Source organism: Neobacillus drentensis NBRC 102427 (assembly GCF_001591445.1).
GTDB lineage: Bacteria > Bacillota > Bacilli > Bacillales > Cytobacillaceae > Neobacillus > Neobacillus drentensis.
The window spans coordinates 1-57,671 of sequence record NZ_BCUX01000008.1; the positions used below are offsets into that span (position 1 = coordinate 1).

Here is a 57,671-nt window from a genome sequence, read left to right on the forward strand (position 1 = left end):
AAAGAAAAATCCCCCATTTTTGAATTTTTCGAATCAATAGGCGGAATCTCTCCGGCTATTTAAGCTTTTTTTAATACAAATCACTAATTAAGCGGAATTTTTCCGCCTATTTATCAGCTCCGGTGCTTAACCTGACCCCCCAACCGATAAGTGCAGACCAGATCCCTTTGTCCTTTTTAGACCACTGCTCTTCTATTTTCTTACTCTTGGTGTAAATGGTTTCATCCAGAGTAAAATAAAAAAAATCATGCAGATGTACCCAAACAATGGATATAAATAAGATAGAAGCGTACCGTAATTCACTAGACTAATCAGATAAGAAACGGCAAAAATCAGGGTCACCGATAGCATTGTCGGTATGGACAAATATTGCTTTAACTGACGGTCCAGCCCAAAGACATTTCCAATCACAGAGGTGAAAATCTCTCCATATATTACGAGAACAAAGATCCAATAAAGAAAAGGTGCTAAATTTTTCATGACAATCGCCATCGGAATATTATATAGTTCTAAATTTGGGAGCATGATTAACGTAAAATGACCGGCAATTAATATTACAGTTAAAGCCGCCCCTCCAAGAAACCCTCCCCATTTAATCGTCCAATCATCCTTAACCTCTGTTGCGATCGGTACTAAAACAGCTTGGGCCAGGCCCAGATTCAATGCCACATAGGAAAATGGGGCAACGACACTTTTCCAGCCATCATCGGCAGGTGGAATAAATAATACTTGATTTAGGAAGTTAGGCATTTGTACAGAAAAGAACATTAAGATTATGCTAAAAGTAATCATTAACGGAACAACAAACGTATTAACAGCAAATAGACCTTTTGTACCTACAAGCATGACTAAATAGGATAAAAAAATAGTCAGGAAAACACCGACTGCTTTTGGCAGATTTAACTGTTCCTCAAAAACTGCCCCCGCTCCTGAAAGCATCACTGCACTGACACCCAAAAGCATAAAAATCATAAAGACATTAATGACACGACTTGGCCACTTACCGAATAAGTACTCATTAAACTCTTGATAAGATTTTGCCTCTATAAATGCAGCCATTCTCATTAATTTTGAGCCCAATGCAATAAAGAGATAACCGCTCATTAATATACTAATTAAACCAAAGAAACCAAACCGCGAAAAAAATTCAACGATTTCTTTTCCCGTGGCGAATCCGGCGCCTACTACTGTTCCTACATAGACCGCCGCAATCTGAAATGCTTGAGTCCAATCCCTCTTCACGCTTATCTCCTCCTTATCATCACTATATGATGTTATGGACAAACAAAGACGAGCTTTTTTCCTTAAATAGAAAGCATTACCATAAACAAACCACTTGAAAGTCAAAAAAGGTCAGAGTATACTAGCGTCATAAGGTCAAATATAGTCAAAGTCAAACTTAATTATTACTTTTTAAGGGGGTTATTCTCTTATGCTTTGTCAACAATGTAATGAAAACCATGCAAACATCCAATTTACCATGATTATTAACGGACAGCGTAAGGAAATCAAGTTCTGTCATGAATGCTTTACTAAAGAAAAGCAAGCTCTAGGTGCAGGCTTGGGTCCAAATATGAATTCCTTTCCAAGCCTTCCATTAGAAAACCTATTTATGAATAACCAATATATTGATAATGATTTTAGCAGTCAGCCTGCACAACAAACTCATAGAAAAACCGAAAAAGGCGGCTTTATTGACCAATTCGGTCGAAATTTAACTCAATTGGCGAAGGCTGGGTTGATCGATCCTGTCATTGGCCGCGATGGAGAAGTTAAACGTGTCATTGAAATATTAAACCGACGAAATAAGAATAATCCCGTGTTAATTGGTGAACCAGGGGTCGGGAAGACGGCCATTGCTGAAGGACTGGCACAAAAAATTGCTGAAGGGGAGGTTCCAGGTAAACTACGGGGTAAAGAAGTCTATTTGCTAGACGTCGCTTCTCTTGTGGCCAACACAGGGATCCGCGGCCAATTCGAAGAAAGAATGAAGCAAGTCATTTCCGAATTGCAGAAGCGAAAAAATATTATCCTTTTTATTGATGAAATTCACTTGCTTGTAGGTGCCGGCTCTGCTGAAGGATCTATGGATGCAGGAAACATCTTAAAACCTGCCCTAGCCCGAGGAGAACTACAGTTGGTTGGTGCAACTACATTAAAAGAATATCGCCAAATTGAAAAAGATTCTGCACTAGAACGGCGCTTCCAACCCGTCCTTGTATTGGAACCTACTACTGAAGCTGCGATTGATATCTTAAAAGGGATACAAAAAAAGTACGAAGATTACCATGAAGTCGTCTATTCCGATGAAGCAATCATTGCTTGTGTTCAATTATCTCAGCGTTATATTCAAGACCGCTTTTTACCTGATAAAGCAATCGACTTATTAGATGAAGCAGGTTCGAAATTAAACCTGATCTCGGATTATAGGAGCAATGAACAGATTGAAGTACGCCTGAAAGAAATTGCTGCGGAGAAGGAAGAAGCCCTTAAAAATGAACAGTATGAAAAGGCAGCATCCCTTCGCGATGAAGAAATAAACCTTGAGAAGTCTTTAAATTTAATTTCAGGAACCGAAAGACCCATTGTCGATGTAGCACTTATCCAAGAAATCATCGAACAAAAAACAGGGATTCCCGTTGGAAAACTGCAACAAGATGAACAGCAAAAAATGCAGACATTAGAAGAGGATCTTAGCCAAAAGGTCATCGGCCAGAAAAAGGCTGTAAAAAAGATAGCAAAAGCGATTAGACGCAGTCGTGCCGGCCTAAAATCAAAACACCGGCCAATCGGTACCTTCCTATTTGTCGGACCAACCGGCGTTGGGAAAACAGAGTTAACTAAAACACTTGCTGAAGAATTATTTGGTTCTAAGGATTCGATGATCCGCCTTGATATGAGTGAGTATATGGAAAAGCATAGTGTTTCCAAATTAATTGGCTCGCCTCCCGGCTACGTTGGGCATGAAGAAGCTGGCCAGTTGACCGAAAAAGTGCGGAGAAATCCATACAGTATCATTTTATTAGATGAAATCGAAAAGGCACATCCAGATGTACAGCATCTGTTCCTACAAATTCTTGAAGACGGCCGCCTCACAGACAGCCAAGGCAGGATTGTCAGCTTTAAGGACACCGTTATCATCATGACATCCAATGCGGGTGTAGGTCACAAAACAGCACATGTCGGCTTTGGTACCAATAATGCCCTCGAAGAGGCTAGTATCCTTGATTCTCTCGGCAGCTTCTTTAAGCCGGAATTCTTGAATCGATTCGATAATATTATTGAATTTAATTCTCTCGGCAAAGAACATATTCTCTCTATTGTTGACCTTATGATTAACGAGTTACAAGAGTCATTAACTGAGCAAAATATTGAATTAACGGTTAGCAATGAGGCCAAAGAAAAACTTGCAGAGCTTGGATACCATCCTGCATTCGGTGCACGGCCACTACGCCGTGTCATCCAAGAACAACTTGAAGATCAGATTGCTGATATTATTTTAGAAGAGCCTGCTGTGAAAAATCTAAACGTCGTAGTTGAAGACAATCAACTAACAGTTATCTCGAATCCAATAACTGTTAATTAACTTAAAAGCGAAGCCACATGGCTTCGCTTTTTTTAATTTTATAGATTTTTATCATCGACTGAGTTTAACCAACCATCAATAACACCCACAACTGACTCTACACACCCCACATCAAAAGGGGAGATTAAATTGGCTTCCTCAACAAGCTTTGTGAATGACATGCTGCCACCCAGCTTACAAAGCTTCACATAATCTTCCCAAGCTTCTTCTTGATTCTCTCTTGAGCGCTTCCAGAATTGGAAAGCACAAATTTGGGCCAGCGTATAATCAATATAGTAAAATGGTGAATTATAGATATGACCTTGGCGCTGCCAGAAGCCGCCATTCTCTAAATATTCATTACCATCGTAATCTTTATGCGGCAAATATTTTTTCTCAATCTCACGCCATTGAAGCTTTCTCTCTTTCGGGGTAGCTTCCGGATTTTCATAGACCCAATGCTGGAATTCATCAACTGAAACCCCATAGGGCAAAAATAATAACGCATCACTCAAATGAGAGAACTTATATTTATCAGTGTCTTCCTTAAAGAACAGGTCCATCCATGGCCAAGTAAAAAACTCCATACTCATCGAATGTATTTCACATGCTTCATAAGTGGGCCACGCATATTCAGGAATCTCAAAATGACGGCTTGAATACACTTGGAAGGCATGACCTGCCTCATGTGTAAGGACATCAATATCTCCGGATGTTCCGTTGAAATTAGAAAAAATGAAAGGAGCTTTGTAATTCTCTATAAAAGTACAGTAGCCTCCACCAGCCTTCCCCTTCTTGGCAACAAGATCCATCAAATGATTTTCTTGCATATATCGAAAAAATGCCCCAGTTTCTTCTGAAAGATCTTCATACATTTTTTGTCCATTTTCAATAATCCATTCCGGATTACCCTTTGGTGTGGCATTTCCTGTTTGGAAATTAAAGCTTTCGTCATAATACTTTAATTTATCCAATCCGATTCTTTCTTGTTGACGACCTTTTAATTTTGTTGCGAGCGGAACAATAAATTCCTTCACCTGATTTCGGAAATTAGCGACCATTTCTGCATTATAATCTGTTCTCATCATCCGGTAATAACCAAGTTCAACAAAGTTTTTAAACCCAAGTGATTTGGCAATTTCTGTCCTTACTTTCACCAAGTCATCATAAATCCGATCAAACTCTGCTTCATGTTCAACCATAAAACCAAATTTCGCTTCATTGGCCCGCTTTCTTATTTCTCTGTCAGTCGATTGGGCGAATGGTTCTAACTGTGCTAATGTTCTCTCTTCACCTTCAAATTCTATCTTCGCTGAAGCCATTAACTTGGTATATTCCGTTGATAGACGATTTTCCTTTTGAAGTAAGGGCACAATTTCAGGTTTAAAGGTTTTAAGTTGTCCTTCAGCAAGGGCAAAGAGCTGCTTTCCCCATTTTTCTTCTAATTCGGGTCTGAACTTTGAATTTACTAGGACTTGATAGTACTTTGTCACTAACCCTTCCACTTCAGGCTGGATTTCATCGATAAAATCTTGTTCATCTTTATAAAAATCATCATTCGTGTCAATAGAATGACGAATATACACAAGATTGAACATCGTACCTAAGTCATTTCTTAGCTTATTAATCTCATTCATTACGTTGCTTTGCTCTTCTACTGAATTAGCAGTTTTTAGGCTTTCAAGTGAAAAATAAAATTTTTCTGTTACTTCTTCTAGATTTGGTCGTATGTATGTATAGTTCTCAAATCCCATTGAGACGTCCCCCTTTTTAATTTTTCTAATTTTCCAATCTATTCTATTATATACTATCCCCTAACATACCTACCTAACAATAAAAAAAATACGACCTAATGGCCGTATTAGAACTTACCTGCAGGCAAACCTAATTTTTTCAACAAGTCTATTGCTTCCAGTTTTTCAGTTTCAGTCAGTGTTGACATGAGTTTATCAATTTGCTCGGCATGTTCAGGAAAAATATTCTGAATAAACTTTTTCCCGTCCTCCGTTATTTGTGCAAACGTAACCCTGCGGTCTTTCGGACAAGCTATCCTTTTTAACATCCCTTTTTGTTCAAGCTTGTCAACCACGTAAGTTATACTGCCACTTGCAAGTAAAATTTTCCCGCCAATTTGCTGCATTGGCTGATCACCTTTATGATAGAGGAGCTCCAGAACTGCAAATTCAGTTGGATTTAAACCACTTGACTGGATTACTTTATTTACATGTTCGTTAATTGCTTTATACGCTCTTGAAAGGACAATAAAAAGCTTTAATGAATTAGCAGTTGAATTATTTTCCATAAAAAACTCATCCTTTTAGGTTTAATTAATATTATTTACTAAGATTGCTATAATAAAAAAATATCTTGATTTCAAGATTATTATAAAAAATAATTGATGATTTGTCAAATCCACCTGAAAAATCATCAATATTTCATAAACATAGGAATCAAAGCATACTAGAAATTTTCAGAAAATAAATAATAAATCTTTCTTATTTTTATCGTTCGGTAGTAAGATATGGATAGAAAATAATTTAGTCATACGAAAAAGAAGGGATAATTATGAGTTCACAAGCTGTTTTACCTGCTAAAGCACCAAAAACTTCTGAAGCAACCATGTTTAAAATTCTTTTTATTATCGGATTGTGCCATTTATTGAATGATGCAATTCAAGCTGTAGTTCCAGCTATGTTCCCTATTTTAGAATCTTCAATGGGCTTAAGTTTCACACAACTTGGAATTATTGCTTTCTCATTAAATATGGTCTCATCAGTCATGCAGCCCGTAGTCGGCTATATAACTGATAAAAAACCAATGCCCTATGCCCTGCCGATAGGACTGACCTTCACGTTAATCGGTATTCTTGGATTAGGGTTTGCCTCAAGCTATGGCTTAATTGTCTTATCAGTCCTTTTCATCGGTCTTGGTTCAGCAATATTTCATCCTGAAGGTTCGCGGGTTGCCTATATGGCTGCAGGCAACCGGAGGGGACTTGCACAGTCGATCTATCAAGTAGGTGGTAACACCGGTCAAGCATTGGCTCCAGTGATTACCGCCTTAATATTGGTTCCATTGGGGCAGATTGGTGCATCCTGGTTCACCATTGTTGCAGCACTGGCAGTCATTTTACTTATTTATATTGCAAATTGGTATAATCATAGGTTGATAGCTTCTCCAAAAACACCCAAGAAAAAGAGTGTCAGCTTAGCTACTAAAGTACCGATATCTAAAGAAGTAAAAAATACCTTGGGGTTAATATTATTATTAATTTTTGCAAGGACATGGTATTCATCTGGGATTACCAATTTTTATACCTTTTATGCGATAAAGGAATATGCCCTTACGATTAAGCAGTCACAATTATTCCTGTTCGCTTTTTTAGTTTCCGGGGCTGTCGGTACATTTTTTGGAGGTCCACTTTCAGATCGCTTTGGAAAGAAAACAATCATTTCCTTTTCGATGTTAGCAACCATTCCATTCTCAATTTTTATTCCACATGTGCCACCAACGCTGGCGTTTATTTTCCTTATCTTGGCTGGGTTTATTTTAATGACTAGTTTTTCTGTAACGGTAGTATATGCACAAGAATTAGTCCCAGGGAAGATTGGAACGATGTCTGGTTTAACTGTAGGATTAGCGTTTGGAATGGGGGCCATTGGTTCTGTAGGACTTGGATATATTGCAGACTGGATTGGATTACCTTCGATGATTAGATGGCTTGGAGTTCTTCCTTTGTTAGGTCTAATCGCATTTCTTCTTCCAACAGACCAAAAGGTCAGAGAGTGGAATCAACAATCAAAATAAAGGATGGGCACGATGCCCATCCTTTATTTTGATTGTATTTTTTGATATAACTCCTCTTTTTCCTCATCTGTAAGCATTCTTTCTGCCATTGGGAACAAGACGTTTTCCTCTTTAGAAAAATGCTCAGTTAAGATAAAGTAAGCATTTTGAATGAGTTCTGCCGTTTTTTTCTTTTCTTCTGTGGACGCAAGACCACCCTCTGCCTTGGCAAGAAATGCTCCAATATTGGCTTTTGCCTGATCATGTTCATATTCCATAACAGCGATAGGCCCGGAAGTAGTCCCGATATATACACCCATCATTGGAAAAAGAACGCCTTCTTCTCTTTCAGAATGTGGATCTAAGGCAGCCTTAAATTCTTTTACTTTTATTATTAATGCATCAAGGTTTGTTTCTACATCTATTTCTTGATCAATTTTTTGTGTTATGTCATACAATCCCTCTAATTGTTCTAATAACGGAGGATGTTCACTTTTTAATTGCTTAAGTCCCTTACTTAATTCAGCTTGGGGCATACCACCAAGAGAACTCATACAGCCACTCATCAACAATCACCTCAATCTCATTCTATTGCTTCAAGTATAAAATCACCCATTAGTTAATGTAGTGACTTAGGTCACAATTATTTAAAATTATTAAACAGATGAAGAATTTTTGTCAGTTTCATGAAAACGCTATAATTATTTTTAAAATTTTAACATTTATCACACAAAAAAAGTTTAAATGTTTCATATAATAGAGATAGAACATATTAGGGAGGGAAAAAATATGAAAACCCCAAATTATCACGACTTTTATCAAAAGGCATTAATACCGATTGGTGTAAATGACCTTGTTTCCTTACAGGAATCCGAAGCATTCTACCCAAATTCTCCTTCGACACATTGGCTTATTGCCGTAGAAGGGGTTCAACTCCCACAGCAAAAAATATATTATCATTGGAAAGTAAGTATCTATGCTGCTGATTCTGAAGGAGATTTCAATTGGAAAAAACCATATTATTGTTCACCAAAAATGGAGTTAATCGATCAGGCAAACTCATTTGCAGCTTTACTAGTTAACGCCAGTAAAAACGATAATCTAGCTTCTGTTGCCCTAATAGAGAAAATAAGCTAACCCCTTAAAAATACACCTTCTGCTTCACCTTCTTTTTACCCTCACTTGTGAAATAACCTACATATAGTATTAATTAAGAAAACTACATAAATTAAAGGAGCTGTTTGCACAAATCGCAAACAGCTCCTTTTCTTCTAGATAAGTATAAGTTTTGAACTTAGATAACTGTCTAGCTACAGCGCCTAGGGGCTCGGGGTCATAAGCCAATCCGTCCTGAAGGTTAAAAAACAGCCTTCACGCCGGCTCGACTTATGCCTGTCGCCCCTGAGCAAGGCGCCTTCGCTTTTCTTATGCTAAACGGAAAACAATTCCGTGTCCGCCTTTTGGATATTCCCATTTAATATTCTGGTATGGGCAGCCAATCCGGCAGCTTCCGCATTCATGGCAGCCTTCGTAGCCTACCTGCATCCGAGTTCCTTCCCACTTATAAACCTCTGCAGGGCAAAATACTGTACAAATTTTATCGGGACATTTTGTCATGCAAACATCATGATCCAGTACGGTCAAATGAGATTTTGTATCACACTTAAAACGAAGAAGATACTGTTTTTCCTCGATATTTTTCGTTGACATTATTTCACCGCCTTCCAAGCTCGATAGATATCTTGCAGCACTCGAATGGTTCCTCGTTCAGAAGTCACACTTTTCATGATTTGTTTTTGTTTTTCACGTTTTGGTGTTCCATCAACAGTAAAGAATTTGCTCATCGCTTTATTCATCATTGGAACATATTCATTAAAGTATTGTGGATATTTCTCAAACGTGTGGGCAGCATCTTTATATTTCTCTAGATCCTTCATTATGAAACTACTATTAAGCGCTTCACGGTAGCTATTTAAGCTTGATTCACTAAAGTCCCCACTTTTATGCGCCTTGACTACAGCTTCAGCAGCCATCTTACCAGACGACATCGCCATGTTCGAACCTTCACGATGGATGGCATTAACTAGCTGGGCAGCATCACCGACGACAATCACTCCATTGCCAGCTACTTTAGGTACTGAACGGTAGCCGCCTTCAGGAATAAGATGGGCAAGATACTCCGCAGATTCCCCACCAGCTAGCATTGGCTTGACCATTGGGTGAGTTTTCAAGTAGTCTAACAGCTCATATGGCTTTATTTTTGCTTTGATCATACTTGATAGCGTTGTACCAACTCCGATATTCAAGCTTTCTTTATTCGTGTAAACAAAAGCAGTTCCAAGATTACCTTTTGTAGAATCACCAAAGATTTCAATTGTACAACCCTGGTTATCTTCCAAATTAAAACGGTCATTTATTTTTTCTTTTGGCAAATTAATAACTTCCATTACTGTCAAGGCTACTTCATCTGGCCGAAATTCTTTATGGAAGCCTAACTGCTTAGAAAGGAGTGAATTAACACCGTCAGCAAGTACCACAACATCAGCATATACCTCTCCATTTGGACGGTCAGTACGTATCCCGACAACCTTGCCATTTTCAACGATACATTCCGTTACTACCGTTTCATTGATAAGAAGTGCCCCAGCTTCAACTGCTTTTTTAGCAAACCATTGGTCAAACTGAGCCCGAAGGACTGTAAAGTTATTATATGGTTCCATTCCCCATTCAAGACCTTTATATCCGAATTGAACGACAGATTCTTTATCCATCATCCAAAAACGCTGTTCAATGACAGGTCTTTCAAGTGGAGCTTCCTTCCAAAACTCAGGAACTAATTCTTCCATTTGCTTGCGGTACAATACCCCGCCCATTACGTTTTTCGCTCCCGGGTATTCTCCTCGTTCAATTAGCAAGACGTTTAGTCCATTTTTTGCACAAGTAAGAGCACATGCGCTTCCGGCTGGACCTGCCCCCACAACAATCACATCAAATTTTTCAGACATAACTTATTTCACCGCCTTTTTCTGTTCTAAGCTGCTTAAATTGTTCGATTAATTTTGGTAAGATTTCCATTGCATCTCCAACAATTCCATAAGTAGCAACATCAAAAATTGGTGCATTTGGATCTTTATTAATTGCAATAATAAAATCCGAATTTTTCATGCCGACAACGTGTTGAATAGCTCCAGATAGGGCAACTGCAAAGTAAATTTTGGGTGTAACTGTTTCACCTGTTTGACCAATTTGAAGATGGTGTGGCAGCCAGCCTGCTTCAACCACGTCACGCGTACCACCCACCGTTGCTCCGATGGTTTCCGCAAATTCATAAAGAAGCTGGAAGTTTTGCAAATCCCCCATCCCTTTTCCTCCACATACGATTACATGTGCATCGGCCAAATTAGCCTTTTTTGTTACATCATTCACAATTTGGAGCACTTTTGTGCGCATATCTTCTTCTTGCAGTGATATATTCTCTTCGATGATCTTACCTTTTCTTCCAGACACAGGTTCTAATGCCTTCATAACCTTTGGCCTAACGGTAGCCATTTGCGGTCGATGTTTTTTACAAAGGATTGTCGCCATAATATTTCCGCCAAAAGCTGGTCTGCTTGCTTCTAGTAATCTGTTATCAATATCCACATCAAGCATTGTAGTATCTGCAGTTAGACCTGTATTTAAATCCGTTGCTACGGCGCTGGCTAAATCTTTACCGTTTGGTGTTGCACCGTAAAGGATAATCTCAGGTTTATATTTTTCAGCGAGCAACATTACGCCCCTCATATAGGATTCAGTCCGGTAATGTTTTAATACAGGATGGTCGACCATATATACGACATCTGCACCATAAGAAATAATTTTGTTAGCTAATGGTTTGATTTCATTTCCTAGTAAAAAGCCAGCTAAAGGAACTTGTAATTTATCCGCTAACTTCCTTCCAGCACCAAGTAACTCTAGAGAAACGCCTTCGATTTTACCATCGTTTTGTTCGATGAATACCCAGACTCCCCGATAATCGTCTAGATTCATGTAAATTCCCCCCCATGACAAAAGATTAATCCTTATTATTTAGCTGACTGAATTGTTAAAAGGTCCTTCTTCTCCATCAGCAGCTCCATCAACTGCTTAACCTGCTCATCAGTTGTACCATCTAGTCTTTTTCCACCTTCTGGACGTGGTGGTGTAAACATCTTTCCAACAATTGTTGGTGAACCTTTTAGTCCCATTTGTGACCGATCCACATTTTCAAAGTCACTTACTGCCCAAATAATGGGTTCGTAACGTGCCGCCTTAATCATGTTTGGCATTGGCGAATAATCGATATCATTAATTTCTTTTTCAACTGTTAATAAGCAAGGAAGATTGGATTGAATCAATTCATATCCATTGGTTAATTTCCGCTTAATTAGAACCGTATTTTCTTTCTGATTGACTTCAGACACTTCAATTACATTTGTTATTGGCGGGATATCCATTCTTCTTGCAATACCTGGTCCAACTTGTCCAGTATCACCATCGATCGCGTGCTTCCCGCAAATAATCATGTCTACTGGGTGCTCATTATTAATTTTTTCTAATGCTTTTGAAAGAGCATAACTAGTTGCCAGTGTATCTGCACCTGCAAAGGCACGGTCAGAAATTAAATATCCTCTATCGGCACCTATTTCTACACTCTTCCTAATAATTTCAGTCGCTTGCGGTGGTCCCATTGATAGGACAGAAATGGTTCCCCCTGTTATTTCCCTGATTTTTACGGCCTCCTGAACGGCATGAGCATCGTAAGGGTTCAAGATGGCTGGTGCACTGCGACGGTCGAGTGTGTTTGTTTTTGGATTAATTTTAATAATTTTTGTATCGGGTACTTGTTTGACACATACGACAATATGCATGTAGGACTTTCCCTCCTCCATATGATCTAAGATTATTGAAAGCGTTTGCTTCCTTATGGTTTAAAAATGCTTTTATTTACGATATATGAATCGCAACACAAGCATAGTACCAAACAATGATAGTTTTCTTTTTTTTCTTTCTCGAATTAACCTAAAACTATTGTTTATTAAACAATCCTTACACATCATCTTGTGCAGTAGCTAAGAAGTAGTTTTTAAAAAGTTGAAGTTATTACAGATTGTGGTAAGATATGTAGTTAATCGTGATGTAAATTAAAAAAGGATTACTAATATAACTATAAGAAATATTTAGATATTAACAATGATAAAAATCACAGCTAATGTCTAACTTTGTAGATATTTGACTCGCTTTAATTGGATAAGAAAGGAGATGTGTAATGACTGGAGTTTTTTGGGGCAGTGTACTTTCGGCGCTATCAACAGGGGCTGGGCACTAATTATTAACAATCCATTACACATCGATGGAAGGATGTTTTATTAGCTTTTAGTGCAGGAATTAGGGAATTCAATTTGATGAGAACGCGTTATTAATTATTTCTGCAATTACCCTTCACAACATTCCTGAGGGGCTGTCAGTTGGCGTAAGCTACGCATCTGAACAAGGGGATACCGGAAACTAATCGCCTTAGCGATAGGCTTTCAAAATGCGCTGGAAGGCCTTCTTGTCGCATTATTTTTAATCAATCAGCGAATTAGTAAACTGAAGGCCTTCATTATTTCAACTTTAACTGGAACCATTGAAATCATTACTTCCTTATTATGGTATTTTTTAACCACATATGTTCAGAGGCTTGTCCCTTATGGTCTATCTTTTGCGGCTGGTGCCATGTTATTTATTATTTATAAAGAATTAATTCCTGAAAGCTACGGAGATGGGAATGAGCGGGTATCCACCTATGCATTTATCTTGGGGATGCTTGTCATGGTGTACATAATAGATATTTTTTCATAACAAGGTACTTTCAAATTATTAGACTAAAATCTTAGGCCAAATCATGATCATTTGTTTAAAGGCAAATTTAATTTCTTCATTTGGCCTGGAGATATGCTCCATTACTTTTTGATACTTATTTATTAATTCATCCAGCTCCTGGCTGTACTGTATCGTCATCTCATTGGTAAATCCCTGTGTATTGGCACTATTTATCATTAATTCTCTTTTAAGCTTTATTTCCTCAATCATTTCCATTTGGGTAATACTATACTCGCACACAATTATCCTCCTACCTATTACTCTATTACTATAAACTATAAAAAATTAGACTACTTGATGAATTATGACAAGAATTTATATAAAAGTAAATACAATCGCAAAAGTAGACAAAACAATCTATTTCTTTCGTTTTTCGACAAAATCCTTAAACTTTTTCGTAGTAATCCGACAAAAAATGAAGACTTGTCAAAATAAATTCCGAAATTCCAAAACGAGGTGAAGAACTATGAAATTAAAAATTTCATGTATACAATTGGATATTGCTTTTGGTAACCCGCAAAAAAACTACCAAACTGTCGAAAGACTTTTTGATAAAACTTCCACTGAAAAACCCGATATTATTGTACTGCCTGAACTTTGGACGACAGGATATGACTTGACACGCCTTAATGAAATTGCGGACCTTAAAGCAGCACAAACGATAGAATTCTTGCAAAATGCAGCCCAAAAATATCAGGTACATTTAATTGGCGGCTCTGTTGCCAATCGTGTGGATAAAGGCGTAAAGAATACACTCCTCATCATCAATAAAGATGGCCGGCTTGTCCACCAGTACAGTAAACTACATCTATTTAAACTCATGGATGAGCATGTTTATTTAGAAGCCGGGTCCGAAAAGGGGCTTTTTCAGCTTGATAATTATCAGTTTGCTGGGGCAATCTGTTATGATATCCGCTTTCCAGAGTGGATCCGAGCTCATACTTCTGAAGGTGCAGAAGCTCTATTTGTTGTGGCGGAATGGCCAGCGCAGCGCCTGTCGCATTGGAGGGCACTATTGATTGCCAGAGCAATCGAGAATCAATGTTATGTTATCGGCTGTAATCGTTCCGGACAGGACCCTAATAACCAATTTGCCGGGCACTCCTTGATAATTGATCCGTGGGGTGAGGTTATAGCAGAAGCGGGCGAAAGTGAAGAAATCTTATCAGCTGAGATTGAGATGGACTTAGTCAAAGAAGTCCGGAAACAAATTCCTATCTTCGCAGATAGAAAACCTGAATTCTATAAATAATTAAACTTTCAACAATAATATTTTAGAAAAGCAATCCAAAACGGATTGCTTTTTCTAGTCTATTTTTGCCCACATTTCTTCTGGATTTAGTTCATAAATTCCATTTTCACGGAACATGTAGTGATTAATGATGAACTCTCTGCGAATCGTTGCATAATCTTCATGGAATTGTTTAATATACTCGTTTAGGTATTTTTCTTCATATTTTTCACCAATTTTTAACCCTTGGACTATGTGTTCAAACACGATTAATTTCTTCTTCCTTTGAGCAGGAATATTTTTTAGTTTCCCATTCTTCGTAAAAAAGTTCTCGATAATTTTTTGTCTCTCGATACTTTCTTCGACCATATCATCCAGTTCCTCTCCCCTTTTTTCTAACAGCTCTGTAAACACCTTAGCCTGCTGGTTTATCAACGATTCATTTAAGTAAAAGTAAATCGTATTCTTCACTCTTCTGTCATATACGACATGGATATCACGTAACTTCTTTAAATGATGAGTAATGGTCGGAGCGGATAAGCCAAGTTTTCCTGCTATCGCCTGCCCATGTAGAGGCCCTTTCGCTAATATTGCTACGATTCTAATCCGTGTCGGGTCACCCATTGTTTTATAAAACGCAACAATCCGATCTAGCTGAATCAAAGTTCTATCTCCTTTTCATCAGATTTTATATTCATCTAATTAGATATATATCAAATCTAATAAACCCTGTCAATATAAAACAAAAACACTTCCGATATGGAAGTGTTTTTGTTTTATTATAACATTGGATTTTCATTTTTCGCTTTGAGACGGCCCCATCTTTTCTCAACTTCTGCTTCGAATTCTTCTAACATTGGTTTGTTTTCTTCTTTTAGAAGGTGTTTTGTTTTACCCATATATTTTAACCATTCAGAAAGTGGAATACGTTTATTCTTTTCTTCAGGATTGTAAGTAATTGTTGTCACACCTTGTTCCACTTCATAAAGTGGGAAGAAGCAAGAATTTACTGCAGCTTCAATAATGGTGGCACCGAAACGGTCATCAGATTTCCAGTTAAGTGGGCATGTGATGAGAAGTTTCCCATAAACTGTTCCGACATTTTGGGCATACCATTGTGCTTTTGCGCCTTTTTTAACTAAGTCCTGCGGGAATGCTTCCGAACCGGTAAACACATAAGGAATATTCGTTGCTGCCATAATTTGGGCTGTATCCTTATGATGGAAAGCCTTTCCGCGCTGAGTCTTACCTACACCTGAAGTGCTAGTCATGTGACCCAGAGGTGTGGAATAAGACATTTGTGAACCAGTATTCATGTAGCCTTCATTATCATATTCAAGCATAATCAGTTTATGTCCACGAAGAGCAGTACCAATCGCTGAACCCATTCCGATGTCCATACCGCCATCTCCAGTAATCATAACAAAGGTAGCGTCATCTGAAACCTCAATTTCACCGCGGCGTTTTAATTCCATGAATGCTTCAACTGTACCTGAAAGCGTTGCGGCACCGTTTTGGAACAAATTGTGCATCATCGTTTGCTTATGTGATGTGCTTGGATAAGATGTTGTTGTGACATAAGCACAGCCTGTTTGGAATAGAGTAACAATGTCTCCCTCAATCCCTTTAAAGAATAACTCAAGACCAGCAAAAATTCCGCATCCCGGGCAAGCCCCGTGACCTGATGCAATTCGTTTAGGTTTACTAGTTAAGGCACGAAGCGGTGGGATTTTCACCTTTAATTTATTGGTTTCTTCATCCATTTTCACATCAATTAGACCTGTTTTATATACATCCCCATGCTGTGGTAAAATAACCGGCTTAAGGATTTTTTCAGGATTACCAGGAACATGACCATAGTAATCAAATGGCTTTTCTGCATAGCCTTTTTCCATTGTATCAATTGCCATATCAAAGAAAGCCTGGGCATCACTTGCATAGAAGTCTTTGCCGCCAAGACCGAATACACGACTTAGGACAATTGTTTGGTTGTCTTTGTCATCTTGAAGTGCGGATTTCACTTCATGTGTTAGGTTAGGGCCATTTGCTCCATAAGAATCTGCACGTTCCCCAACTAATAATGATTTTACATTTTTAAGGGCTTCGCGAATTTCTTTTGCTGGGAATGGACGGATAATATTTGGACTGATAACGCCCGCCTTAATTCCTTTTGCACGAAGTTGATCTACTACATCTTTGGCTGATTCAGCAGCAGAGTTTAATAGGAAAAGGGCTACTTCTGCATCTTCCATTTTATATAAATCTAGAACAGGATATTCTCTTCCAGAAAGCTTAGCATATTCCGCTGCTACCTCTTTAAAGACCTCACCAGCATTATACATTGCTTCTGATTGTTGGTAGTGATTGTTAAGGAAATCATCCCCACTCATATGTGCACCAATCGTGACTGGTTTTCTTAAATCCCTAACGAAGTTGTAATCTGTAGGACATTCACCAACAAATTGCTGGACAACACTGCGGTCCTTAAAGAATTCCACTCTGCGTTTTTGGTGGGATGTAAAGAAACCATCATAAGCAACAATAACTGGTAAGCGCACTTTTGAGTGTTCAGCAATTTTAAGTGCCATGATATTCAAATCATAAACAGCTTGTGGTGTTTTCGCTGTCAATATTACCCAGCCAGTATTTAATGCATAATAGAGGTCAGAATGATCTCCACGAATATCAAGTGGACCACTGACAGCACGAGTAACGAGATTCATAACCATTGGGAAACGAGTTCCAGATTGTACAGGCATTTGTTCAAGCATATATAAGAATCCATTTGCACTCGTTGCATTGATTACCCGTGCACCTGTTGCTGCAGCACCGTAACAAATACCTGCTGAACCGTGCTCGCCATCGGCAGGAATCAACTTAATATCATGCTCCCCGCGGGTTTTCATTTGATCTAAAAATTGTGCAACCTCAGTGGACGGTGTTATTGGGAAGTACCCCATAATATGATAATTGATTTGCGCGGCAGCCATAGCAGCCATTTCATTTCCTGATTCAAATGTAGAAACTTGTTCTGCAACACTTTTTGTTGTTAATTTATCTTCTAAAGTAGCCATTATTGGATTCCTCCTGCAATATAAGGAAAGTTATGCTTTACGCGTTTATCATCTGCATATCCGAGCAGTTCACGAAGATCATTAAGTGCGTCGGTTGGGCATGCTTCTACGCATTTTAGGCAGCCTTTACAGTATTGATAATCAATACCTTGAAGGAACATTTGTTTTCTGCCACGCTTATCTTCTCCTTCTTTCCAAACGAAGCAAAAGTCAGGACAAACATTGTCACAAGCTGCACAATGAATACATTTGTCTTGTTGGAACTCAGGAAGGAATCCTTGGCGTGAACCACTTAAATCTTTTAAAATGCTATTTGCTTGAGAAACCATGACTCCACCGATTTCTTGCGTCATGTAGCCAAGCTGTGGTTGTGGGCGTGTGAAGGCTTTCCCTTCCGCCCCTGCTGTCACTTCATATGTTTTAAATTGAACCTCATTATACCCGCGGTCAAAAGTACGGATATTCGGTTCAACAAGGTGTGGGTATTTTTTTGTAAATGTTTTCCGAATCACATCTCTCATTGATTCAGGGTCTAAAAAGTCACATAAACGATATAATGCACCAAGCATTGCCGTATTTACTTTGGTTTTTTCCTCTACGGCAATTGATAAGGCATCAACAATCGCAAGTGTTCCGTATTCTAATTGTAAATCTGTTTTAACTTCATCAAAATCCCTAGCTGTATTTACCAAAACGATACTATCAGCATTTAAGCCGCTGACAACATCAACAGTTCTATATAATGCTTCATGAAAAACACCAACAATATGTGGTTGTTCAATTGGACTATGATCTCTAATTTCTACATCTGGTTCACAAAAGCGGATGAAGCTCTTTACTGGAGACCCCTTTTTTTCAGACCCATAAGATGAAAAGTTAGAGCCTTTCAAACCAAGACTAAAAACTCCAGCCTCTGCTAACATTTTTCCAGCTAGGTTAGCTCCTAGCCCCCCAATTGATTCAAGACGGATTTCAAAAAATCCTAGTTCATTTTTTTTCGGTAAAATAGACATAATGTCCCTCCCTAAATTCGTTCAATAAAATACCACGAAATAGACATAAAAACTTAGCTTCTTCACAACAACTATTGTAAGACAGCTATTTTTATTTCGCTGTGATAAATGTTAAACATCATGATATTTATTTTGATACACAAAAATAGATTTTCGAATAATTGTTGCCATATATGATTTTAAAGGGCTTTCATAATTATATAACAGGGTAATCTATGTTGTATAACAGACAAAAATAGCCTGCATCCAATTTAGGATACAGACCATTTTATATTATTTATAAATCGTTAATAACAATATACGACGCTTTAACTGGTCCATGGACTCCAACGACTAGATTCAATTCTATATCCGCAGAGTTACTTGGTCCGGTAATAAAGTTGATGCACGAAGCAACATGACCCGTCTTCTTGTGAATCTCCCGCATCTTTTGAGCCGCTTGGGTGATTCGTGGGACTAATGTGCTCTTTGGTATAAGGGCAATATAGGTCGCAGGTAAAAAGCTGACCGTTCTCCCTTTATTCTCATCGCTATACAAAACAACTGTTCCCGATTCAGCAAGTGTCACTTCACTTATTGTAATCCCTATATTCGCCTTCTCCGCTTTTGCGATATTCTCTTTCCCTTTCAGGTGATCCCATTCGTAAACCTCGATCTTCTGAGCAAGCCATTCCTTATTTAAGAGTGGGTCTAATCCCCACTGCGAAAAGCGCTCATCCTTCCAGGTTACAATTGGACCTCCACCATAGCCTGAAACCACTTTGTTAAGAGTAGTTGCTAAGTCTTTTTTGTCAGTTACGTAGATATTTGTATGGATCTTCTTACATTGCTCCATTAATACCTCTAGTAATTCGTCCTGAGTAGCATCTTTGAGCACCTCATATTGGGGCTGGAATTTCCAGGTCGGCCTCTCCACCGAAGAGGAAATTCTCGGGCGTTCCAGACGACTGGCAATTTGATTTAAAAATTTATCTCGATTTTGAATCATCCCTGCCATGATTATTTGCCTCCTTTTTCACGGTTTTTAAACCAATCTCTGAAACGTTCCTTATTTGGTGCCGGAAAATCACGAATATCTGTCCATGCTTTTAACGGACCTGGTCCTTTGGTGATCTTCTCTCCAACAGTAAATGGATTCATTGCAGCAGGTGCCATTTTAGACCCAAGCTTATACATAAGTGGTGATGCTGCCCCTAAACCAAATGCTTTCATTAATAATTTTTCGGATATTGGTGCTTTCCCCTCTTTTTCAACTATGACTTCACGGTGTTTATGAAGAAGGTTATGTAACGGTATTTTTACCGGACATACTTCTGTACAAGCACCACAAAGAGTTGATGCGTAAGGCAGTTCTTTAAATTCATCATATCCCCCTAATAATGGAGACAGGACTGCACCAATTGGACCTGAATAGATAGAGCCGTATGAATGTCCGCCGACATGACGATAAACTGGGCATACATTTATACATGCTGCACAACGAATACATTGAAGGACCGACTGGAACTCGCCGCCAAGAATTTTGGATCTACCATTATCAACAATGACAAGGTGGAATTCCTCTGGACCATCAACATCCAGTGCCTCTTTTGGCCCTGTTAACACTGTAATATAACTAGTTAGTTTCTGCCCGACCGCACTTCTAGTTAATAAACTAACTAGGACCTCCATCTCTTCAAAGGTAGGGACAAGTCTTTCCATCCCCATAACAGTAATTTGTGTTTTAGGTAATGCAGTCACTAGGTCAGCATTTCCTTCGTTTGTCACTAAACTGAAAGATCCGGTCTCTGCGACGGCAAAGTTACAGCCTGTTATCCCGATATCCGCTGATAGGTATTCCTTTCGCAGCATTTGACGAGCATGCCAGGCCAATTCTTCAGGTTTTGATGTTTTTGTATAACCTAGCTTCTCTGTAAATACCTCACGAATTTGCTCCTTATTTTTATGTAAAGCTGGTACAACAATATGAGAAGGCGGATCGTTATCATCAATTTGTAGAATGTATTCGCCTAAATCGGTCTCAATTACCTCACAGCCTTCTTGCTCCAACATTGCATTTAAGCTGATTTCTTCGGTTACCATCGATTTTGATTTAACAATTTTCTTTGCTTCCTTCTTTTTTACAACCCCACGAATATACTCATTCGCCTCTTCCTTGGTCTGAGCAAAAAATACATTTCCGCCGCGTTTGGCAACATTCTCACTTAATTGCTCCAAGTAATAATCCAAGTTTTCTAGTACATGCTGACGGATTTCTTCCCCATGCGAACGCCATTCTTCCCAATTGCCTAATTCCTCAGTTGCAACTCGTCTTTTTACGCCCATACCGTCCTGTGCTCCTGCAACGGCGCCACGCATGAAGTCATCATGAATCCCCTTATCAACACGTTCTTTAAATTGATCCGTGCTAATCTTCATTGACATACAATCATTCCCCCACTCCCTGAATTTACTAAACTAGAAAAATAATCATCGGCTATTTAGTACTTCAGCAATATGCATCACTTTGATTGGCTTTCCTACTCGATCAATCCGTCCGCCGATATTCATTAAGCATGCCACATCAGCACCAATAAGGTACTCTGCGCCTGTTTCTTCTACATGGCGAACTTTTTCATCGACCATTTGCTCAGAAATTTGAGCCATTTTTACAGCAAAGGTCCCCCCAAATCCACAGCATTGTTCCTTCCCGGGTAATTCTGTGAATTTAAGACCCTTTACATTGCTCAAGAGAATCATCGGAGCTTTTTTAACACCTAATAACCTCGTCATATGACAAGAAGTATGGTAGGTTACACTACCTTCAAAACGGGCACCAACATCCTCAATTTTCAAAACATCAACAATAAATTGGGTTAGTTCAAAGGATTTTTCTGCCAACCTTTTTGCCTTAGGTTCCCAAACAGGGTCACCCTTAAATATGTGTTGGTATTCGTGAAACATCGTTATACAAGAGCCTGATGGCGAGACTATGTACTCCGCATCTATAAATGTATTAATCATACGTTTCATCGCTTCTTTTGTTTCTTTTACATAACCACTATTGTATGATGGCTGACCACAACACACTTGGGATTCAGGAAAATCTATTTCACATCCAAGTCTTTCAAGCAATTCAACCGTTGCTTTTCCTACATTACTTTGAAACATATCTACAATACAGGTTGCAAAAAGTGTTACCTTCATGTCTGTTTTCCTCTCCTAAATATCAAATTTCCATAAATCATACAGTAAGCAGGTCATCTGATGACTTAGTGAAAAAAGAAAAAATTTTTATATCATTCATACTACTATAAAATTAGTTCCAATTGAAAGGGTTTGCACAAAAAATATTTAGAAAAAAAAACATGCGTTCCAAAATAATTGGCCCGGCATGCTTTTTTTAGGAATATATGGATCATTTCGGAAAATCTGCAGATTGAAAATACTTTTCTAGAATTGTCTCAACATTTTCCAAATGAACAAGCATATATTTACTCGCTTTTTCATTATCTTGCTCCTTAATTGCTTCATAAATATCTTTATGTTCTTCATAAAGTTGTTCAACCGTTGTTTGTTTAGAAAAGAGCCAAACCCGTCTTGTTTCTTTCATCGTTTCTCCCATTAACCCGGAAACTTGATTCATCAGGCTAAGCAAAAGAGGGTTTTGAGCTGCATCCGCAAGAGCAAAATGAAATTGTAAATCTGCCTTTTCACCTAAGGTCTCATCCCCATTGGCATTTTTCATCTCATCTAGAGCCTTCTCCATCATGGTAAGATTCTGACTTGTTCTTTTTCTAGCTGCCGCTGCAGCAGTACCAACTTCAATAATCTTACGAACCTCTAAAAGTTGTGCGATGTCTTCTTTATTCATTAAAATAGCTGTTGAAAGTGGGAAGATAGTTCGATTTGTTTCAAATTCGTTTACATATGTACCTTCCCCTTGCTTCATTTCAACAAGACCCATCGCTCTTAATGATGTTAATGCTTCGCGAATAGCTGATCTCCCCACTTGGAAGTTTTCCGCCAACTGTTGGACAGAATCAAGTTTCTCACCCGGTTTAACTTGGCCGGATCGAATCATTTCATATATAGCCTCTGCTACTTCTTCATATATTTTTTTTGGTTTAATTTTTTTATATTTCACCCAACCAGCCCCTTACAAGCATTTCGTCTTTCACACACCCTTTATTATACCGTTTTTTCAAAAATCTGTATCTACCATCCCACATCATCCCAAAAAAACAATTTTTACACTATCTTAATATAAAAAATACTATAAATATAAATTTTCAAAAAAAAGATTGTGTTTTTCCCAAATTGTCCCTTATAATTCATTTTAGCACACGATACATCTAATCATCAGATGACCTTGTCACCATTTGTAAGCGGTTGCTCGATTAAAGGAGGGTAGATAGTATTTACTTGGGGGAAAAACAAAAAAAAAAGCTAATTCGGGGGGATTAAGCTATTATGACATTTACTCAAAATTTTACCGCAGTGGGAGATAATCTCGCACTTTCAGCAGTTGTTGCACTAATTCCAATTATTTACTTTTTTTGGGCTTTAGCAGTCAAACGAATGAAGGGCTATCTAGCCGGAATATCTACACTCGCAATAGCCTTAGTAATTGCAATTTTTGCCTATAAAATGCCAGCAGGGATGGCATTTATGTCCGCATCCCAAGGAGCAGTATATGGTATTCTACCAATCGGCTGGATTATTATAACTTCAGTATTTTTATACAAACTTACAGTAAAAACGGGACAATTTGATATTATTCGAACTTCTGTTGTATCCATTACTGAGGACCGCCGTTTACAAGCTCTTTTGGTTGCCTTTTCTTTCGGAGCGTTCCTTGAAGGTGCTGCCGGATTCGGTGCACCAGTAGCAATATCTGCCGCTCTATTAGTAGGTTTAGGTTTCAATCCTTTATACGCTGCCGGGCTTTGCCTTATTGCAAATACTGCACCTGTAGCATTCGGAGCTATTGGAGCACCGATCATTGCCATGGAAGGTCCAACTGGAATTGCAGCTACTGAAATCTCCAAGATGGTAGGCCGTCAATTGCCGTTTCTATCTGTCTTTATCCCGTTCTATTTAGTATTTATTATGGCAGGCTGGAAGAAAACGAAAGAAGTATTGCCCGCCATTTTTGTTTCGGGAATTGCATTTGCTGTTACACAATTCTTTACGTCTAACTTTATGGGACCAGAGCTTCCCGATATCTTATCAGCGTTAGTTTCATTATTCGCACTTGCAATCTTCTTAAAATTCTGGAAGCCAAAAACGATTTTCCGTTTCGCTTCTGAACAAGAGCTTGCTGCAACCTCAACCGCAAAAACTATAAAAACCCAAGATGTTAAACATTCAGGAGGGCAAATTTTCAAAGCTTGGTCCCCTTTCCTATTGTTGACAGGAATCATTACTTTATGGGGTATGCCTACTATTAAACTAGCTTTAACTGGTCATTATGAAGGAGCAAATGCAATCTTAAAAGCTCTTAATATCATCGGACATTCACTAACGTTTATTCCAAATGTCCCACTAATAAATAATAAAATTATCAACACGGCCGGTGCTGCTCTTCCTGCTATTTATAAACTTGAGTTTCTTGGAGCAGCAGGGACTGCAATCTTAATCGCAGCTATCATAACAAAATTCATCGTCGGAATTTCTTGGAAAGATTGGGCAATTACGTTTGGAGAGACACTTAACGAGTTAAAATTTCCAGTTATAACAATTGCTTCTGTTGTTGGTTTTGCTTATGTCACGAATTCCTCTGGTATGAGTACTACTCTTGGAATGACACTTGCAAAAACAGGTTCAACGTTATTTCCGTTTTTCTCACCTTTTCTTGGCTGGCTTGGGGTGTTTATTACTGGTTCTGATACATCTGCAAACTTATTATTCGGTAACCTGCAAAAAATTACAGCAACTTCTGTTGGCATGGATCCAGTGCTTGCCCTTGCAGCTAACTCTTCAGGTGGGGTAACTGGAAAAATGATTTCACCGCAATCTATAGCTGTCGCTTGTGCTGCGGTAGGGTTAGCAGGAAAAGAATCCGATTTATTCCGCTTCACGATTAAACATAGCTTTTTCTTAGTTATTATTGTGGGGATTCTTACCTTCCTACAAAACGGTGTATTGTCTTGGATGATACCTTAATAAAAATATAAAACGAAGGCACATGCTCAAACAGGGCATGTGCCTTTTGTTATGGTTAGTCTTCTAGTCTTTTGTCAAAAATAAGCTATAATAGATAAGGTTCTCATATAAACGAAGGAGTTTTTTTATGAATGTTATTTGTTCCACTTTGAATGCTAAGTTTATTCATACAAACCTAGCGATTCGATATTTAAAGGCTTATGCAGCACCTGAATTTAACATACTAATTAAAGAATATACGATAAAGGATCCCGTCTTAAATATCGTAACAGATCTATATCAATTGAATCCAGAAGTCATTGGATTTAGCTGTTATATCTGGAATATCGAAGAAACCATTAAAGTGGTTAATTTGTTAAAAAAAGTGGATCCATCACTTATTATTGTTCTTGGCGGTCCTGAAGTTACGTATGATACGCGTGAATGGATGGAAAAAATTCCCGAAGTTGACTTTATTGTTATCGGTGAAGGAGAACAAACCTTTAAACAACTTCTAGTTGAAATTGAAAGAAATCATAATTATAACAAGGTACCTGGCATTGCCTTCCGTGATAATGAACAGATAATTATCACTCTCCAAATGAATAAACTGGATCTTAAGGATATACCGTCCCCTTATCGCTTCCCTGAAGATATCGTTCATTTAGGCAAAAGAGTCACCTATATTGAAACTAGTCGAGGTTGTCCATTTAGCTGCCAATTTTGTTTGTCATCGATTGAAGTAGGTGTCCGTTATTTTGATCGTGAAAAAATTAAAGATGATATACGTTATTTAATGGCTCATGGTGCAAAGACGATCAAATTTGTGGACCGAACCTTTAATATTAGCAGGAGCTATGCAATGGAAATGTTCCGTTTCTTGATTGATGAACATCTGCCCGGCACCGTCTTTCAGTTTGAAATTACTGCAGATATTATGCGCCCTGAAGTAATTGAATTTCTAAATCAAGAAGCCCCTAAAGGACTATTCAGATTTGAGATCGGTGTCCAATCAACGAATGACTTTACAAATGAACTTGTGATGCGCAAACAAAATTATTCAAAACTTTCTAGAACTGTTTTAATGGTGAAGGAAGGTAAAAAAATCGATCAGCATCTAGATTTAATTGCTGGTTTACCAGAAGAAGATTATGATTCTTTCCGAAAAACGTTTAATGATGTTTTTGAACTGCGACCTGAAGAACTGCAGTTAGGATTTTTAAAAATGCTCCGGGGAACGGGAGTCCGCCTTCGTGCTGCTGAACACAAATATGTTTATATGGATCATTCTCCCTATGAAATCTTAAGTAATAACGTTCTCTCATTTGATGATATTGTTCGTATCAAGCAGGTGGAAGACGTATTAGAAAAGTACTGGAATGACCATCGCATGGATGCAACTGTTGAATTCTTAATATCCAATGCTTTTCCATCTCCTTTTGATTTTTTCCAACAGTTTGGTTCCCACTGGGAAAAGCAAGGCTGGTCCAGAATTGGTCATCAACTGGAGGATTTATTCCGCAGACTGTATACCTTTTTGGAACACAAGGGCGTTAACGACCTCGATGTCATTGTTGGCCTAATGAAATATGATTATCTCAAGAACCATAAATATAAACCGAGAAAACCTTGGTGGGAAGCTAGTTTTGATAAGGAAAAGCGAACACAAATTTACAAACAAATTTCCGAACACCCATCTATTTTAGGACAATCGTTTGTTGACCTTGGCCTAGAAGAAAAGGAGTTATATAAACATACCATGCTTGAGGAAATTTCCTTTGATTTATCACTGTATCAAGCAACAGGACAGATAAATAAACACCCTTCATGTTTATTAACCTATTTTGACCCTATGAAGGGGAGAACACTTATATTTTCATTTCTTGAGAACTAACAAAGCCGGCATAGCCGGCTTATTTCTTTTTATTGTTTTTCTTCTCTTTCTGTGACACCTGTAGAATATCATACAATTTTGTGCCGTTAACATCGCCAAATTCAATGCTGAATTCTTCAGTAGGAATACGTGGTGGGGTTTTACGGCGGCTTTTCATCAGCTTCTTCCCTTTTTCCCTAATTTAGAATTTCGGTTCTGAAACCTTATTGCATTATTATTATCTGTGAATTCCGCTGAAAATTCACTCTCCTGAACATTTTTATGGGGTGTTTTTGTATATTTTTCTACTGCATCAAACTCCGCTTTACGCTTAGCCATTGAAAATCCTCCCTTAAAAATTTATCTTACTACCATAGTTTTAAACAAATAAAGAGGAATCATTCCTTTCCTTATTTTTCATTAATAAAATTGCATGACTCGAGGAAAATAAGAAAAAACAGGAGTGATGTGAAATGAAAAAATCGAAAAATACTCAGTCGACAGATCAGGTAAGCATGAATGAAACGATGCCACATCAAATAAATTCGCCCAGCTTTGAAGGGACTGGAATTAAGATGGAGCCTCCTTTTGAGAATAAACATGGTGTTATTATTGGCGATAGTATTTATTCCTCTCCTAATTCCCCATTAGAAACCTGGACAAAGGATACGGACCCTTCAATCATGGCTGGCGATGAATGGGTTCACCCTACAAATGATATCGGTTGGAACACATCCGAAAATCGTGAGTTATTAGAAAAGAAAAAGAAACCGCAGGCCTACCCTTTTATGCATCCTACAAAAGATGTTAGTAAAGGTAGCGATTGATGCATATTAAAATTTTGTACACACTCTGGGGTATCTACTCCGGAGTTTTTTAATACCCTCTATACAAACATTGATATAATAAAGATGAGGATTTTTAGGAGGTGCAAACGTTGTTATTACCTGAGTTAGCAGAAAAAATCGTTAAAGAAGTAAGAAAGTTAATCGGAGAAGATATTATTGTTGTTAACATTGACGGGTATATCATTGCAAGTACAGACATCGAAAGAGTCGGAACCTTTCATGAAGGGGCATTGGTCGCCGCTAAAAAAAAGCGAAAGCTAACTATTACTGATGAAGATCAATTAAAATTAATGGGTGTGAAAGCAGGAATTAATTTACCAATCTTCTTTCAACATGATGTTATTGGAGTTATTGGAATCACCGGTGAACCAAATAAAGTCACTCCATTTGGAGAAGTAATCCGAAAAATGACCGAACTCCTTATTAGTGAAAATTATTATGCCGAGCAGTTTGATTGGCACACCCGAGCGGTAGAATCCTTCGTCATGGATTGGGTTCAAGCGAAAGAGTGGACCGACTCTTTTTTAAGTAATGCTAAGCTTTTATCTATAAATATTGAAGTCAAGAGGGTTGTGGTCATTATTGAATTTTTAGAATTAACCTCCCCTCTCTCTAGAGATAGTTGGTCATCCATCTTTAATCGGTTTCAGCAGAATACAAAAGAAGTGGTTGCAAGATCTGGCAATGAGAGGATCGTTTTACTGATAAATTGCTCAAATGGTCGAAGCCGAGCTAGTATTGAAAAGCGGCTAAAGCAATTTTTTCAGTTCTTAACAACAAACTTTGGGATACAAGCGGCTGCTGGAGTTGGGCAAGCATCCGAATCAATAGAAATCAGCAATTCTTATCGACAAGCAGAAAGATCATTGAAAATTGCCAAGTTAAATAACACGATTACCTTTGATGAAGATTTGACCCTTGAAATGATTTCTGAAGACATCAACCCCAAAACCAAAGCTGATTTTGTAATGAGAACAATTGGGCCCCTTCTGAAGGAAAAAGAACTCCTGGAAACTTTAAAGGAATTATTCAAGCAAAACCATTCATTAAAAAATACGTCTAATCAATTACATATACATATTAATACCCTTCATTACCGTTTAAAAAAAGTTGAAGAATTAACACATTTAAAATCAAATAATATCCATGATTTAGTGATCCTCTACCTAGGAATCCTCTTTTTGGATGAACAAACAAAAATTAGAAATAATAAGTGATTTTATTTAGATGTTTATCCATAGCAGGCAGATGCCTGTTTTTTTATACTTTAATTAAGTAAAAAATTTAAAAACAGAGCTAACAAACCTGTAAGCGTATTCAATGAATGGGGGAAACAGAATGCTTTCCAAAGTTGTGAAGGAAAAATTAGTAGCTATTGTTTCGAAGGAAAATTTTGATGATGCCAAAACTGAAAGACTGGTTTATTCCTATGATTCAACACCAAACTTGCAGTCCATGCCCGATGCAGTTGTCAGTCCAAGAAATACAAAGGAAGTCTCTGAAATTGTTAAGGTATGTAATCAATATAAAGTGCCAATTGTTCCCCGAGGTTCGGGAACCAATCTGTGTGGAGGAACGTGCCCGACTGAAGGTGGAGTTGTCATTCTTTTCAAATATATGAACAAAATCCTTGATCTTGATGAAGAAAATTTAACCATTACTGTCCAGCCAGGGGTCATTTTAGTTGATGTGGCGAATGCCGCCTCAGCTAAAGGGCTTTTCTATCCACCAGATCCAGGTTCAATGAAAATTGCCACAATTGGTGGAACTATTAATGAAAACGCTGGCGGATTGCGTGGACTTAAATATGGTGTTACACGTGATTATGTCATCGGTCTTGAGGTCGTCATGCCAAATGGTGATATCATCAAAACAGGAGGGAAACTGGCAAAAGATGTGGCTGGTTATGACCTCACACGTCTAATGGTTGGCTCAGAAGGGACACTTGGTATTATCACTGAAGCTATCTTAAAGCTGATTCCTATGCCAGAAACAAAAAAGACGATGCTTGCCTTATATCAGGACCTGGAAGCTGCGGCCAAAACCGTTTCCAAGATTATTGCTAATAAAATTATTCCTATCACCCTCGAGTTTCTTGACCAGCCTACGATTATGGTAGTTGAAGACTATTCAAAAATCGGCCTGCCTACAGACGCAAAGGCTGTACTATTAATTGAACAAGATGGCTCACCTGAGGTAGTCAACCGTGATATAGAAAAAATTATCGAGGTATGTAGGCAAGAAGGTGCGGTCTCCGTCCAAGTTGCCTCTACTGAGGAAGAGGCACTTGCCTTAGCGGCAGCAAGACGGACCGCTCTTTCAGCTCTGGCACGACTTAAGCCAACCACTGTACTTGAAGATGCTACTGTCCCGAGATCTGAACTAGCGAAAATGGTAAGAGCCATCAATGAAATAGCTGAAAAATACAAGTTGCAAATCTGTACCTTTGGCCATGCTGGTGACGGAAATCTCCATCCAACCTGCCCAACTGATTCAAGAAATCATGAGGAAATGGAACGTGTGGAGATGGCATTTGCTGAAATCTTTGAAAAAGCAGTCGAGTTAGGTGGAACTATTACTGGTGAGCACGGTGTCGGCGTAATGAAAGCTCCCTACCTAGAATTAAAGCTTGGCAAAGAAGGCATTGCTGTTATGAAGGCAATTAAACAGGCATTGGATCCAAATAATATTATGAACCCTGGAAAAGTTTTTGCAAAAGAAGACAGGAAGCGCGTGGTAATAACTAACCAAGGTTCAGCATTTAGAGATGATGACAAAAATCGCGTGGTGGTTACACAATGACAACTGTGAAAGAAAAGGAAATGATCCAGGAACAGTTTAAAGTACGAATGAATGAAGATGAGCTACTAAATTGCATGCGTTGTGGATTTTGTTTACCTGCGTGCCCAACCTATATTGAATCAGGCTATAAAGAATCTCACTCACCTCGAGGAAGAATCGCCTTAATGAAAGCAGTTGTTGATGGACTAATTGAACCGGATGAAGATTTTGAGCGTTCGCTTAACTTATGCCTAGGCTGCGTGGCATGTGAAACAGTTTGCCCATCTGGAGTAAAGTATGGCCATATGCTTGAAGAAGCACGGGATATTGTCAGTCAAAATAAGAAGTACTCATTGCCAACTAGTATTGTGCGAAAAACTGTATTTGAAGGATTGTTTCCACATCCAAATCGAATGAAAAATGTTACAGGGTTAATTGGATTTTACCAACGGTCAGGTTTACAATCTATTGCACGAAAAATTGGATTTTTAGGTATTTTGCCTGAGCATTTAGCATTAATGGAAAAAGTCCTACCAGAAGTAGCAACAGTGAAAGAAATGAAAAATAGGCCAGTACATGTAGAGCCCATTGGAAAACAAACACATCGTGTTGCTTTTTTTAGTGGCTGTTTGATGGATTCAATGTTTATGAAAACAAATGATGCTACCATTAAATTACTTCAATTGGCTGGTTGTGAAATTGTCATTCCAGAGGACCAAACATGCTGTGGTGCCCTGCATGGTCATTATGGTGAAAAAGGTGGTTCTAAGGATCTGGCAAAGAGAAACATCAAAGCCTTTGAAGACTTAAATGTGGATTTTATTATTACAAATGCAGGCGGATGTGGCGCCTTTTTACTTGGTTATGATCACATGCTAAAGAATGATCCTATATGGAGTGAACGAGCCAAGAAATTTACAGAAAAAATCCAAGATGTCTCAGAAATATTAGTTTCTGTTAATTTCCATAAGAGGGTAAGGCTCGAGCTTTCTTCACAGATCATTACTTATCAGGATTCATGCCACTTACGTAATGTTATGAAAACAGCTTCTGCCCCAAGACTGTTGCTCCAGTCTATTAAGGGAGCAGAGTATGTGGAAATGAAAGATGCCGACCGCTGTTGTGGTTCTGCAGGGATATATAATATTATCGAGTCAGAAATGTCGATGAAAATGCTTGATTACAAAATGGAGCAAGCAAAAGACACACAAGCAGCAACTATTGTCACAGCTAACCCAGGCTGCTTATTGCAAATGAAGGTTGGGATAGAAAAAGAAGGACTCTCAAATAAAATGAGAGGCATTCACATCGTTGACCTGTTATTAGAAGCAGTTAAACAATAATAAAAGAGGAGCCGAAGGGCTCTCAGATTGTCGAGAAAGGATATTTTTCTCGGCAATTTTTTATTTTGTCTGTCTCTGAAATGGTCTGTTGATTTCCGCTCCGGGCACTCGCTTTCCGCGGGGAGGTCCGGGAGCCTCCTCGGCGCTTTGGCGCCTGCGGGGTCTCCCGTGACCTCTCTATCCCGCAGGAGTCGAGTGCCCTCCGCTCCAATCAACAGGGAGATAAAACAACCTAAAGTATTGCTACATACTTTTCCTAGATTTGTTATGTGTGCTGCAATCTTTTATATTTTTGAAGGTCGTAGAATACCCCCTTCTTTTATCGACAAGCCAGTGAATTTTTAACTGAAAAAGGCTTTATAAATCCTTCTTATTGACCTCTCCAGTGATTTTTTAACGGAAAATGGTTTTAAAACACCTTTGCCTCGACTCGACTCTTTTGCTTTACTTCATCGCTTATTCTTAATTTTTTTTAATGAGTTGAGGGTCCCTTAAATGAATATTACACTCTGTTGATTGGCGCGGAAGGCACGAAGACTCCTGCGGGAGTACGGGGCTAGGGAGACCCCGCAGAAGCGAAGCGCCGAGGAGGCTCCCCGCCACGCCCGCGGAAAGCGAAGTGCCTGGAGCGCCAATCAACAGACATATCAAAAAACCAACATAATTATATTATAGTTTTTACGACAGTCTGAAAGCCAAATGGCTCTTTTTTATTATTCTATAAAAATTTATATCCAATACCGAAAAACATTACCACTTATAAATTACAAAAATAAATTCATAATACTTATACAGGGAACAAATTCTCTGTATCGAAAATAAGGAGTTGAATAAAATGGCCAATAGCAGTAACAAATTGTTAGTGCCTGGAATTGAACAATATTTGGATCAGGTAAAATACGAAATCGCCCAAGAATTCGGCGTTAATTTAGGGTCTGATACAGTTTCAAGAGCAAACGGATCTGTAGGCGGCGAAATTACAAAACGCCTTGTACAGCAAGCCCAAGCACAACTTTCTGGACAATCCTCACAAAAATAATTTAATAAAAATGGAAAAAAGTCCGGATTAAATCCGGACTTTATTTACTCTTTTGCCTAATTATATTCTCGATGAGGATTTTGGAGATTATGCTCCATATTTTTGCCTCTTACTTTAACTTTATCTTTTTGCTTGTCTCTATGCTTATCTTTTTGCATATCTCTATGCTTTTCTTTTTGCATATCTCTATGCTTTTCTTTTTGCATATCTCTATGCTTATCTTTTTGCTTGTCTTTTTGTTTGCCTTTACTTTGAGGGTCCCCGACTTTTTTGCTGTTCCCCTTTGGACTGTCTTTCTCTTTATGATTTTCGTTTCTAGTTGTTTTTTTATTCTCAGAAGATTTTTCCCTTTGATTATTTTGTTTTTGGTGCTGTGGTTGTTTCTTTTTAAGTTGAGCCTCGTCAGCCTTTTTTTGTTGTCCTTGTGACTTTAATTTTCCATTCAACTTAATTTTTTCGGTTGTCTTTTTATTTTCAGTAATCCCTTTGTTTTGAATAACTTTATGTTCTGATTGCTTTTTGAATTGTCCCGGAGGAATTTTGTCTACTGGATTCTTTAGAACAGCTCTACGCTCTGTTTTTTCCTCTATAGCTTTTGTCTTCGCTTTTTTATTTAATTTCCCCTGGATTTTATTATCCTTGTATTTCCCGGTTGTAATTCCAAGATTATGAGCCTTTTCCATTTCACTTTTAGAACCTTTTAAAACTGTAAGCTCTAGCTTTTCTTTGTTTACTGACTCTTTAATTTCTTCAATGTTGTCTTGAAGCTTTTTTTCAATCTTATCTTCAGATTCTTTGGTCTGTACTGTGGAAATAATAACGTGTTCCTGTGTCTTGAAGAAGCCTTCTTCTTTTATTTCAGCTAAAATAGTTTGAGCTACTTTTGAAACATCCTCCTTCTTCCAGTTATTCAAATGAGAAATAATTTGTTTTCCTTCTTTGTTATAACCAGTTATCTCTACAACCTGCATCTTCTTATTTATACCCAGCTCAATGCTTGGATTTACATCAATAGACATATAGGCATATGCCTTATTATTTTGATATATTGGAAAAAACGAACCAACGAAGATAAATAATGCAGCCATTAGAGCCCAAACTGGTTTTAATTTAAGAATATTTATTACTGCATTATTTTTATTAGTTTTAACAATTTCCAATGGAAAAAAGTGTATCTCTTCACCAATTAGATATGGCTGATTTTGTCTCCTTGCATGCAAAAATTCACCATCAGGGGTTAAAAGCGTAAGGAATGCATCATCAATTTCCATAACAATTCCCTTTTTCATGTTTCAAGCACCCCCTTTATATAATCTTTCATGTAGACATAATCACTAGCTAAAATAAGTGCAATTGCAATAATGTATTTTCTGTTTCGTTCAATTGTCTTTCTGCTGACATCTACCATGGTTTCTAATTGCTTAATTGGAAGACGCTTGTTAGTAAATAACATTTCTTTCAGCTCCTGATTATCCACTAACATTTTGGCTGTTAAAATTGCACTTTTTCGGGCATCGAAGTGCTTTGGTGAATTCTCAACCAAGTCACTAAAATTTAAATCAAAGGAAGTTAATAATTCTTGAAAGTGAATAATCTCATCTTTTCTCAATTGCTCATCATTTTTTTTATTATAATCTTCTAATGAGAGCTCATTAACGATGATTGCTCCTGCTGATTCTTCGTCATTCTTTTCATTGGTTAAGTCAAGACTTAAATGTTGATTTTTGGACTGTTTACGGATATAGTCAATAACTCTTCGTTTGATTATGACTTCGGAAAAACTCAACAAAGAGCTACCGCGCTCAGTTGAATATTTCTCGATCGCCTCGTTAAATGCGATAAGACCAATGCTAAATTCATCATCGGTTTCATAGATATATCGTCTACATACAGAAGACACTGTTTTTGCAATAAATGGCTTATATGAACGGATTATTTCATCCAGTAAATATTGCTCACCTTGTTGAATTAAGAGTACGGTTTCTTCTAAAGTTCGCTTTTTCTTTTTGGCCATAAACAATAAACTTAGCATTTGCTCACCTCTATTCGACCAATTATAACATACGAGTGTAATAATTGAGTCCATGAGTTTTGGCGAATGCTTTTTTCTCTACATAGTTACGTTTCTTCTTAATCAGTTTGTGGGGGTTATGAAAAAAATTTTTTTCCCAATAAAAAACTTCAAACCAGAAAAACCTGATTTGAAGCTTTTTATTAAAAATACTATTCTTTTTTTTGCTTTAAAGACAAGATCGATTGAATCAAAAAACCAATTAGTAATCCAGGAATTAAAAATAACATTGGTAAAAAGATAGGACCGGGATGAATATGAAAAATCGTCACTTTAGGAGATACCATTAACCCCACCGTAACAAAGTAGGCACAAAAGACAAATGGCAAAAACGAGTATTTTTCATTATCCGGCATCACAGAACGATAACCATCCCACATAGAAAACATGTAGACACATGGATAAAACATAAGCCATTGATAGTTAATAACCGCTTCTGCCTGCTCAATTTCACCTAGAAAGCTGTACATAATCGCTGTGTTAAAACGACTATAAACATTTATTATTACCTCTAATGTAACAAACAATATCCCCTTGATATACTGACCCAATAGTAATTGACTAAAACCAGGAAAAGCAATATTCCATAAAACGGCTTCGAGTTTGCTCATTTTTTTCATTATAATCCCGCTTCTCAGGCATATTTTTTGGTAAGCTAAAAAAACACCTCATCTTAGCTTATCCAGTCTATGCTTAAAAATATCGGTAAATAAATATTTTTCCCAACATCTTAATTCTTTTTTAAGATGCGTAAATAGTTTTTTGCAAACCCAACCCAATCTCGATTTTTCTGGAAGTAACTCTTAAAAAGTTGTAGAAATAACGGAAATTTGTCGGAATAGGGATACCAATGTATTTCACTTTTTTTTCGACCGTTATCTTCAACAATTGCTTTTTCGTGGCAAAAAATTCTTAAGCCAGCATCTCCATGGTATCTTCCAATGCCACTATGTTTAGTCCCACCAAAAGGCAGACCATGATTTGCAATACTAATGATTGCGTCATTAATAACAACCGCACCTGATACAAGCTTCGAGGCTACCCTTCTTGCTTTTTCTTTATCATTTGTCCACACGCTGGCATTTAATCCGTAAACTGTATCATTTGCGAGACCTATCGCTTCTTCTTCATTATCAAAAGGCAAGACGGGAAGAAGTGGTCCAAAAGATTCCTCCTGAATAATTTTCATTTGATGGTTTACATTTGTTACGACAGTTAATGGTATATACATTCCGTTTGCCCACCTCTCAGGTGGGAGCCCTGTTTCTAGTCGTGCGCCTTTACTTAAAGCATCTTCGAGCTGTTCTTTAACGATTTGTAATTGTGCCGGGAACGTCATCGAACCAACATCCGCATTTTGATCATTTCCCTGTTTAAGATTCTTGATTTCTTTTTTTAATAAGGCAAGGAACTGTGGAAAGATTGTTTTTTCAACATATAGCCGTTCTGCACTCATACATACCTGACCGCTGTTGGTAAATGCTGCCCATGCCGCTCCTTTTGCGGCTCTTTCTAAATGAGCGTCAGCAAACACAATCATCGGGTCCTTACCGCCAAGCTCAAGCGTTGTCGGAATTAGGTCCTGCGCAGCAACCTGCTGAATAATTTTTCCGGTACTAACGGACCCTGTAAAAAAGATATAATCCGGTTTTCCATTTGTAAATGCTGCCCCTACCTCTTTCCCGCCATGGGCTACTTGTACGACCCCCTCTGGTAAGCCTGCTTTCTCAAAAAGTTCCTCAATACATTTTCCAACTAGGGGAGTTACTTCCGATGGTTTTAGAATTACCGTATTTCCTGCCGCCAAAGCGCTAATCATGGGGACCATCGCAAGTTGCATTGGATAATTCCAAGGGGAAATAATTAACACAACACCTCTTGGCATATATTCAATAAACGATTTTTTACCAATCAATAATAGGGGGGTTCTTACTTTTTGGCGTCGAAGATGTTTTTTACCATGCTTAACGGTATGATCAATGGCGTCAAGGGTTGGCATAATATCAGCAACCAGTGCTTCCGTGACTACTTTGCCACTGTCCTCCGCAATAATTTTTGCTATTTCTTCCATCTGTTCAACGATGATTTCTTTAAGCCTCAAAAGGTAGCTCGCTCGGTCTGAAAAAGTCAGATTACTCCACTGCTGAAAAGCCCCTTTTCCCTTTTGATAAAAGCTATCAACTTTACCAATCGGTGTTTCCGCAATTTCTCCGATTAGTTTTCCTGTTGCGGGGGCTATCACCGTTAGTTTTTCTTGAATTGCAGCAATAAGTCGTCACCCCTTTATTAAAAAATGTTTATTTGATAGGTTGGGTTATCCTTTTGTTTGATGTAAAAAGCTGTCATAGGCTTAATGCCATCTTTAAAATCAGGACAGGTTATCCCTGAACCCTTTAAATCAGATACGGCCTGTTTGCAATCAAAGTGCCCTTTCCAAGTAAAATAATCTAATGCTTCTTTCTCCACCCCAAGATATTTTCTCATCGGTTTAATGGATAAGAACCATTTGCCTAGGGTTAGGGGAATCATTCCTTTTGGCTGTTTGTTCAGTAATTCTTTCATCATTATTTCATATATCTCAGAAGCACGATAGGGGTTGGGGTCTGTTAGATGATATGTCTTTCCAGCGGCTTTGTCTAGATGGCTCAGATAAGTAGTTGCTTGAATAATATAGTCAATCGGAACAAGGTTTACATAGGATTCACCTTTTCCTAGTCGGGGTATAAGCGGGAGAAATTTTAATCGTTCTAAAAAGTTCATAATAAAATATGGCCCATCAAATTTAATGGTTTCACCTGTATGGGAGTGACCTTTGACAATCCCAGGGCGGATAATGGTAATAGGTACCTCATCTTTTAGTTTATCCACTAAAACTTCTGCTTTATATTTTGTTTCTTCATAGTGATTTTTAAAACTCTCCGGAGCGATGAGTTCCGTTTCATATAGAGTCCCTTCTCTATTTCCAACAACATACGCTGTACTAAAATAAGTATATCTTTCTATGTTTGGTAACTTTTTCACCCACTCATTTACGTTTTCTGTACCTTTAACATTGACTTTATAAGCAATTTCTCTAGGAACAGCTAAATCATAGATCGCAGCTAGATGGTAAACATGTGTAACTTTTTGCTGTAATTCTTGATTCTCCTCTGGTGTAATCGCGAGGTAAGGTTTAGTGATATCCCCAACAATAATTTTAAAGGATGACACTTCTAACCTATATTCTGAAACAATAGCCGTTAGTTCTTTATTTGCCTTCTCCACCATTTCAGGCAGGACAAGAACATAAATAATTCCATTGAAGTGATTTCTTTTTAGGACTTCACGAATCAATTGGTTACAAATAAAACCGGGAAAACCTGTGAAAAAATACCCTTTTTCCAACGTATCTCCTCCTTAGTCTATAACTAGACGATTGTAACCATTGTAAAGTCCCATGAAAAGATTCGTCCATAGGTAATTAGTCTGAATTTTCTGTTTAATACTTTCAAAAAAAAAGACGGGTTTCAATCCCGTCTTCTTTCTAAGCTTCCTGATCCATTGGATTATAGAGTTTGACCTTTGGATTTTTCTCCTGGAACCATCTGAGCGCAAAGTCGTTTTCAAACAAAAATACATATTGGTCAAAACGGTCTTTGACTAGAAGTGATCGGGAACTCGATAAATTTTCATCTACCGTTTCACCATCTACCCAGCGAGCAATTTTCGAGCCCATTCGTTCCATTATTACTTCAGCATTGTACTCATTTCTCATTCGATGCTCAAAAACCTCAAACTGCAATTGACCAACTGCACCTAATAAATAGTCATCGGTTTTAATTGTTTTATAAAGCTGGATTGCACCTTCTTGGACGAGCTGCTGAATTCCTTTATAAAAGGATTTTTGCTTCATTACGTTTTTGGCTGAAACCCTAACATACAATTCTGGTGTAAACTGAGGCAGCCTTTCATATTGAAAGTCATCCTTCCCAGATGTTAAAGTATCTCCTATTTGATAAGTGCCGGTGTCATATAAACCAATAATATCACCACTGACCGCCTCATCCACTGTGCTTCGTTCTTCAGCCATAAAGGATGTCGATTGGGAAAGCTTTATTTGTTTATTTAAGCGAGGAATATTCACTGTCATACCACGCTCAAATTTCCCGGAACAGACACGTACAAATGCAATCCTGTCTCGGTGTGCAGGATTCATATTGGCTTGAATTTTAAAGACAAAACCAGAAAATTGTTCCCCTAACGGATCAATTTTCCCTACGGATGAATTACGTGCCTTTGGCGGCGGAGCAAATTCCAAGTATGACTCAAGAAAGGTCTGAACACCAAAGGCAGTTAAGGCACTTCCAAAGAATACAGGTGTCAGGTTACCCGCGGCTATCTTTTCAGCTGAAAATTCATTTCCAGCCTCATTCAGCAGCATAATTTCATCAAGTGTTTGATCATACAGTCCTGACGTTTTTAAGGGATGTTCCCCAGCAATTTCTCCGTCTTCATTGAGTGGAATAAATCTTTCACTATCATCGACACGGAACTGTTCTACCCGATTGTTAAATCGATCATAAATACCAAGGAATTCTTTTCCCATACCTATTGGCCAGTTCATTGGATATGATTCAATGCCGAGAACTTCTTCTAATTCAGCCAAAAGTTCAAGCGGCGGCTTGCCTTGGCGATCGAGTTTATTCATAAATGTGAAAATCGGAATACCGCGCATTCGGCATACTTTAAAGAGCTTGAGTGTTTGTGCCTCTATCCCTTTTGCAGCATCGACGATCATCACAGCACTATCAACCGCCATCAAGGTGCGGTAGGTATCTTCACTGAAATCCTGGTGCCCGGGAGTATCCAAAATATTCACTCGAAATCCATCATAGTCAAATTGCATTACACTGGAGGTTACGGAAATACCCCGTTGCTTTTCAATTTCCATCCAGTCACTTGTTGCAAACTTTCCCGTTTTCTTCGCCTTTACAGTACCTGCATCACGAATGGCACCGCCGAATAATAATAACTTTTCAGTCAGCGTGGTTTTTCCGGCATCCGGGTGGGAAATAATCGCAAATGTCCGGCGTGACAATACATCTTCTTTAAAATTGTTACCCATTTCGTTTTCCTCTCTTTTGACAATAAATATTTTTGTCCATAACTTCAATCTTATCTCTCAAACGGAAACTTTGCAATATTTCTTTAAACCCGTGAGCATAAAGAATATAATGAAAGAAAGCGGTAATGAGGAAAATAAGTACCGTAAATACATAACCACAACGGAGGTACATGTCTTGGAGATTACTAAAATTGATCAGCAGACATTAAATTTATTGCATAAAGCATTTGAAATTGTTCTCAATGAGAATAAGATTCCTTTTAATAAAATTGGAATTGCTGAAGAAGACACACAATTATTATTTTTGTATGAAGGAAAAGATGAAAAAGTTCATACTTTTAGATGGAATAAAGCATCATGTATCGGTGCGAGTATCGGCGCAATTGCTCAAAGTGTATTACTGCCAATCATTCCACATCTTCGTTTATTATCATAGCCTTTCTAACCCACACCAGCATTTTTTCCCTAACCACGCTGGTGTATTTTTTTTTGGATGAAGGCATGTGTGTTTCCCACTAATTCCCACACCCATTTTTCTGGAAATCCCCTTATAATAGAGTATGACTCTGTTGAAGGAGATGAATGCATTGAATCAAAGTATAAGAAAAGCATCTAAATTTATTCCGCTCATTGCAGCGTTCATATTAGTGATTTCAGGCATTATCTGGATCGTTCAAACAACAAATAATGAAGTGTCTATTCCATTTTCATCTGTTGAAAAAACAATTCAGGAGCAAAATGGAAAACCTGTCATATTAAATGAACAGGCGAACGGTAAACTCTATATTAAAATTGGAGAATCAGAATACGTATCCCATATCCCACCAGAGAGCCAAATGATAGACAGGCTAGTTGGCAAATATAATATTGATTATTCGTATTCGACAAGCAGTCGCTATGGGAAATGGATTATGGGCGGCGTTATTCTCTTGCTTGTTGGAGCTGCCCTTGCACTTCAAAAAACAAAAGGCGGCTTTGGTCTAAATAATTCAATGAGAAATAGTGTGGCAACTGCTCGACCACTTCCACAAATTAGTTTAAATGATGTAGGTGGCCTCGGGGACGAAATGAAGGAAGAAATCTTACAAACCCTCACAATCCTAAAAGAACCGGAACGAGCAATAAAGTTGGGGATAAAACCACCAAAGGGAATTTTGCTGTACGGACCTCCCGGAACTGGTAAAACCTTGCTTGCTCAAGCAATTGCTCATGAATTAAATGCTTCATTCTTTACAGCCAGTGGATCAGCTTTTAATGAAATGTTTATTGGTGTAGGGGCAAGCCGAGTCCGTTCCTTGTTCAAAACAGCAAGAAAGCAAAGCCCTGCTGTTATTTTCATCGATGAAGTGGATGCTCTTGCTGCTAAAAGAAAAGCCCATGGCGGCGAGGAAGCAGAAAAAACATTAACTGAGTTACTTGTACAGCTGGATGGTGGACATTCTAATGATGGAATTCTATTTATTGCTGCAACCAATCGAAAAGATTTGCTAGATGAAGCTTTTCTTCGTCCTGGAAGGATCGACTTCTCCTTCCATGTACCGCTTCCCGATACAAAGGGAAGAAGAGAAATTATAACTATTCATGCGAAAGGGAAGTCCTTTGCTTCAGATGTACTTCCACAATTAGATACATTGGCAGAAAGCACCTCTGGTTTTTCCGGTGCAGAACTTCAATCCCTTTTTGAAACGGCCAGTAGGAGAGCTGTTCGAAACGGGCAGGATATGATTAAGAAGCAAGATCTTGACTACGCCCTTGATAGAACCATTTTAGGGAGTACATCCCGTTCATTGCAAGACCTTGAAACAAAGCGGAGAGTTGCCATCCATGAAGCAGGACATGCAATTGTTGCCTCTTTAACGAAGCCGGGATCTGTAAGGAAAGCTACAATAATCCCTCGCGGAGAGGCATTGGGGTATGTTGCACCCATTCCAAAAGAAATGCAACTTTCGACAACCAGTGACTTACTAGAGCGTGTGGCAATGGTCTTAGCAGGCGGAGTTGCCGAAAGAATGCATCTAGGTGAACATAGCATCGGTGTAAGCGGCGATGTCGGACAAGCAAAACAAATGATTGAGCAGATGGTGGATACTGGAATGCTTGAGGAAGGCTTCAGCTTGACTTTCAATAAACAGGATAAAGAAGAAAAAATGAAAGAACTATTTGGAAAAGCTTTAGAAAAAGCAGAAAATCTCATGAAAAGCTATCATGATCAGTACCAACAGTTAGTTGAAGCGTTATTAAAAAAGGAAACACTTGAAGGCTCTGAAATCGAAGAGATTGTTTGGGGAAAGAAGACTAATTTAAGTGAAAAGATTGTTTAATATTGTTATAGAAAACCAGGTTCTTGCACCTGGTTTTCTTATTGTTTGCGATTAATTATTTCATGGTTTTTTAATTTGGTGGAACACTAATTGTACTTCACAAAAAGGAAGTGAGTATAATGTTAGGCAGTCATATGATTTTTGAAAAAGAGCAGCATAAATATAATGACAAAGCTAAAGATTACATTGGCGATCAGCAAAGAACACAGGGCTTATTAAATAGAGCAATAAAAATGGCGAATAATAAAAAACAAAATTTAGAAGAAGTATGGGAAAAACTGCAGTTATTTTTTGATCTTGTTAAAGCCTATACAAAGGGCGAATATAAAAATGTCTCTCCAAGTACCATCCTTACCATTATTGGAACTTTGCTTTATTTTGTTTCACCACTTGATTTGGTACCTGATTTCATTATTGGGCTTGGCATATTAGATGACGCTGCTTTGATCGGCTTTACCGTAAAGAAAATTTCCAGCGAACTTGATGCATTTAGTAAATGGAAACGAGCCAATAATTTTGCACAAGAGAACCCGCTTGATTAACCAAGCGGGTTCTAAATTTGATGTTATTATCTAAAACAAGCTGCACCCACAATAATCAAGAGGATAAATAATACTACGATTAAAGCGAAGCCGCCGCCGTAACCACAGCCACCGCCATATCCAACTCCACATCCACCATATCCAACTCCACATCCACCATATCCACCGTATCCAAACATATTCATGACCTCCTTTTTATCTTAACTTGAAAAGCTTAGTAGCACCATGAAGCCCCAATAATGATTAACAAAATAAATAAAACGACTAGTAGGGCAAATCCGCCGCCGTAGCCACCAACTGCACCAGACATTTACATTACCTCCTTTTCTGAATTCCATATATCCTATTCACACAGATAAAAATGTGCGATAGACACATATCCAAATTACCTAGTTTTGAAAAAAAGAAGAAGCCCATTCTTTTCCACCAACATCAAGTAATAAAATAGGAAAGTACGTTCTAGGAAAATTCATTTTTACTAAATTCTTGGCATTTGATTGACAATTGTCACTGTCTTTCATAACATGTTCACAACCAAATGTAGATAGGAGACCCTAACTTGAGGAATGTCGTAACCCTTTTGTTTTTGATATTTATGGTAACTTTTCGAGTGATTACACGTTTAAGTTTAAAAGGAGAGAAACATAGTCCATTGAAAATTGGTCATAGAGGTGCAGCAGGATACTGCCCAGAAAATACATTTGCTTCTTTTAACAAAGCCTTAGACTTAGGTGTAGATTATCTTGAAATTGACGTCCAAATGACAAAAGATGGGGAATTGGTCGTGATTCATGATACCACCGTCAACCGGACAACGAATGGGAAGGGGAAGGTAAAGGATTACACCTTAAAGGAAATTCAAAACCTTGATGCAGGAAGTTGGTTCGATTTTAAATTTGCCGGGGAGAAAATCCCTTCCCTCACTGAGTTTCTTGATGAGTTTACCGGGAAAGTTGGGATTTTACTTGAATTAAAAAAACCATCACTATATCCACAAATTGTGGAAAAGACTGCCGAGGAACTGATCAAAAGGAAATTAACAACTGGAGAAAATCAAATGATTGTTCAATCCTTTGACCGAGATTCACTTAAACGTTTTCATGAACTGCTTCCTTCCATTCCGATTGGAGTATTAGTAAAGAATTCAGGAGTAAAAATGATTACGAACAAGGACTTAAGATCATTAACTAGCTATGTTTCTTATGTAAATCCCAAAATAACTATGGTTAATAAAAGGCTTATTAAAAGAATCCATCATCATGGATTAAAAACGATTATTTGGACCGTTAAAAAAAAGAATGATGTAATGACTTTAAAAGAACTACATGTCGAAGGAATTATCACTGACTTTCCAGATTTGTGTTAAGAAATCGATTAGGGTCTATTTTTACTTCCTGATTAGACCCTAACCTCCTCTTTTTATTAACATTTTGGTTCAACGATGGGCAGTTCCCGATTAACCAATTTGGGAGATAAAGGTTGAATACTGCAAAAACAGGATAGATCAACTAAAATACAGTTATTTGTTCTTACTAATGAAAACACCTCGTCACACAGATCAACCGGAAAACCATCTATATCGACAGGGACAAGCATCGAAAGCTTCGCACAGCAATTCCTTGTATCAAGCCTTTCTAATCTAAATACTTGAGTAGTAAAAAATATACCACTCTTCGTTCGCCCAAATACTTCAAATGCACATTTATCATTAGAGAGGACAAATGGAATGGTATCATATCCAATTTTAGCGCAAACAAATCGAAAATCTTCTAAAGATAATCTTTGTTGTTCTTCAAGCAACTCTTCCATTTCATTACATAAACAGTGCTTTTCACACAGTCCTTTTTCCAAGTCTTTCCCTCCCTTCGTTCCCATTCAAGCAACCCCCTCTTTTTAAATTATTCTATTTAGTGATTATGGTATAGGCTGCTTTCTTATGAAAAACAGGTAAGTGACTAATTATTTCTAAATAGGTTCCTGCCTAATTATTTTTTAATAGGCAAATAATTATTTTATAAGTGGGTGCTAGTCCCAATCCTGGACCGTTCAATTTATCTTATACAAAAGAAATACACCGTTATTTTTATAAAAAAAATACAGCTTACGTTTAGTAAGCTGACTAATTTAAAAGAATACAATATACAGAATGAGTGCCAATACAATTCGATAAATGGCAAACGGCAAAAGTTTTATTTTATTAATAAGCTTTAAGAAAAAACGAATAGACAGTAATGCAAAAACAAAGGCACTGATAAATCCTGCGATGAAGATAGGTAAGGCATCCATCGTCATATATTCCCAATTCTTTAATAAGGACAGAAAACTTGCACCAGCCATAATTGGCACGGCCATAATAAAAGTAAAATCAGCCGCGGCTTTGTGACTCATCCCCATCAAAACCCCTCCCGAGATGGTTGAACCAGACCGGGAGAAACCAGGCCAAAGGGAGAAACATTGAAATAGACCAACTGCCAGGGCTTGTCGATAGGAAATTTGATCAACAGTTTGCGTTTTCGGCTGTTTTGGACCAATAATATCTGCAATAATCATTAAAAAAGCACCAATGACCAATCCTATCAAAACCGTTGATGTTGAAAATAAGTGTTCGTCAATATAGTCATCAAAAAGGACACCTAATACACCCGCAGGGATTAATCCAACTAAAACCTGTGTTAATTTAAGACGTCCTTGTCCCGAACCTGTTAGCTTGTTGATACGGCCTAGCCCCAATAGATCAATAAATCGATCTTTAAAGGTAACGACAACCGCAAGAATCGACCCAAGCTGGATCACGATTTTAAACGTATTAGCTCCTTGTTGTGTCAAAAACGTTTCAGATCGCAGCCACATATCATCAACAATAATCATGTGACCAGTTGAAGAAACTGGTGCAAATTCTGTTAATCCTTCTACTAATCCAAGCAAAATAGCTTTAATAATCATAAGTAATTCCATGTTGTGAGTTTCTCCTAACTATTGCGTCAGTATCGTAAATCATGATGAATTACAACCAATTTATTCTACTGATAAACTAACAATATAGCAATATCTTTTTATTGGCATTTATATTATATATAACGAATAGAACAGATAATAGTTTCATTTACTTTTTCCATCGTACAAAAATACGGCCTTCGATATTATCGGGCCACACCTAGGTTTTCGCTAATCAATAATCCCCATTCGAATTGCTTTGACGGCAACTTCTGTCCTATTTTGGGCATTTAATCTTTTCATGATATTAGATATATAATCTCTAACCGTAAATTCACTTAAATATAATTTTAAAGCAGCTTCTGCCGTCGATGCACCATCTGCTAACAGTTTGATAATCTCTGTTTCCCGTGGTGACAGAGAAACTGAATTCCCTGAGGGTAAGTCTTGCTTTTTAATAATAGCTTCAATAAATTTTGACAATAATTCTCCAGAACTTTGGCCAAATTTCATTAACGCTGGAAAAAGACTTGTATCCACTGTGAAATGAGTGCCCTGACCTTGATCTAAGATCACTCCACCGATTATCTTCCCTTCTTCTGGAACATAAATTGGCACAATAATTAAGGAGGCAAGGTCGAACTTTCTCACATACATCTCTGGAAGGTCATGTTCTGCAACAGGTATATAAATGGGCTGAAAGTTTTTCATTTCACTGCCTTGTGATTTTAGTTTAACAAGACTTTCGCTAAGGACAGGAATATTAGTAATTTTTTCTGCAATCGCTTGCACTTCATGGTTATTGAAATGATGTCCATATAAACCAATACCAATACTTTCCTCATTGGTAAACTTAAAAAGAGCACACCTTTTAAAAGGAAGAAAATAACCAAATCCGAAGCAAATATTCTCAATGGACTCGCGAAAATTTTGCGAGCGGATAATCCATTCATTAAAAAGAATCACAGCATCCTTCCAAATACTATAATTATCTTTTTCGGTTGGAAAAAGCATCACTTCACTAATTTTTGAAAATAAATAGTGGACAGACGGATGTAATTTTGATGAGTATGTAATCCTTGATTTTAATACCCGATGTGCTGCGTTCTCCAACAAGTTAAGATGAAAAATAAGTGCCTCCGGTTGCGGACTCCTTTGAAACGTCTCCAACCACTCAACTTGTATTTCATTCAGCATTCCATAAATATCAATCGAACCTTCATTTACAGATCGTAGAAACTTGTCTAAGAATTCACTTATAAATTCAAAAACCGCAACTGACTTTTTATTTGTATTCTTAAGAGATTGGAGCATAATTCCCCATTCTTGTATTAAATCATCTTGATAATTAGCTAGCAATTTAACAGCATCGTTTAAGAGATTGTCCAAATGGTGGTTTAATGACTTAGACATTATGATCGCATTCCCTTCCCTAAAGATCTTAGCTGTCATTTCCCCTGAATTAAATCACAGTTTACGTTTATACATATTTCAACTAAACCCGCCAAAATTCCTGCTAAATTTGGATACTTTTGTTTTTCTGTAGAATCTTGTACTTTCCTTTTAAATTAGCATTACAAACTTCCTACAAATGTAGGGATACCACAAAACGGCAATTTATCATAAAATTGTGACGAATAGTGTAAGCCTTTACATTTAATCTGCTTTCACATTCTAAAATCAGAAAAAGGAGGAGATGCAATGAATTTTGCAACAGAAACAGTAATTGTTGGAGGGCAAACAGTTCGAAAGAAGTTGGTCTATGCACTATTAGGTGGTTTTTTGTTTTTAGGGATGCTTTTAAGTATTTTTGGTATTACAGGTGTAGCAGTTGCAGCACCATTAAGTGGCTTTGGAGAATTTACTGTTAAATTTGATAAGATGGTTGGCCAAGGCTTTCAATTATATGGTGGAGTTGCAGATGGTGCAACTACTAAAAATAATCCAGTTGCAGTTAATGCTATTGATAAGGCCACAATTAATGGGTTAGAAATTTCTAAAGCAATCCCAGCTCTTGGTATCCGTGTTGTTATTAGCTCTGATAAGCCAGTTGAAATTAATGGACTTCTTCAAAAAGCTACCATGGTCAATGGTGATGCTAAGTTTGATGAACTTACGATGTCCGAAAATTATATTGGAGATTATGACCTTACTGATCCAAAACAAAGAGCTGAGGCAATAGCTAAGGAATTCACCCAAAAGGCCAACACAATTACAATCGAAAATGGTAATTTGCAAACATTATATCTATTCCAAAAAACTGTAAGTTTACCAGGAATGAAGGTTTATTTCGAAAAACTCAACTAATTTAACCATCACAGAATATTGAGTAAGGATGATAAAAATGAACTCTACTTATTCAAAACGTGAGCGGTTTAGGAATTGGAGAGCAAGGCGCCCCTTTTGGGGGGCGACCTTGTGTATCCTTTCTGGACTGATCATTTTATGGGTCCCGGCAAAACTTTATGAATTAGCGGCAGCACCCGGAAGTATTCTATTTGTTGGCTTTTTCTTAGGAGGAATCACGCTATTAATGGGTGTGCTTTCCTTTATGATGCAAAGGCTTTCCACCCTCCTTGGAGTTATTGCGATTTTCGCATCTGTTCTTTCAATTATGGGGGCGTTAGGCGGTTTCTTTATTGGAACCATTCTCGGTATCATTGGCGGTTCCATGTTGATTGCCTGGAAACCCCAACTTGGTATTAATGAGAGCAAACAACAGTCAGAACAAGATAATTCAGCTGAAAAGGAAGTTGCCACAGGGAAGGAAATTTCACCAGAAAAAATGTAATAAGATAGGTACTATTGTACTGGACTAGAGCAGTTCGGTCTGGAAATACTAATAGCATATGCAGAAATGGTGATGTTCTTTGAGACATAGATATTATTTTAATAGGTTTATAATCATTTTGATTCTAATTATTAGTGGTCTACTTATCTCATCGAAGGATAGTTTTGCAAGCGATCCAAAAATTATTGGATTTATTATTGAGGCAACTCAAATGGAAGGGACAATGCAAGAACCGTCTATGACTGTTGGTGATACAACAGTACAAAAAAATCAGGCAATGCTTGAATTGAAATTTGAAAATCTTTCAGCTGAAGGCTTGACTATTAAGAAGTTAGTAAAGTCACCACAGGGAATTGTAACAATTGATATGAGTCCAGAGGATAAAGTCCTTTTTAACAATTTAAGCCTAAAAGTTACCAATGCTCAATTTAGTGAGAACTACCTGCCCACAACTGGAAACTTCGGTCTCAAAAATATTAAACTCTTAGCACATAGTGTAACAGCTAATCATTCGATTCTCCCCCAATTTAAGCTAAGTCTCAACGAGGGGGGGCAAGTTGAAATGGAATCAAAGAGCGAGGAGGAACTCCTTCAAATGAAAACATATCTACAGCAATTAATAAGTAACACACCATAATTAATAAGCGATGCATCGACAGCATCGCTTATTTTTATGGTTTGTCGCTGATAATTCTCATTACACGTCCATTAAATTTCTTTTTATAGAAACCGCTCGTTAGATCTGCAATGGCAATCCCTGTTGAGCTTTGTGAACCAATGAATTTACCTCCACCAAGATAAATTCCCACATGCCCATCAATCTTATAAGTATCAAAGAATACTAGATCACCAGGTTGTGCCTCACTCATTAAAACTCTTGTTCCAGTATTTTTTAAAATATCTGTATGGGCTCCAACATTAATTCCTGCCTGTTTAAAGGCCCATGCAACAAAGCCGGAACAATCAAATCTGCCATGTTCAACATCATAAGAATTTCTCCCCCCGCCAAAAACATAAACAGAATTCCCAATATACTTATCACCTGCGTGGATAACAATATTAGTTGTTTCATTTGAGGTAGTAGGTATTAAAACATTAATCTTATTAGTCTCTTTCGTATCATCCTTGTATGTATTACCTTTTATTTGTGCCTCTTTCGATGCAAGCGTACCATCTTCAATTTGTAAATCTGCCATTAATGCAAGTTTTTCTTGCTCTTTTAATTTCAAATCTTCTTTTAGTGCATCATTTTGCTCTTTTTGTTCTAAAATTTGGGCTTGCATTCCAACTAGCTCTGTTTTCAAGTTTTGCAAATCATTTAGCTTTTTTACTACAGAAGATTGTTTCTTTTCAATTTCCTTTTGGTCCTCTATATGCTGTGTAACAAGATCTTGGTCTGCTTCAACCATTGTCGCAACGGCACCAAGTCGACTCACAAAGTCACTAAAACCTGAGGCGCCAAGAATTACATCTATATAACTAACCTTGCCACTTACTTGAAGGGATAAGGCACGTTTTTTTAACAATTCATTTCGTTTATTGATTCTTTCTTGAATTGTGGTAAGTTCCTGTTGAAGGGTTTTCACTTCGAACTGTGATTCTTTCACTTTTTCTTCCGTTTGAACTATCATTTTATTATTATCTTTAATCGCTAACTCAACTCTAGTAATTTGTTCCGATAATTTTGTATATTCATTTTGGATCTGTAATATTTCCTGATATGTTTTGGAGATATCCGTTTGAAGACCTGAACGCTGATCCTGTATTTTTTTAAGGTTAGTTGCTTCTGCATTCACTGTCGAAATTGAGTATACACTTCCTAGCCCCATAATAATGGTCGTACTTAATACGATTAACTTCTTTTTCAATTAAGTTCCCCTGCCTTCTTAATATCCAAATTACCTCATATTACCAATCTTGTCTAATCTTAATTAAAAGTATAACATCCAGATTTGTAAAAAAAGTAAGATTAAAATTAAATTTCTATTTCAATGGCTATTATTGGAGGGTTTTTAACAAAGTGTTCAATTTTTACTTAAAATTGCATGCAAACGAACAAAAATAAAAGACCACAATCTCTTATTTCTTAATGAAAAGAGATGGTGGTCCTTATAAAATGTCTGTTATTTTTATTCAAAGCTGCTATTTCTCCTACATGATAAAAATAATTATTTTGTTTTAATTAACTCTTTAAAACTAGACTTGCCTCTTTCAACAAGATTTAAATGAGAATCTTTTGCTAATTTAACATATTGCTTTCTTACTTTGAGCCACGCATTTCGACGGTTACGCTCAAAAGCTACACCCGATTCTGCATTTTTTTCAAAATTATCTTCCATCTGATCCACAAAATGAACAATCGACTTAATTGGAGTAAGGGCGACTTTCTCTAATTGGCCTGAGACCTCTACAATTTGGTTCTTAAGCTCTTCTCGATCGGTTGGTGATACCTCTTCATCCTTAGGTTCCTCTTTACCAAATGGTAACTGGTTCATTAGTTCTGAAACCATTTCCTTGTTGGTTTTTTTGGATTGTTGATATAAATTTCCAACTGAATTCCTAAATTGCTTATTAAACTTGATGACTTCCCTTACTGCATTAATATATGCATCTTCCCTATTTTCCCGAAGCTGTTCTGCACGTTCACGTGATAACTCAAATTGATCCCAAAATGTGTTTACAAATGAACCTACGGCTACCGATTCCTCTGCTGACGGATTAATTGTTTCTACTGCAGATAGAACCGTTTCATTTTTCTTCTGTGCCATCGTCTTTCCTCCTCTTTCTATTATTGACTTTCTCTATTGGATCCTTCTTATGAAATGAAGGCATATAGAGCTCAAAGAAACTTGAATACATTTTGAAAAATTGATCCAATAACGATTGGTAGGATTCTAGTTGATTGGCATAGCCTTTTAAGTATGTAATACCAGCTTTAGTTATTGAATATCTCCTTTTTGCAGGGCCACTGCCTGTCGTATCCCATTCTGAAGATAGAAGCTCTTCCTTTTCAAGCTGTCTTAATAATCTGTATAAATTCCCTTGATCAAGTGTCTTAAAACCAAATGCCTCTAGCTTCTGGCTGAGTTCGTATCCATGAAGTGAAACCTTGCTAAGAAGCAATAAAATAAATGGTAGCACAAAATTTTTCGATGGATTAATTGTTTGATTGTCTTGATTCACCATATCTTTATCACCTCACCCTATATATGTATTTTACACCTATCAGTAATATTTTGTCAACCAAGTAAATAAATATGAATAAAAGTTGAATAACAGCGTTTACCATTTCCTTTATTTGGGAATAAACTATAAAAAATAAGAAGGTGGTGTGAAATGGAAAAGGCAAAAATGAGTAAATTGGGGGTTCCTTATTTACGTTTAGGTAAAGGGGAACCATTGGTGTTAATCCATGGTTTAGGTGAAGTTAAAGAAGGATGGGAAGACCAATATGAATTAGCAGACCAATTTGAGCTAATCATCCCCGATTTACGCGGTCATGGGGAATGCCATAAATCGGATGGAATTTCAATTCGAAATTTTGCTTCGGACGTAATTGGGTTATTAGAGGAGTTAGAAGTTAATAACGCACACATTCTAGGTCTTTCGATGGGCGGTGCCGTTGCACAGGAAATGTACCGTCAGGCTCCAACCTGCTGCCGTACACTCCTATTAATAAGCTCATTCCACTATTTCCCCAAAAAATTAAAGGGTTTATTATTTGATCCACGAAAAGGAAAATTGGAACGAATTTCAACTTCTGGCCAACCCTCAGAATTTGCTGCACGGATGGCACTTTACTCTTGGGATAAAGAAACGGTTGAAAAGTTCGATAAGTTTTTCCAACCTAAACGAGGTATTTTTATTGACTCCCTGCTAGCATGCTTTGAGGTTAATAATTTAACTTTACTTCCGACCATAAATGTACCAACCCTTATTGTTGGGGGACAATACGATGCAGTATTACCTATTTGGATTCAGTTGTGGATGCATAAGCTAATGCCACATTCAGAATTTATTATTATGAGGAATACCGGTCATCTTGCCAAACTAGAAGCAAAAGACCGGTTTAATAATCTCCTGCGGAAATTCCTTGTTCAACAAAAAACTGCCTAATTAATTATAAAGCGGGAAGGATAAATCCTTCCCGCTAATAATTTATTCCAATCACTACTCAATCTATGAGTGAAATTCCTAAATTTCTTGTGAACGTAAAGATAGCCAATTATCTGCAAAAATGGCAAACCTTCCTGTTAAAGCTAATGAGACATGGCCACCTTCAAAAACCTGGTATGTTTTATCTTTACTAGATACCATGTCAATAACAGGGAGACTTTGTTTCTCTAGGATCAAAGTATCTCTTGACGTGGAGAAGACAAAGAAAGAGCAGGTGATACTTTTTAAATCTACTTTTCTCCCACCAATTTTAAGCTCGCCTTTAAGAAGTTTGTTATCTTTATATAAATCATTAAATAATTGTTTGAACGCTGCACCTGAAAACGATGCAGAGTCTTTTGTCCACTTGTCCATCTGCCGCCACTTTTTAACATACTCTGGATCATGCGCACGGGAAATCAGGTTGATCATTGGACTCACATAAACCGGAGAGAGTCCTCTGAACATTCCATACATAATTTCTGATGGAATTACTCCATACACCTCAGAAAGACGATCAAAGTTAATAATCCCATTTTGCAGCCCTTTTAACCACTTATCCGGAACAATACCAACACTAAAGTCAATTGGAACTGTAGCGAGGACTAAATTCTTAATTGGTAATTTCGTAAGTGAGGCAAAGATTGCTGCAATGGTCCCGCCTAAACAATAGCCAATCATTGAGATTTCTTTTGCCCCTGAATGTCGTAGGGCTCGTTTGACGCCCTTTTCTAAATAATCAAGGATATAATCGTCTAGTGTAATATCATTATCTTCGTATCCAGGAGAACCCCAATCTAGAAAATATACATCGTATCCTCGTTCTGTTAACCCACCGACTACACTGCTCCCTTCCCCGATATCTAAAATATAAGGTTTATTTAGGAGTGAGTAGACTAAAAATATAGGAATCTGATACTTTTTTTCTTTTGCCGGATGATAATATAAGGTTGATTTATTTTTTTTCCAAATAATCTCTCTTTGTGTCGAGACAATATCCGGCTTCGGTTCTGTCAAGACTTTATAGACTGTATTCCACCTTGCAATTTCTTTTTCAATATCAAGAAGTGGTATTAAATTAGAAACCGATGCTTTAGGACTCATCCTTTTCAGCTCCTTTCTTCCTTAGTGCCAGCACCAGTAAGAACTAGCTCTTTTTCTTTATCTTTTGTCTTTCCTTTTTGTAAAAGATTTTTCAATGTGGCCAGTTCTTGCTTAATTTCCGATAAATCTACAATACCCTGCCGTAATTCATGAACGTCTTCTTTCAGTTTTTGTGTTTCTGCTACTTCTTGGGCCATTTTTTGGAATTCGTCCTTCATTTGTTGGACGATGCTCACTATTTCTTGAAACATAGCCAAGTTTTCATTATTTAACGAACCTAAACTATCCTGTAAATTCCAAATTTGCTCTTCTAAAATATCAATTTTTTCTTCCGTTTGAAGAGACAGCTTTGCTACATTTGCCACATCTTTTTTCGTTGGAATATTTATTACTCCTGCCATGAGTTCTTGGTTTTTTCGTAACAATTCCATGTAACGTGCGTGACTTTCCGTACCAACCTTCAATAGCCGAACGAACTCATTGTTGTCAGTCATCATGAATAACAGACCATTCAAACGTTTTTCCCACATGCTACTTATTTTTCTGAATCCTAGAAAAGGATCATATATTTTATCCTTAGACATTCATTATCGCTCCCTTGTAATTATGATTTAGTAAGTTCTTCTGTTTTTTCCATATATTTATTTAATGGGAACATCAGTGTTTCAATTTGTTTCGCAAAAAGATTAACAAAACCCTTTTGATTTTCATAGATAAGATTTCCTGCTTGTTTAACGGTTTTGATATATTGATTCCTGCTTTTTTTCCTAATAGCAATATATTGATCTATAATTTCAAGGTATTTATCCATAGCTTGATAATTTGTTATCTTTTGAAAAGGTTTGTGTAGAATCGACATAGTTCTTTTTTGAATTTGATTAATCTGGGCATTGATTTCTTCATATGATCTTAGCGGAAAGAAATGTTGCAAACTTGTTGTGGACATCAAGAATTCTTCTCTAGCTGTTCTTTCCCATTCGGTAAATTCCTTGTTAAATTTTTCAGCTAGTGCCTTTATGTTTCCTTGATTTCTTTGAATGTTGTCTGCAAAAAACATTGCCTCTTTAAGGAAAACCTCATCCCGGAAATCACCGCGCTTTGCCCATTCGTCTAATTCATTAAAAGCATTGTGCCAGAGGGTATCTAAGCTTGAAAGTTGTGCTTCACCAGCTTCTTTTTCGATGACCTTTTCCTCTACGATCATAGTTTCAAGTACGGGTTCTTCTACTGCTTCTGAATCTAGCTCCTTTTTTGCTTCATTTTCATGAGAGGCTCCAACTTCTTGCTTTTTCTTCCTTGATTTTGTTTCTTTTACTGGTTCTTTTTCTATTTCATTTTTGTCAGTCATCTTACTCGCATCCTTTCAATTTAATGTTTTTTTAAGAAATCGATCACTTTTTCATCGACAGCTTTCTGCGCTTCTATTAAGTATAGGTGCCCAGCGCCGGAGACAATATAAAGCTCTGAATCTTTAATTCTATCTGCTAACATTTTCCCATTTTCAACAGGAATGAGCCTATCTGCATCCCCATGGAGGACTAATACCGGAATATTGATTTTGGTCAGTTCCTCATACGTATCATGGGCAAGACATGCTTGGAATTGCTGCATAATTCCATGGACCGGTGTTGGAATCTCTATCATTGTTTCAATATGCTCTGCAATGGAATCTCGATGGTTTTCTATGAAGGATGTGCTGTAGAGTATGGGAACAGATGCCCATGCAGCTTCTAGTGGTGTAGTTGGCATAGTAGCACCTGAGAGTAACGTCATAATCACTTCTCCACCGGGCGCGACTTGATTAATTCCTCCTGGTGAAGTACATCCAAGGATGAGTGATTTGATGCGTTCCGGATAATTTACTGCCAAGCGCTGGGCAATCATTCCCCCCATTGATATCCCATATACGTGTGCCTGCTCCACACCTGCTGCATCTAGGACAGCTTTTGCATCATCTGCCATTAGTTCTATCGTATAAGGGGTTTCTGGCTTGGAGCTTCTCCCTGTTCCGCGATTGTCAAAAATAATCACCTTAAACTGTTCTGCTAATACTGGGAGGCTTTTTTTCCATGATAATAAATTATGGGCTAATCCCATTATTAATAACAAAGGTTCGCCTTCACCATGGACTTCATAATAAAGCTCGATACCATTTGCATTTGTTATTGGCATTATAAAATCTCCTTTTTATTTCTCCACTTTTTCCTGTTCTTTGCGAAGCATTCTTCTAAGCAGCTTGCCTACTGATGATTTAGGTAACTCGTCTAATAATTCAATTTCCTTTGGAACTTTATACGGTGCAAGATTCAGTGTGGCAAACTCGATCAGACTTTGTGGTGAAACTGAAGCACCGGCTTTAAGCTTTACAAACGCCTTTACAGTTTCTCCTCTATACATGTCTGGAATTCCAATTACAATTGCTTCCTCAACAGCTTCATGCTGATAAAGTACTTCTTCTATTTCACGTGGATAAACATTGTATCCGCTCGCAATAATAATATCCTTCTTACGGTCTAGTATATAAAAGTATCCGTCTTCGTCCATTTTGGCAATGTCTCCAGTATAGAGCCATCCGTTTTTCAGTACCTGATCCGTATCTCCAGGTCGTCGCCAGTAACCTTTCATGACTTGTGGACCGCGAAGGAGTAACTCTCCCGCCTCTCCAACAGGCACATCCACTAATTCTTCCGGTGTTTCTTTTACAATTCGCGCCTCGGTACCAGGGAGCGGGATCCCTACACTACCCAATTTTTGTGCAAGGAAAGGAGGTGTTGCGATCGCTGATGGTGCCGTTTCTGAGAGCCCGTACCCATCTACCACTCTTGCCCCTACTCTTTTCTCGAATGATTTTATCTGCTCGATAGGCAACGGTGCACCGCCGCTGTTCAAATAGAAAATTTCCCCAATATTGCTTTCTTCTAATAGTGGGTGGTTGTTTAAAGCAAAAATCATTGTTGGGACTACTGTCATATGGAATGGCTTCTCTCTTTTAATAAGCTCAAGCAGCTCGGTTGCATCAAATCGCGGCATGATTAGTTGATTACAACCTATCCTGATTGCGGCAAGTGCATTACACGAGAGTCCATATACATGAAACATTGGAAGGACACTGACAATTTTAAAGTTTTCCGGTTTCTCATCAACAGCATTATAAGTAAAATCACATACTTGAATAGTATTGGCAAGAAGATTGTAGTGAGTAAGCATTACACCTTTAGAAACCCCTGTTGTACCACCAGTGTATTGTAAAAGTGCTACATCTTCATGTACATTTATCGGGACATCAGGGATAACGTTGTCATGGGTAAGGAAGTCATCAAAATAAATATCCCCAGCTTCAAGTGGTATTCTGTTGCCGCCAAAACCAACGACAATAACCTTTTTCAAAGAGGTTTTTGGCTTTACCTGAATAACTTTTGGGTAAAAGGCTTCAAATACGACCATGTACTCTGCTTCTGAGTCATTAAGAACATATTCAATTTCTCGTTCTACATACATTGGATTGACTTGAACGTTGATTCCACCCAACCGGAACCCGGCAAATAAACTAAAAATATAATGAGGACAGTTAGGAAGCATTATTGCCAGACGATCACCCTTTTTAAGACCAATCCGATATAATGAAGCTGCAAACCATTCCGAGATCATTCTAGTTTCCTTGTAGCTCCAAGATCTGTCAAAAAAAGTAAGCGCAGGTTTTTCATTATGAATATTTGCCGCTTGCTTCAATAGGTCAAATAATGAATCGTAATCTACTGAAACTTGTTCACTAATTCGGGGATCATAACACTTCAACCAAGGTTTTTTCATATATACCATAGTAGCCACTCCTTGTTTTTCCCTCTAATTTATTAAAAAAATTGAAAACTATTTTGAGAATCAGTCCCAAAATAGTTGGGACTGATTTTTATAGGTTATTTCCCCAAAAATGCCTGATGGTAAATTTCTGCCAGTTCGCTAATAAACGGTTGTTTCGGATTTGCAATCGTGTCTTGGTCGTCGAATGCAAGTTCAGCGAGAGCTGTTACTTTGCTTTCAAATTCTGTTGCATTGACACCATTTGCTTCGATACTCATTGGAATTTCCA

57 protein-coding genes and 1 pseudogene (1 of these 58 running past the window's edge) are annotated in these 57,671 nt (G+C 37.7%); 20 read left to right on the plus strand and 38 right to left on the minus strand.

Annotated elements, in window-relative coordinates; translation table 11 throughout:
- Positions 1 to 192: 192 nt before the first annotated feature.
- On the minus strand, positions 193 to 1,242 hold the full coding sequence (locus BDR01S_RS03860; RefSeq protein ID WP_066252402.1) for a YkvI family membrane protein: 1,050 nt from the start codon (positions 1,240 to 1,242) through the stop codon (positions 193 to 195).
- 190 nt (positions 1,243 to 1,432) lie between these two features.
- Between BDR01S_RS03860 and BDR01S_RS03865 the strand changes: the two genes are divergently transcribed.
- Positions 1,433 to 3,586 (plus strand): ATP-dependent Clp protease ATP-binding subunit, encoded by a 2,154-nt coding sequence (locus BDR01S_RS03865; RefSeq protein WP_066252400.1) that lies wholly within the window; start codon positions 1,433 to 1,435, stop codon positions 3,584 to 3,586.
- A 38-nt stretch (positions 3,587 to 3,624) separates the two neighbouring features.
- Here BDR01S_RS03865 and BDR01S_RS03870 read toward each other — a convergent pair whose 3' ends face one another.
- Together BDR01S_RS03870 and BDR01S_RS03875 are read right to left on the minus strand one after the other, a co-directional pair.
- Positions 3,625 to 5,319, minus strand: coding sequence for a M3 family oligoendopeptidase (locus tag BDR01S_RS03870; protein ID WP_066252399.1), 1,695 nt, complete (start codon positions 5,317 to 5,319; stop codon positions 3,625 to 3,627).
- Positions 5,320 to 5,426: 107 nt separating this feature from the next.
- The gene (locus BDR01S_RS03875) at positions 5,427 to 5,867 is read right to left on the minus strand and encodes a MarR family winged helix-turn-helix transcriptional regulator (protein ID WP_066252397.1); all 441 of its coding nucleotides are present in this window, start codon (positions 5,865 to 5,867) and stop codon (positions 5,427 to 5,429) included.
- Between the two features lie 263 nt (positions 5,868 to 6,130).
- Between BDR01S_RS03875 and BDR01S_RS03880 the strand changes: the two genes are divergently transcribed.
- Positions 6,131 to 7,372, plus strand: a complete 1,242-nt coding sequence (locus tag BDR01S_RS03880) for an MFS transporter (RefSeq protein WP_066252395.1) — start codon at positions 6,131 to 6,133, stop codon at positions 7,370 to 7,372.
- Between the two features lie 23 nt (positions 7,373 to 7,395).
- On the opposite strand, the gene BDR01S_RS03885 is transcribed toward BDR01S_RS03880, so the two are convergent.
- The gene (locus BDR01S_RS03885) at positions 7,396 to 7,917 is read right to left on the minus strand and encodes a hemerythrin domain-containing protein (protein ID WP_082797297.1); all 522 of its coding nucleotides are present in this window, start codon (positions 7,915 to 7,917) and stop codon (positions 7,396 to 7,398) included.
- Positions 7,918 to 8,140: 223 nt separating this feature from the next.
- Between BDR01S_RS03885 and BDR01S_RS03890 the strand changes: the two genes are divergently transcribed.
- Entirely contained in the window at positions 8,141 to 8,488 is a 348-nt protein-coding gene (locus BDR01S_RS03890) for a hypothetical protein (RefSeq protein ID WP_066252393.1), read from the plus strand.
- A gap of 288 nt (positions 8,489 to 8,776) precedes the next feature.
- On the opposite strand, the gene BDR01S_RS03895 is transcribed toward BDR01S_RS03890, so the two are convergent.
- Genes BDR01S_RS03895 through BDR01S_RS03910 form a run of 4 tightly spaced genes read right to left on the minus strand, consistent with a single transcriptional unit; the run spans position 8,777 to position 12,240 of the window.
- Positions 8,777 to 9,061 carry a ferredoxin family protein gene (locus tag BDR01S_RS03895; protein ID WP_066252392.1) on the minus strand — a complete coding sequence of 95 codons (285 nt, stop codon included), beginning with the start codon at positions 9,059 to 9,061 and terminating at the stop codon, positions 8,777 to 8,779.
- The gene (locus tag BDR01S_RS03900; RefSeq protein ID WP_066252390.1) at positions 9,061 to 10,356 is read right to left on the minus strand and encodes an FAD-dependent oxidoreductase; all 1,296 of its coding nucleotides are present in this window, start codon (positions 10,354 to 10,356) and stop codon (positions 9,061 to 9,063) included. Before BDR01S_RS03900 ends, BDR01S_RS03895 begins: the two co-directional genes overlap by 1 nt.
- The gene (locus BDR01S_RS03905; RefSeq protein WP_066252388.1) at positions 10,349 to 11,380 is read right to left on the minus strand and encodes an electron transfer flavoprotein subunit alpha/FixB family protein; all 1,032 of its coding nucleotides are present in this window, start codon (positions 11,378 to 11,380) and stop codon (positions 10,349 to 10,351) included. Before BDR01S_RS03905 ends, BDR01S_RS03900 begins: the two co-directional genes overlap by 8 nt.
- A gap of 35 nt (positions 11,381 to 11,415) precedes the next feature.
- Positions 11,416 to 12,240, minus strand: coding sequence for an electron transfer flavoprotein subunit beta/FixA family protein (locus tag BDR01S_RS03910; RefSeq protein ID WP_066252387.1), 825 nt, complete (start codon positions 12,238 to 12,240; stop codon positions 11,416 to 11,418).
- A gap of 398 nt (positions 12,241 to 12,638) precedes the next feature.
- On the opposite strand from BDR01S_RS03910, the pseudogene BDR01S_RS24730 reads away from it, so the two are divergent.
- Positions 12,639 to 13,213 (plus strand): annotated as a pseudogene (locus BDR01S_RS24730) (ZIP family metal transporter).
- A gap of 18 nt (positions 13,214 to 13,231) precedes the next feature.
- Here the strand turns inward: BDR01S_RS24730 and BDR01S_RS03915 are convergent.
- Positions 13,232 to 13,474 (minus strand): aspartyl-phosphate phosphatase Spo0E family protein, encoded by a 243-nt coding sequence (locus tag BDR01S_RS03915; RefSeq protein WP_066363014.1) that lies wholly within the window; start codon positions 13,472 to 13,474, stop codon positions 13,232 to 13,234.
- Between the two features lie 226 nt (positions 13,475 to 13,700).
- On the opposite strand from BDR01S_RS03915, the gene BDR01S_RS03920 reads away from it, so the two are divergent.
- A complete protein-coding gene (locus BDR01S_RS03920) occupies positions 13,701 to 14,486 on the plus strand; it encodes a carbon-nitrogen family hydrolase (RefSeq protein WP_066252385.1) in 786 nt (261 codons plus the stop codon).
- A 54-nt stretch (positions 14,487 to 14,540) separates the two neighbouring features.
- Here the strand turns inward: BDR01S_RS03920 and BDR01S_RS03925 are convergent, their stop codons facing one another.
- The 7 genes from BDR01S_RS03925 to BDR01S_RS03955 all read right to left on the minus strand — a co-directional run bounded on the left by BDR01S_RS03925 (position 14,541) and on the right by BDR01S_RS03955 (position 22,678).
- The gene (locus BDR01S_RS03925) at positions 14,541 to 15,125 is read right to left on the minus strand and encodes a DUF2087 domain-containing protein (protein ID WP_066259840.1); all 585 of its coding nucleotides are present in this window, start codon (positions 15,123 to 15,125) and stop codon (positions 14,541 to 14,543) included.
- 119 nt (positions 15,126 to 15,244) lie between these two features.
- Entirely contained in the window at positions 15,245 to 17,539 is a 2,295-nt protein-coding gene (locus tag BDR01S_RS03930) for a thiamine pyrophosphate-dependent enzyme (RefSeq protein WP_066252383.1), read from the minus strand.
- Positions 17,539 to 18,552 (minus strand): 2-oxoacid:acceptor oxidoreductase family protein, encoded by a 1,014-nt coding sequence (locus tag BDR01S_RS03935; RefSeq protein WP_066252382.1) that lies wholly within the window; start codon positions 18,550 to 18,552, stop codon positions 17,539 to 17,541. Before BDR01S_RS03935 ends, BDR01S_RS03930 begins: the two co-directional genes overlap by 1 nt.
- A gap of 277 nt (positions 18,553 to 18,829) precedes the next feature.
- Complete coding sequence (locus tag BDR01S_RS03940) at positions 18,830 to 19,549, minus strand: LutC/YkgG family protein (RefSeq protein WP_066252380.1); 720 nt, start codon at positions 19,547 to 19,549, stop codon at positions 18,830 to 18,832.
- A 2-nt stretch (positions 19,550 to 19,551) separates the two neighbouring features.
- On the minus strand, positions 19,552 to 20,976 hold the full coding sequence (locus BDR01S_RS03945; RefSeq protein ID WP_066252378.1) for a LutB/LldF family L-lactate oxidation iron-sulfur protein: 1,425 nt from the start codon (positions 20,974 to 20,976) through the stop codon (positions 19,552 to 19,554).
- 45 nt (positions 20,977 to 21,021) lie between these two features.
- Positions 21,022 to 21,738 carry a (Fe-S)-binding protein gene (locus tag BDR01S_RS03950; RefSeq protein WP_066252376.1) on the minus strand — a complete coding sequence of 239 codons (717 nt, stop codon included), beginning with the start codon at positions 21,736 to 21,738 and terminating at the stop codon, positions 21,022 to 21,024.
- A 211-nt stretch (positions 21,739 to 21,949) separates the two neighbouring features.
- Positions 21,950 to 22,678, minus strand: a complete 729-nt coding sequence (locus BDR01S_RS03955; RefSeq protein WP_066252374.1) for a FadR/GntR family transcriptional regulator — start codon at positions 22,676 to 22,678, stop codon at positions 21,950 to 21,952.
- A 326-nt stretch (positions 22,679 to 23,004) separates the two neighbouring features.
- Between BDR01S_RS03955 and BDR01S_RS03960 the strand changes: the two genes are divergently transcribed.
- Together BDR01S_RS03960 and BDR01S_RS03965 are read left to right on the plus strand one after the other, a co-directional pair.
- Complete coding sequence (locus tag BDR01S_RS03960) at positions 23,005 to 24,699, plus strand: L-lactate permease (RefSeq protein ID WP_066252373.1); 1,695 nt, start codon at positions 23,005 to 23,007, stop codon at positions 24,697 to 24,699.
- Between the two features lie 127 nt (positions 24,700 to 24,826).
- Positions 24,827 to 26,572, plus strand: a complete 1,746-nt coding sequence (locus BDR01S_RS03965; RefSeq protein WP_066252370.1) for a B12-binding domain-containing radical SAM protein — start codon at positions 24,827 to 24,829, stop codon at positions 26,570 to 26,572.
- A gap of 19 nt (positions 26,573 to 26,591) precedes the next feature.
- Here BDR01S_RS03965 and ykzE read toward each other — a convergent pair whose 3' ends face one another.
- Both ykzE and ykzP read right to left on the minus strand, forming a co-directional pair.
- Entirely contained in the window at positions 26,592 to 26,729 is a 138-nt protein-coding gene (gene ykzE / locus BDR01S_RS25660) for a protein YkzE (protein WP_168242602.1), read from the minus strand.
- A complete protein-coding gene (gene ykzP / locus BDR01S_RS25665; protein ID WP_166257651.1) occupies positions 26,729 to 26,890 on the minus strand; it encodes a protein YkzP in 162 nt (53 codons plus the stop codon). Before ykzP ends, ykzE begins: the two co-directional genes overlap by 1 nt.
- A gap of 134 nt (positions 26,891 to 27,024) precedes the next feature.
- Here ykzP and BDR01S_RS03970 point away from each other — a divergent pair, with 134 nt between their 5' ends.
- The 5 genes from BDR01S_RS03970 (at position 27,025) to BDR01S_RS03990 (ending at position 32,562) form a co-directional block, all read left to right on the plus strand.
- Positions 27,025 to 27,378: a DUF3905 domain-containing protein gene (locus tag BDR01S_RS03970; protein WP_066252368.1), complete on the plus strand. Its 354-nt coding sequence runs from the start codon at positions 27,025 to 27,027 to the stop codon at positions 27,376 to 27,378.
- A 110-nt stretch (positions 27,379 to 27,488) separates the two neighbouring features.
- A complete protein-coding gene (locus BDR01S_RS03975; protein ID WP_066252367.1) occupies positions 27,489 to 28,616 on the plus strand; it encodes a CdaR family transcriptional regulator in 1,128 nt (375 codons plus the stop codon).
- Between the two features lie 121 nt (positions 28,617 to 28,737).
- The gene (glcD, locus tag BDR01S_RS03980) at positions 28,738 to 30,201 is read left to right on the plus strand and encodes a glycolate oxidase subunit GlcD (protein WP_066252366.1); all 1,464 of its coding nucleotides are present in this window, start codon (positions 28,738 to 28,740) and stop codon (positions 30,199 to 30,201) included.
- Positions 30,198 to 31,523, plus strand: a complete 1,326-nt coding sequence (locus BDR01S_RS03985) for a (Fe-S)-binding protein (protein WP_066252364.1) — start codon at positions 30,198 to 30,200, stop codon at positions 31,521 to 31,523. The genes glcD and BDR01S_RS03985 overlap by 4 nt, the downstream gene beginning before the upstream one ends.
- Before the next feature lie 835 nt (positions 31,524 to 32,358).
- A complete protein-coding gene (locus BDR01S_RS03990) occupies positions 32,359 to 32,562 on the plus strand; it encodes an alpha/beta-type small acid-soluble spore protein (protein ID WP_066252362.1) in 204 nt (67 codons plus the stop codon).
- Positions 32,563 to 32,618: 56 nt separating this feature from the next.
- Here BDR01S_RS03990 and BDR01S_RS03995 read toward each other — a convergent pair whose 3' ends face one another.
- The 6 genes from BDR01S_RS03995 to BDR01S_RS04020 all read right to left on the minus strand — a co-directional run bounded on the left by BDR01S_RS03995 (position 32,619) and on the right by BDR01S_RS04020 (position 39,737).
- Complete coding sequence (locus BDR01S_RS03995; protein ID WP_066252361.1) at positions 32,619 to 33,851, minus strand: anti-sigma factor domain-containing protein; 1,233 nt, start codon at positions 33,849 to 33,851, stop codon at positions 32,619 to 32,621.
- Complete coding sequence (sigI, locus tag BDR01S_RS04000) at positions 33,848 to 34,594, minus strand: RNA polymerase sigma factor SigI (protein WP_066252360.1); 747 nt, start codon at positions 34,592 to 34,594, stop codon at positions 33,848 to 33,850. The genes BDR01S_RS03995 and sigI overlap by 4 nt, the downstream gene beginning before the upstream one ends.
- Positions 34,595 to 34,785: 191 nt before the next feature.
- Positions 34,786 to 35,253: a hypothetical protein gene (locus BDR01S_RS04005; RefSeq protein ID WP_066252358.1), complete on the minus strand. Its 468-nt coding sequence runs from the start codon at positions 35,251 to 35,253 to the stop codon at positions 34,786 to 34,788.
- Positions 35,254 to 35,363: 110 nt separating this feature from the next.
- Complete coding sequence (locus BDR01S_RS04010) at positions 35,364 to 36,902, minus strand: aldehyde dehydrogenase family protein (RefSeq protein WP_066252356.1); 1,539 nt, start codon at positions 36,900 to 36,902, stop codon at positions 35,364 to 35,366.
- A 17-nt stretch (positions 36,903 to 36,919) separates the two neighbouring features.
- Positions 36,920 to 38,017 carry an SDR family oxidoreductase gene (locus BDR01S_RS04015; RefSeq protein WP_066252354.1) on the minus strand — a complete coding sequence of 366 codons (1,098 nt, stop codon included), beginning with the start codon at positions 38,015 to 38,017 and terminating at the stop codon, positions 36,920 to 36,922.
- A gap of 139 nt (positions 38,018 to 38,156) precedes the next feature.
- Positions 38,157 to 39,737 carry a peptide chain release factor 3 gene (locus BDR01S_RS04020; protein WP_066252351.1) on the minus strand — a complete coding sequence of 527 codons (1,581 nt, stop codon included), beginning with the start codon at positions 39,735 to 39,737 and terminating at the stop codon, positions 38,157 to 38,159.
- 91 nt (positions 39,738 to 39,828) lie between these two features.
- Between BDR01S_RS04020 and BDR01S_RS04025 the strand changes: the two genes are divergently transcribed.
- The 3 genes from BDR01S_RS04025 to BDR01S_RS04035 all read left to right on the plus strand — a co-directional run bounded on the left by BDR01S_RS04025 (position 39,829) and on the right by BDR01S_RS04035 (position 42,600).
- A complete protein-coding gene (locus BDR01S_RS04025) occupies positions 39,829 to 40,173 on the plus strand; it encodes a hypothetical protein (RefSeq protein WP_169801409.1) in 345 nt (114 codons plus the stop codon).
- A gap of 151 nt (positions 40,174 to 40,324) precedes the next feature.
- A complete protein-coding gene (locus BDR01S_RS04030; protein ID WP_235846488.1) occupies positions 40,325 to 42,058 on the plus strand; it encodes an AAA family ATPase in 1,734 nt (577 codons plus the stop codon).
- A gap of 134 nt (positions 42,059 to 42,192) precedes the next feature.
- Positions 42,193 to 42,600 (plus strand): YkvA family protein, encoded by a 408-nt coding sequence (locus tag BDR01S_RS04035; protein ID WP_235846489.1) that lies wholly within the window; start codon positions 42,193 to 42,195, stop codon positions 42,598 to 42,600.
- Positions 42,601 to 42,626: 26 nt separating this feature from the next.
- Here BDR01S_RS04035 and BDR01S_RS04040 read toward each other — a convergent pair whose 3' ends face one another.
- On the minus strand, positions 42,627 to 42,779 hold the full coding sequence (locus BDR01S_RS04040; RefSeq protein ID WP_066252347.1) for a YjcZ family sporulation protein: 153 nt from the start codon (positions 42,777 to 42,779) through the stop codon (positions 42,627 to 42,629).
- A gap of 35 nt (positions 42,780 to 42,814) precedes the next feature.
- The gene (locus BDR01S_RS04045) at positions 42,815 to 42,910 is read right to left on the minus strand and encodes a YjcZ family sporulation protein (RefSeq protein ID WP_066252345.1); all 96 of its coding nucleotides are present in this window, start codon (positions 42,908 to 42,910) and stop codon (positions 42,815 to 42,817) included.
- Between the two features lie 285 nt (positions 42,911 to 43,195).
- On the opposite strand from BDR01S_RS04045, the gene BDR01S_RS04050 reads away from it, so the two are divergent.
- Entirely contained in the window at positions 43,196 to 43,966 is a 771-nt protein-coding gene (locus BDR01S_RS04050; RefSeq protein WP_157412956.1) for a glycerophosphodiester phosphodiesterase, read from the plus strand.
- Between the two features lie 56 nt (positions 43,967 to 44,022).
- On the opposite strand, the gene BDR01S_RS04055 is transcribed toward BDR01S_RS04050, so the two are convergent.
- The 3 genes from BDR01S_RS04055 to BDR01S_RS04065 form a co-directional block, all read right to left on the minus strand.
- Positions 44,023 to 44,475 carry a CotY/CotZ family spore coat protein gene (locus BDR01S_RS04055; RefSeq protein WP_066252342.1) on the minus strand — a complete coding sequence of 151 codons (453 nt, stop codon included), beginning with the start codon at positions 44,473 to 44,475 and terminating at the stop codon, positions 44,023 to 44,025.
- A 249-nt stretch (positions 44,476 to 44,724) separates the two neighbouring features.
- Positions 44,725 to 45,555: an undecaprenyl-diphosphate phosphatase gene (locus BDR01S_RS04060; protein ID WP_066252340.1), complete on the minus strand. Its 831-nt coding sequence runs from the start codon at positions 45,553 to 45,555 to the stop codon at positions 44,725 to 44,727.
- A gap of 210 nt (positions 45,556 to 45,765) precedes the next feature.
- Entirely contained in the window at positions 45,766 to 46,947 is a 1,182-nt protein-coding gene (locus tag BDR01S_RS04065) for a response regulator transcription factor (RefSeq protein ID WP_066259826.1), read from the minus strand.
- A gap of 288 nt (positions 46,948 to 47,235) precedes the next feature.
- On the opposite strand from BDR01S_RS04065, the gene BDR01S_RS04070 reads away from it, so the two are divergent.
- The 3 genes from BDR01S_RS04070 to BDR01S_RS04080 all read left to right on the plus strand — a co-directional run bounded on the left by BDR01S_RS04070 (position 47,236) and on the right by BDR01S_RS04080 (position 48,962).
- Positions 47,236 to 47,841 carry a DUF6230 family protein gene (locus tag BDR01S_RS04070; protein WP_066252339.1) on the plus strand — a complete coding sequence of 202 codons (606 nt, stop codon included), beginning with the start codon at positions 47,236 to 47,238 and terminating at the stop codon, positions 47,839 to 47,841.
- 37 nt (positions 47,842 to 47,878) lie between these two features.
- Positions 47,879 to 48,325, plus strand: a complete 447-nt coding sequence (locus tag BDR01S_RS04075; RefSeq protein WP_066252338.1) for a DUF6114 domain-containing protein — start codon at positions 47,879 to 47,881, stop codon at positions 48,323 to 48,325.
- Between the two features lie 118 nt (positions 48,326 to 48,443).
- On the plus strand, positions 48,444 to 48,962 hold the full coding sequence (locus tag BDR01S_RS04080) for a hypothetical protein (protein ID WP_157406102.1): 519 nt from the start codon (positions 48,444 to 48,446) through the stop codon (positions 48,960 to 48,962).
- A 34-nt stretch (positions 48,963 to 48,996) separates the two neighbouring features.
- Here BDR01S_RS04080 and BDR01S_RS04085 read toward each other — a convergent pair whose 3' ends face one another.
- The 3 genes from BDR01S_RS04085 to BDR01S_RS04095 form a co-directional block, all read right to left on the minus strand.
- A complete protein-coding gene (locus tag BDR01S_RS04085) occupies positions 48,997 to 50,193 on the minus strand; it encodes a coiled-coil domain-containing protein (RefSeq protein ID WP_066252333.1) in 1,197 nt (398 codons plus the stop codon).
- A gap of 300 nt (positions 50,194 to 50,493) precedes the next feature.
- Positions 50,494 to 51,093 (minus strand): polyhydroxyalkanoic acid inclusion protein PhaP, encoded by a 600-nt coding sequence (phaP, locus tag BDR01S_RS04090; protein WP_066252331.1) that lies wholly within the window; start codon positions 51,091 to 51,093, stop codon positions 50,494 to 50,496.
- Positions 51,074 to 51,511 (minus strand): helix-turn-helix transcriptional regulator, encoded by a 438-nt coding sequence (locus BDR01S_RS04095; protein ID WP_066252329.1) that lies wholly within the window; start codon positions 51,509 to 51,511, stop codon positions 51,074 to 51,076. Before BDR01S_RS04095 ends, phaP begins: the two co-directional genes overlap by 20 nt.
- A gap of 150 nt (positions 51,512 to 51,661) precedes the next feature.
- Here BDR01S_RS04095 and BDR01S_RS04100 point away from each other — a divergent pair, with 150 nt between their 5' ends.
- Positions 51,662 to 52,441, plus strand: coding sequence for an alpha/beta fold hydrolase (locus tag BDR01S_RS04100; RefSeq protein ID WP_066252328.1), 780 nt, complete (start codon positions 51,662 to 51,664; stop codon positions 52,439 to 52,441).
- Positions 52,442 to 52,519: 78 nt separating this feature from the next.
- Here BDR01S_RS04100 and BDR01S_RS04105 read toward each other — a convergent pair whose 3' ends face one another.
- From BDR01S_RS04105 to adhE, 6 genes are all read right to left on the minus strand, one after another.
- Positions 52,520 to 53,584 carry an alpha/beta fold hydrolase gene (locus BDR01S_RS04105; protein ID WP_066363022.1) on the minus strand — a complete coding sequence of 355 codons (1,065 nt, stop codon included), beginning with the start codon at positions 53,582 to 53,584 and terminating at the stop codon, positions 52,520 to 52,522.
- Between the two features lie 5 nt (positions 53,585 to 53,589).
- Positions 53,590 to 54,168, minus strand: a complete 579-nt coding sequence (locus tag BDR01S_RS04110; RefSeq protein WP_066252326.1) for a hypothetical protein — start codon at positions 54,166 to 54,168, stop codon at positions 53,590 to 53,592.
- A 20-nt stretch (positions 54,169 to 54,188) separates the two neighbouring features.
- Positions 54,189 to 54,932, minus strand: a complete 744-nt coding sequence (locus BDR01S_RS04115) for a hypothetical protein (RefSeq protein WP_082797298.1) — start codon at positions 54,930 to 54,932, stop codon at positions 54,189 to 54,191.
- A 20-nt stretch (positions 54,933 to 54,952) separates the two neighbouring features.
- A complete protein-coding gene (locus BDR01S_RS04120; RefSeq protein ID WP_066252325.1) occupies positions 54,953 to 55,756 on the minus strand; it encodes an alpha/beta fold hydrolase in 804 nt (267 codons plus the stop codon).
- 15 nt (positions 55,757 to 55,771) lie between these two features.
- The gene (locus BDR01S_RS04125; RefSeq protein WP_066363025.1) at positions 55,772 to 57,403 is read right to left on the minus strand and encodes a long-chain-fatty-acid--CoA ligase; all 1,632 of its coding nucleotides are present in this window, start codon (positions 57,401 to 57,403) and stop codon (positions 55,772 to 55,774) included.
- A 95-nt stretch (positions 57,404 to 57,498) separates the two neighbouring features.
- Positions 57,499 to 57,671: the final stretch of a bifunctional acetaldehyde-CoA/alcohol dehydrogenase gene (gene adhE / locus BDR01S_RS04130; protein ID WP_066252324.1), read on the minus strand. 2,431 nt of this gene lie beyond the right edge of the window; 173 of the gene's 2,604 nt are visible here — the last part of the coding sequence; its start codon lies beyond the right edge, outside the window; it ends in the stop codon at positions 57,499 to 57,501.

What these genes read in the sequence shown, in the direction of transcription:
- BDR01S_RS03910 (WP_066252387.1), bottom strand. Translation starts at nt 12,240, where the DNA reads ATGCATATTGTCGTATGTGTCAAACAAGTACCCGATACAAAAATTATT.
- phaP (WP_066252331.1), bottom strand. Translation starts at nt 51,093, where the DNA reads ATGGCACAGAAGAAAAATGAAACGGTTCTATCTGCAGTAGAAACAATT.
- BDR01S_RS04110 (WP_066252326.1), bottom strand. Translation starts at nt 54,168, where the DNA reads ATGTCTAAGGATAAAATATATGATCCTTTTCTAGGATTCAGAAAAATA.
- ykzE (WP_168242602.1), bottom strand. Translation starts at nt 26,729, where the DNA reads ATGAAAAGCCGCCGTAAAACCCCACCACGTATTCCTACTGAAGAATTC.
- BDR01S_RS04075 (WP_066252338.1), top strand. Translation starts at nt 47,879, where the DNA reads ATGAACTCTACTTATTCAAAACGTGAGCGGTTTAGGAATTGGAGAGCA.
- BDR01S_RS03930 (WP_066252383.1), bottom strand. Translation starts at nt 17,539, where the DNA reads ATGGCTACTTTAGAAGATAAATTAACAACAAAAAGTGTTGCAGAACAA.
- BDR01S_RS03985 (WP_066252364.1), top strand. Translation starts at nt 30,198, where the DNA reads ATGACAACTGTGAAAGAAAAGGAAATGATCCAGGAACAGTTTAAAGTA.
- BDR01S_RS03970 (WP_066252368.1), top strand. Translation starts at nt 27,025, where the DNA reads ATGAAAAAATCGAAAAATACTCAGTCGACAGATCAGGTAAGCATGAAT.
- BDR01S_RS03905 (WP_066252388.1), bottom strand. Translation starts at nt 11,380, where the DNA reads ATGAATCTAGACGATTATCGGGGAGTCTGGGTATTCATCGAACAAAAC.
- BDR01S_RS03920 (WP_066252385.1), top strand. Translation starts at nt 13,701, where the DNA reads ATGAAATTAAAAATTTCATGTATACAATTGGATATTGCTTTTGGTAAC.
- BDR01S_RS04040 (WP_066252347.1), bottom strand. Translation starts at nt 42,779, where the DNA reads ATGTTTGGATACGGTGGATATGGTGGATGTGGAGTTGGATATGGTGGA.
- BDR01S_RS04050 (WP_157412956.1), top strand. Translation starts at nt 43,196, where the DNA reads ATGGTAACTTTTCGAGTGATTACACGTTTAAGTTTAAAAGGAGAGAAA.
- sigI (WP_066252360.1), bottom strand. Translation starts at nt 34,594, where the DNA reads ATGCTAAGTTTATTGTTTATGGCCAAAAAGAAAAAGCGAACTTTAGAA.
- BDR01S_RS03950 (WP_066252376.1), bottom strand. Translation starts at nt 21,738, where the DNA reads ATGAAGGTAACACTTTTTGCAACCTGTATTGTAGATATGTTTCAAAGT.
- BDR01S_RS03875 (WP_066252397.1), bottom strand. Translation starts at nt 5,867, where the DNA reads ATGGAAAATAATTCAACTGCTAATTCATTAAAGCTTTTTATTGTCCTT.
- BDR01S_RS03965 (WP_066252370.1), top strand. Translation starts at nt 24,827, where the DNA reads ATGAATGTTATTTGTTCCACTTTGAATGCTAAGTTTATTCATACAAAC.
- BDR01S_RS04100 (WP_066252328.1), top strand. Translation starts at nt 51,662, where the DNA reads ATGGAAAAGGCAAAAATGAGTAAATTGGGGGTTCCTTATTTACGTTTA.
- BDR01S_RS03935 (WP_066252382.1), bottom strand. Translation starts at nt 18,552, where the DNA reads ATGTCTATTTTACCGAAAAAAAATGAACTAGGATTTTTTGAAATCCGT.
- BDR01S_RS04065 (WP_066259826.1), bottom strand. Translation starts at nt 46,947, where the DNA reads ATGTCTAAGTCATTAAACCACCATTTGGACAATCTCTTAAACGATGCT.
- BDR01S_RS03890 (WP_066252393.1), top strand. Translation starts at nt 8,141, where the DNA reads ATGAAAACCCCAAATTATCACGACTTTTATCAAAAGGCATTAATACCG.
- BDR01S_RS03900 (WP_066252390.1), bottom strand. Translation starts at nt 10,356, where the DNA reads ATGTCTGAAAAATTTGATGTGATTGTTGTGGGGGCAGGTCCAGCCGGA.
- BDR01S_RS04120 (WP_066252325.1), bottom strand. Translation starts at nt 55,756, where the DNA reads ATGCCAATAACAAATGCAAATGGTATCGAGCTTTATTATGAAGTCCAT.
- BDR01S_RS03880 (WP_066252395.1), top strand. Translation starts at nt 6,131, where the DNA reads ATGAGTTCACAAGCTGTTTTACCTGCTAAAGCACCAAAAACTTCTGAA.
- BDR01S_RS03990 (WP_066252362.1), top strand. Translation starts at nt 32,359, where the DNA reads ATGGCCAATAGCAGTAACAAATTGTTAGTGCCTGGAATTGAACAATAT.
- BDR01S_RS04060 (WP_066252340.1), bottom strand. Translation starts at nt 45,555, where the DNA reads ATGGAATTACTTATGATTATTAAAGCTATTTTGCTTGGATTAGTAGAA.
- BDR01S_RS03895 (WP_066252392.1), bottom strand. Translation starts at nt 9,061, where the DNA reads ATGTCAACGAAAAATATCGAGGAAAAACAGTATCTTCTTCGTTTTAAG.
- BDR01S_RS03960 (WP_066252373.1), top strand. Translation starts at nt 23,005, where the DNA reads ATGACATTTACTCAAAATTTTACCGCAGTGGGAGATAATCTCGCACTT.
- BDR01S_RS04105 (WP_066363022.1), bottom strand. Translation starts at nt 53,584, where the DNA reads ATGAGTCCTAAAGCATCGGTTTCTAATTTAATACCACTTCTTGATATT.
- ykzP (WP_166257651.1), bottom strand. Translation starts at nt 26,890, where the DNA reads ATGGCTAAGCGTAAAGCGGAGTTTGATGCAGTAGAAAAATATACAAAA.
- BDR01S_RS04005 (WP_066252358.1), bottom strand. Translation starts at nt 35,253, where the DNA reads ATGAAAAAAATGAGCAAACTCGAAGCCGTTTTATGGAATATTGCTTTT.
- BDR01S_RS04045 (WP_066252345.1), bottom strand. Translation starts at nt 42,910, where the DNA reads ATGTCTGGTGCAGTTGGTGGCTACGGCGGCGGATTTGCCCTACTAGTC.
- BDR01S_RS04115 (WP_082797298.1), bottom strand. Translation starts at nt 54,932, where the DNA reads ATGACTGACAAAAATGAAATAGAAAAAGAACCAGTAAAAGAAACAAAA.
- BDR01S_RS04125 (WP_066363025.1), bottom strand. Translation starts at nt 57,403, where the DNA reads ATGGTATATATGAAAAAACCTTGGTTGAAGTGTTATGATCCCCGAATT.
- BDR01S_RS04035 (WP_235846489.1), top strand. Translation starts at nt 42,193, where the DNA reads ATGATTTTTGAAAAAGAGCAGCATAAATATAATGACAAAGCTAAAGAT.
- glcD (WP_066252366.1), top strand. Translation starts at nt 28,738, where the DNA reads ATGCTTTCCAAAGTTGTGAAGGAAAAATTAGTAGCTATTGTTTCGAAG.
- BDR01S_RS03870 (WP_066252399.1), bottom strand. Translation starts at nt 5,319, where the DNA reads ATGGGATTTGAGAACTATACATACATACGACCAAATCTAGAAGAAGTA.
- BDR01S_RS03865 (WP_066252400.1), top strand. Translation starts at nt 1,433, where the DNA reads ATGCTTTGTCAACAATGTAATGAAAACCATGCAAACATCCAATTTACC.
- BDR01S_RS04095 (WP_066252329.1), bottom strand. Translation starts at nt 51,511, where the DNA reads ATGGTGAATCAAGACAATCAAACAATTAATCCATCGAAAAATTTTGTG.
- BDR01S_RS04020 (WP_066252351.1), bottom strand. Translation starts at nt 39,737, where the DNA reads ATGGGTAACAATTTTAAAGAAGATGTATTGTCACGCCGGACATTTGCG.
- BDR01S_RS03940 (WP_066252380.1), bottom strand. Translation starts at nt 19,549, where the DNA reads ATGGCAGGGATGATTCAAAATCGAGATAAATTTTTAAATCAAATTGCC.
- BDR01S_RS04070 (WP_066252339.1), top strand. Translation starts at nt 47,236, where the DNA reads ATGAATTTTGCAACAGAAACAGTAATTGTTGGAGGGCAAACAGTTCGA.
- BDR01S_RS04055 (WP_066252342.1), bottom strand. Translation starts at nt 44,475, where the DNA reads ATGGGAACGAAGGGAGGGAAAGACTTGGAAAAAGGACTGTGTGAAAAG.
- BDR01S_RS03885 (WP_082797297.1), bottom strand. Translation starts at nt 7,917, where the DNA reads ATGAGTGGCTGTATGAGTTCTCTTGGTGGTATGCCCCAAGCTGAATTA.
- BDR01S_RS03945 (WP_066252378.1), bottom strand. Translation starts at nt 20,976, where the DNA reads ATGTCAATGAAGATTAGCACGGATCAATTTAAAGAACGTGTTGATAAG.
- BDR01S_RS03995 (WP_066252361.1), bottom strand. Translation starts at nt 33,851, where the DNA reads ATGAAAAAGGGAATTGTTATGGAAATTGATGATGCATTCCTTACGCTT.